The sequence below is a fragment of the Aliiglaciecola sp. genome (assembly GCF_039982535.1).
Classification (GTDB): Bacteria; Pseudomonadota; Gammaproteobacteria; order Enterobacterales; family Alteromonadaceae; genus Aliiglaciecola.
In genome coordinates this window covers 346,028-403,698 of the sequence record NZ_JBDWYG010000038.1, presented here as the reverse complement: position 1 = coordinate 403,698, position 57,671 = coordinate 346,028, and the positions used below count along the sequence as shown (strand labels likewise).

The window sequence follows — 57,671 nt, the reverse complement described above, 5'->3', positions numbered from 1 at the left end:
ATCACCACTATGCTGGTGATTTCTTTGAGCCTTGCCCAATGGAGCTTCAAACAAGGATTTCTGGAATTTGTTTCCGGTATCGAACAAAGCCGTCTTGAGAAAATAAGCAATGATTTGTTGAGCCAATATACCTCCTCAGAAAACAGTTGGAAAGATGTACAGCGTATTGGTCTAGATGAGTTTATTTCAAACAACAAACGTTTTGATTCTCCGCCCAAATTTCCTCCAATGCACAATAGAGCTGCAGGAGAACGGCCAAGACGAGTGCCACCACCTCATCTGCAGCAACAACCCAATAGACAAGTTGGAGCTCCTAACTCAGATGAACCTTGGGGTGAAAAAGTATCTGGCCCGCCCACTGGATTATTTGATGTAGAGGGGAACTTAGTTACAGGTGAAGATCATTCAGCGAACAATCAAAATTCATTTAGCTACCCACTGTACGTAAATGATATAAAAGTGGGCGAGCTCAGAAGCTGGCCAAGTATTGAAGGTTCGTCAGAATCGGCAAGCTTATTCGCCCAACAACAACTTATTGCTTTTCTAATCATTGGCCTTGTATGCGCAATTCTAGCCGGATTGTTATCACTACTGGTGTCACGTAAATTGCTGCAACCCATCAAGTTAATTATGCAAGGAGTGTCACAACTTAGTAGCGGTAATTATAATGTGAATCTAACCACTGAGCGAAAAGATGAACTTGGCGAACTAATGGAAAATGTTTCTTATTTAAGCCAGACGTTGAATAAAAACCGTTCCGCCAAAAACCGCTTGTTTGCCGATATTTCCCACGAGTTAAGAACCCCTTTAACCGTATTAACCGGAGAAATTGACTTATTGAAAGAAGGGATTAGACCCTTTAACTTAACCAATTTACTTTCCCTCGAACAAGAAACTGAACGTCTTAATCACTTAATTGACGATTTGTACCAATTATCCTTATCCGATGTGGGCGCGTTAAAATACAACCTGGTTTATAGCAACTTATCTGAAACTGTAGAGCGCAGCATTCAAAGTGTGCAACTACAAGCCGAATCAAAAGGACTGAAAATCACCTCCCATATCCAACAAAACTTAAGTTTTAAAATGGATAATCGAAGAATAGAACAACTTTGTTTGAACTTACTGATGAATTCCATTGCCTATACTGAAGCTCCTGGCCAAGTGGATATTTCACTGTCTGTGCAACAAGATCAAATTAATCTACAGCTAAACGACTCCAAACCGTCGGTAAACCAAAACGACTGTGACAAGCTATTTGAGCCTATGTTTAGAGTCGATTCATCGCGCACCAGTAGAGAGTCAGGTGCAGGTTTAGGGCTGACAATTAGTAAAAATATTGCAGAGGCCCATCAGGGTCATATCAAAGCAACGCCATCTTCATTAGGTGGTTTATGTATCGAAGTGACATTCCCATTACCAAGGGGTGAGAAGTGAATCAACAAAAACATGTTCTGATAGTAGAAGATGAGCCGAAAATTGCGCAGATTTTAGTAGAGTTTCTGCAACTTGAAAGTTTTCAGGCAACGGTTTTACACGATGGCAAAAACGTCATTGAGTTCGTCAAAAAGCACTCCCCAGACTTTGTTATCTTAGATGTGATGCTGCCATTTAAGGATGGATACACTTTATGCAAAGAAATCCGCCAATTTTCAACGATTCCGATTCTAATGCTAACCGCGCGAGTCGATGAAATAGACAAAATTATGGGCTTAGGAATAGGAGCAGACGACTATGTTTGTAAACCTTTTTCAGCCAGAGAAGTAGTGGCAAGAGTGCAAGCTATACTGCGACGATTTGAGCAACAAACGATTGCTGTAGACAACCTTGTATCCTATAAAAATATTCAGTTGGACTTAGCCCGTCATCAGACTTCAGTAGACGACGTACATGTTGAATTAACACCGGTAGAGTTTCGCTTACTGCTAGCCTTGGTTAAACGTCCAGGTGTCGTGTTTTCCCGTGAACAGTTAATGAATACCTGTTACGAAGATGAACGCATTGTAAGTTCACGAACTATTGATAGTCATATGAAAAATCTACGAGCCAAATTGCAAACTGATCCGGCTGCAAGTTCTCTATTGCACTCCATTTATGGCGTGGGTTATAAAATTGAATAAAAATAGATAAATCCGCTATTTGAGTTCTAAAAACTAAATCAAAAAACCACGTTAATTACACCGTTTCTGCACATTTAACCCTTATGCTACTCCTCAATATACGATTGAGTAGAAAACAGAGGCGTGAAAATGCAAAAAACTCCACTTTTAGGCTTATTACTGGTTTTAACAACGGCATTTTTATACGGTTGCAATGGCAGCCAAACCGATGAAACGGCCAGCGATGAAGACACTAGTGGTGATGGCAGTTCCGTTACTGTTCAAGCCGTTTTCGATCCTGATGTTTTTCACGATGGTGCTTTGCTAGACACCCCAACGATTGAAAACTGTACCTTATCCGGTGGCACCACAACCACCTGTTACAGAGTGACTATTGCTGGTGAACCTGCCACAACCGAGATTGGCCCTTTCTGTCCACCGAGCATTGACTCAGATGCCAGTGAAGGCGGTATATGGTTTGATGGTTCTGGTGAGGTTTATGATATTGACGGCGAGTTTATCCTCAACCTTGAAAACCTCTACGGTGGCGATTGGCAGCTTTATGATCCCGAAACGGGCAAGGTTAATATAACCGATACTCAAGCTTCCTGCGAAGGAGCCGCCCGTCCAGATGTGGCAGAAGAATATCAAAATCATTGTGTAGAATGTTCGTTAAGCTACTTTGGTGGTGCTGTAGCAGAAACCTTTTTAATCCCCGTTGAACCTGTACCAATGAATAATCCTGACAGTATCAATAACAACAATTTAGGACTGACCGTAAATGGTGTGGTACTTGCGCCACCAGCACCAGTGGACGCCATTCTGTCGGCCAATACGATTGCAGCTTTTGATGATTGTGGCGGTCATATCAACCCCTTCGAAGGCTATCATTATCACGCTTCAACAGGCTGTACCGAATCCGTTTTCCAAAGTGATAACCATGCCAGTTTATTAGGTTACGCTCTGGACGGTTATGGAATATACGGTATGTTAAACATGGCCGGAGAAGAAGATTACGATCTAGACGAATGCCGTGGTCATAGCGACGATACCAGAGGCTATCATTATCATTCAGCCAGTGCGGGCGAAAACATGTTCATCGGTTGTTTCAAAGGTGAACAAGGTTCAATTGTCGCAGAATAAACAGCTAAGGAGAGAACGATGAAAAAATACTTAAGCGTGCTGGTTACATTAATCACATTTAATAGTTTTGCCCACCAGGGGCATGTAGATGATACGGCGTTATTAGCCTGCACGGAAAAGCAGAAATCGGACCCATGTGCTTATGTTGCATCTAACTTAAAACTACACAAAGGAAGTTGCCAACAATTCAATCAGCATTTCATTTGTGTTCGCAACCAACCCCTTGAAACGGTGACTGATAAGGAATTAGCTAAATTACGCTCTGAAGGAGAGGTAGCAATTTCTGCTTGGCTGTCAAAGCAACATGAGCACCATGAAGATCATTAAGACACTAAACATAAGGGGTTACTTGAGGGCTGACTTCGTCCCCTACTGCTATTACAAGTTAATCAAGTTACTCTAAAAGGCTTTTATTGGTCACTGAAGTCATACACTTTAGGCAGATAAAAGTCTTCCCCCGCTTTATGCTTTTTCTCCATCACATCAAAAAGAGAGCGGATTGAGATGCCGTGTACCTTAACCACATTTAACTTTTTATGAAGATCGTCAATAAAATCCTCGCTAATATTATGGGCATATTTGATTAACTCTAAGTCTGCTTCATCACCGATATCAAAATAGCTTTGTATAAAAGTATGTAGTTGCGCTATGCGAAACAGCACTTTCATGGAGCTGGGGACCCAGCGCTTAAATTCCATATCAGGATGATTTATTACTTCTCTGTCTATTTCCTGGTTTTTCATCCAAGGGATACAATGAACTTCGAAACCTCTATGGGTAAATACCTTATAGATAGATAATCTGGGCCCATGAGTAAACTCAATGGAATCAAGTGGCCCTTTCTTAGCTTCAAGAGTTGTGGCATTCCAATTTGACTGATCTAATAAACCGTCAAGGGAGTTTTCAAAGCCATACCGAAACATGCCCTCTGCAAGACCCAGAGAAGTGGACACTGCGTGGTAAAACGGAGGGACATTATTAAAGGTGATTTTTTGTTTAAGACGATTAATGTCACGTAAAACTAAATCTTGACCATTTTTGATGTTAGACGTTGGAGGCATTTTTCCTAGTGCATTTAACCAAATCCATATAAATGAATACTCTACTCCAATTTGGTTAAATGCAAGGTAAACCTACGTCTGATAACCAGTATTACGCAGCTTTGTATTCATTCCAAAAGCATTTAAACTTTTCATGAGACATGATTGCACCTCGGTGATTAGTCACTTCTTTGGCTACCGCGGCGGCCTGTTCAATTGCGCTTTTAATATCTAATCCCGCAATTCTAGCACCAAGGTACACACCCGCAAACGCATCTCCAGCAGAAGTGGTATCGACTACATTGGGGTTTGGGTTCACTTGCACTTCATACAAAGCATCTTTGGAATAACCTAAAATACTTTTTGAGCCATCTTTAATGATCAACTCATCAAAACCACAGGTACGTAAAAATTTGACTATTTGCTCTGGTTGACGCAACTCAAACAATTCAAAATCTTCAATTCCCGGTAGCAATATATTGGCGACTTGGAAGCCTTGACCAATGGCATTTTTAGCGACTTTAGGGTTTTCCCATAAACTCGGGCGATAGTTTGGATCAAAGGCGATATTCACTCCTTTGTTGCGCAAACGACAAAGCATATGAAGTAACTTTGCACGGTCAATGTCGTCTAAAATCGCTAGGGTAATTCCTGAAAAAAAGATAAGTTGAGACTTTTCTAATGCTTGTTCTGCATCCGCTGACAAATTTTTCATTAGCTGTTTGGCTGCAGAGTCACTGCGCCAATACAAAAAAGAACGCTCACCTTGCTCATCTGTTTGTACCATGTAGGTACCCATGATTCGTTTTGCATCAACTTCGATAAAACGATTATCTAAACCTTCATGATGTAAGGTGTCGAGTAGTTGAGCGCTGACAGCATCACTACCGATACAACTCATGAAGTTGACATCTAAATGCTCAAAAGCACGTTTCATATAAACACTACTGTTGTATGTATCTCCAGCAAAGCTTTTATAAAACTTGTCGTGGTCATATTGACTTAGTTCCATCATACACTCTCCAATCATGACAATAGGTTTTGCTGAATGTATGTTCGAATCAGTACTTTTTTGCATCTTTATTTAGCTCTCTTGTTTGTAAAACCACACCTAGATCAGGATGATCTGCTATTTATGTCTAGCTTCTGACGATTCTTAGATTAAGGAAAAATCGCCAACAACAAACTAACCAAAACAGAATCATAACATTACCAATTATAAATATTGGTCTTACCACAATAGCAAATTGTAGAGATGATAGATTTTTCACAAAAAATGACTATTTTAAAATTAGGTAGGAGAGGAATAGGCCACCGAGGTGGCCACCGCAGGGTACGCGGGCGAAACCTAAGTTACCCGAACAAACCAAATTGTCAACCAAAATATAAAAAAGGTATAACCAAAAAACAACTCTATTAGCTTACTAGTGCAAACCTCTCACTAGCCAATTTAGGTTTGGCTCTTTGTTGAATTTATGCGCGGTGAAAATTAACATATGTAATTAAAATTAAGCACTTAACAAGATCCGTAAACAGATTAAGGTGTAGACTAGAGGGAATAAAAAACCTTTACTCAACGAGATTAGATAAGAGCGGTTGCTCTGCCTATTTAAATCAAAAACAAACCTTGTTCGACCAACCAATATTTAATCGCTAACCAGAGTAAAAAGTTAGGCTCTTTACTAGAGCTAAGTATACAAATTGGTTTTGGAGTTAAGTGCGAGTATAATTCACGGATTATTTAGTGCAGACTTAACGAACTTGTTCTTTGCTGTAAAATTTTGTTTCAGGAAAAATTTAGAAAATGAAAAATCGTCGTATGTTTTGGCAGATTGTAAGTAAGATCGAATCTCAAATTGATGCTGGCCGCTACCCTGTGGGCAGTCGCCTTCCTCCGGAACGGGAATTAGCAGAGAACTTTGAAGTCAGTCGCCCAACTATACGCGAAGCAATCATTGCATTAGAAGTTAGAGGTAGAGTTGAAGTTAAAGTAAGTTCAGGTGTGTATGTCATCGATAGTGCATCGAAAGGTCAGGCAACACCAAAAATAAGTGCCTTTGAACTTACTCAAGCAAGAGCTTTGGTTGAAGGTGAAGCTGCTGCCCTAGCAGCCGTATCAATTACGGATAAGGAGCTAGAAGCACTCGAGAAGACATTGGAAGCAATGGAAAATGGTGATGAACCAGAAGTTGCTGACCGTGAGTTTCATTCAATTATTGCCACAGCAACACGCAATACCGCTTTACTGTATTCAATTCAGCATTATTGGACTTTACGTGAATCTCAACCTCAAATTGTCACCGCTTATAAGAGTGTTTGCAGTAGCAGTGTTCAAGATCGTCTCGAAGAACACAGACGAATTTATCTAGCGTTGAAAGATCATGACTCGCAAGAAGCAAGAGCAGCTATGCACGGTCATTTCCATCGTTTGATTAATTCATTATTTGAAATATCTGAAGCAGAAGCGTTAGAAGAAGTCCGTAAAAAGTCGAATGAAACCCGTGATAGGTATTCACTCACTCACTTGGTAGGCTAACCGCTGCTCCATTACTCGCGTGTAGAATATATTTTTAATTTAAAGCGTTAGCAAAATGACTGCTGGCTAATTGATGCTGAAAAATTTATGCACGCTTTGAAATACAACAATTTAGGTTGAAATGTCCGATACTACCCAACACTTTCCCCGCGCTGGCTTTTTTAAACGCTTAGCAGCCATGATATATGACATTCTAGTTGCCGTGGCTATTGGTATGTGTGCAGGGCTGATTTATTCCGTTATTGGTTTAGTCTTATTTGAAAACGGTGTTATTGCTAATCAAGGTTTTGAACATTTCATGGATTTTACCGATCATGCCCTATGGTTCAAAATTAGTGAGCAAATTTGGGTTGGTTTTTGGATTTTAGTATTTTTTCTGTGGTTTTGGCGCAACGGCGGGCAAACCATTGGCATGCGAGCTTGGCGCTTGCGTTTGTTTAGCACCACTGATGAACCCTTAGGTTATGGCCGAGCACTTATGCGGATTATATTTTCTCTGGGTGGATTAGGTACGCTATTGGTGTTATTTGATGTCAAAAACAAACAATCTTTGCAAGATAGACTAGCAGGCACTGAAATGTTGGTTCTAACTAAAGATGCTAATCACCACCGTGCTTGGAAATCACTTTAAACCAGCTAAGTGGAACCACTAATAGTCACTACAAATGGAAGTTTATTTACCGCCGCTAGCCCTTACGCAGCCCCGCCGGTAAAGAAATCCACCTTCACCTCAGCTGCGTAAAATGTTCAGTATGGTGCAATGATTATTTTTTATGCTTTTTGTGGTGCACAACTTAATCTCATTCTACTTCTTATAAAAACCCGAAAGCCCCATAAATAAAAATTATCTATATATTTCATAAAGTTAAAATCACCGCAAAAAACTGACCATCCGGTCAACTTACTGGCATCTTTTGTGCTAACTCTCTTAACTAATTGATACAAAAATAATTATCAATTAATTGAAAAAGAATTACACACAGCCAGGAAACACACAATGAAAAATAATAAAAAACAAAAGTTAAACCCTCTAGCATTGGGAATTGCTATTGGTCTTGCGGCTTTGCAACCAATAAACTTATATGCTCAAGAAGCTGAAGAAGATGCAACGGAAAGCGTGGAGCGAATTTCGGTTACAGGTTCTTTAGGCAGCCTACCTGGTCAAGATGTGGAATCAGTATTCGGTTTTGGTAAATCGATATTAGAAACGCCTCGTTCAGCCTCCACAATTAGTGATGAACAACTCGAGCGTTTTGCTGTATCAGACATAGATGAATTAGTTGCATTCGCACCAGGAACTTATACCCAATCATTCTTTGGTGTTGCCGGTTCTTTGGATGTCCGTGGAACTCCAGGTGAAGCCTATTTTCGGGGTGTTAAACGCCTAGATAACCCTGGAAACTACCCCACTCCAATTGGAGCTTCAAGCAGTATTGATATTGTAAGAGGGCCAGCTTCTCCTATTTACGGACCAGCAAAAATTGGCGGATACCTTAACTTTAACCCTAAATCTGCCCGCGCTAGCGGCGGCCAATATTTAGATGAAAACAAAGGTGCATTCTCATATACATTGGGAAGTTGGGATAAAAGTGTGTTAACTGCTGAATTAGGCGGACCAGCTTCTATCGGCGATAAAAAAATGGGCTTCTACCTTTATGGTGAAGTAGAAAACTCGGGGAGCTATTATGACAATTCAGCAACCGATCAGACCGTATTACAAGCGTCCTTTAATATAGACGTAACCGATAACTTGCGCTTTGAGTTTGGTGGAATGCATCATGATTATGACGGGAACCAAGTTGCTGGTTGGAACCGCTTAACTCAGGATTTAATTGACACTGGAACCTATATAACCGGTACCGCTAAAAACATTGATACCGATGGTTCAGGTGCTATTTCCCACGAAGAGTATGGCGCTGTAAACCTAGCCGGAGAAAACTTTTTCTACGCATTTGCACCAGCATTCACCGATGCTGACGCCACTGAGTTAATGCAGCTTGATAACCCTGGCACAACAACATTAAGCGGTAACCAAGTATTAGTCGCCGCCGACGATGTACTAACCAACACAGTAGATACTCTATATTTCGATATTATTTATTACACAGATAATGATTGGGAAATTAAAAACCAAATGTTTTATGAGGCATATGAAAACCTCAACGAAAATGCCTATGGTTTCTCACAATTCCATGAAAGTTCTGTTTTCGAAAACAAATTGATTTTCTCCACTGAATACGAAAGTGACTCTCTACTTGCACAGTTTCAAGTTTCACCGTCTGTTCGACGCACTCAATTCTTGCATGGTGATGACTTTACCTATGAGTACTTCAACCGTCGCGATCTAACCATGGAATCAACTGCATTAGATAGACGTGAGTTGGCCACCCGTATTGACGATAATTACGATAACTATGACGAAGGTCATTACATCGATTATGGCATTGCGGCGATGACCGATTTAACTTGGGATTTCGGTCTTAATATCGTTTTAGGTCTTCGCTATGACACTATCGATGTAGAAACCACTAGCCACGGTGACAAACTACTAGTAAAAGGCCCAGTGGTTACTGCTGAAGATACTTTCAGTGGAACCTCTTGGAACACTAGTATTTCATATAAAACAAGCTTTGGTTTGATTCCTTACATTACTGTTGCTGAACAAGCTACAGTGATTGCCGGTCAAGGTGCTGAGATTGGCTATGGTCAGTTAATTGATGATGAGGGCAATTCATATAACGGTGCATTTGATACATCTGAATTAAAAGAGATTGGTATTAAAGGCTCGTTCTTAGATGATACCTTGTATTTTGCGTTATCTTCATATGTACAAGAACGATCTGATTTCAATGCCCAAGCCATCGTTACAAATGCCACGACCGAAAACAAAGGAACTGAGTTTGAATTACGCTGGGTTGTAAATGAACAGTTAGTTGTAACTGCTGGTTATACCAACATGAAAGTGTACAACTTAACTGCGTACAATAATGGAAATGGTGGTTCATTATTCGGTTTCTTAGGTGCTGAAGATCTTACCAGCCTATCTGATCCATCACTTGTATTTGGTGGTAATCCAATCGGCTTAACGTTAATAGATGCCGGTGCTAGTAAAGAAGATGCCCGTAAGCAAGGGATTCCAGAAAACATCTACACCGCAACCGCGACCTATGACTTCCAAAACGGTTTTGCTATAAACGGAAGTGTAATTAGAGCTGACGAAACTTATTCAAGTTTCTCTAAATCAGTTGAGTTACCTGCGTATACCTTGGTGAATGCGGGCGTAGTTTACGATGCAGATACCTGGACAGCGAGTTTATCCATTAAGAACCTTACGGATGAAAAATACTATCGCGCAAACTTCCCAGATCTGTTTGGTGCTCAAATTGTATTGCCTGAGTTACCAAGACACTACCAAGCGAAATTTAGCTATAAATTTTAATGTTAGCAATAACATAAAAATAAGTTAATTAACGCTTTATTGGTATAGGGGTAAATATGTTTTTGTGACATATTTACCCTTTTCACAGGAATCGACAAATGTTTAGCATTAATCTCCAAAAATTAGTTAGCAGCGCAATATTCAGTTTCGCTATATTAGGATTGGCGGCTTGCACTGTCGATAACAGTGAACCTAATTCAACAGCGCCGATTGCAGTTAAAGTAGTGGTTGTCACTATGTTTGAAATTGGTGAGGATGAGGGTGATAAACCCGGTGAATTCCAACTCTGGAAAGCGGGTCAGAAGTTATCTACAAAATTCGATTTTCCCCATTCCCATCACGATATTTATATGAACACTGACACGGGTGTTATGGGAATTGTCACGGGCATGGGCACAGCTAAAGCCACTGCTGCTATTATGGCATTAGGCTTGGATCCTCGCTTTGATTTTAGTAAAGCCTACTGGTTAGTGGCTGGTATAGCCGGTTTTGACCCCGCAGACGCGTCCATAGGTTCTGCTGCATGGGCCACTTGGTTAGTAGATGGTGATCTCGCTCACCAAATTGACGCTAGAGAAATACCCGAAGAATGGTCTACTGGCTATTTCCCGTTATTCGCAACAGCTCCTTACCCAGACAGCAAACACGCTTCAGATACACCACATAATCCCAATGGTGAAGTTTATCAGTTGAATCCTGGTTTAACTGAATGGGCCTTTTCCCTAACTAAAGATATCCAATTAACTGATTACCCGGCAATGGCCGAGTTACGTGAAAAATATAGCAGTTTTGCCAATGCTCAACGAAAACCTTTCGTGCTCAAAGGCGACCAGCTTGCCGCATCTACTTTTTGGCATGGAAAGCGCCTGAATAAATGGGCAAATGACTGGACTAAATATTGGACTAACGGTGAGGGTAACTTCGTCAGCTCTGGTATGGAAGACACTGGTACAATGCAAGCGATAGAATATTTGCACCGAATTGGCAAAGCCGATAGAGACAGAGTGATGGTGCTACGCACTGGTAGCAACTATTCTATGCAACCTGAAGGTTTAAGCGCTGCGGAAAATTTAGCAATGGAAAGTGGTGAAGCAGGTTTTGCTGGTATGCGCTCGGCATTGGAGTCGGCGTATACCGTTGGCAGCACCGTTGTAGAAGCCTTGCTTGACGATTGGCACATATATAGCCAAACTCCACCAAGCCCTTGATTTTAATATACTAAAAATATGCTAACAAAAATCAGAATAAATATAATAAAAAGAGACATCACTTAATGAATACACTTCTAGAGCGCTTTTTTAGTCTATCGGAACATAGCACTAACTTTAAGACAGAATGCATAGCTGGGCTAACGACATTCGCTGCTATGTCATATGTATTGGTGGTTAATCCGAGCATTTTATCTGCATCTGGTATGCCCGTTGCTGGCCTAATTACAGTCACCGCATTAGCGGCCTGTATTGGCACTTTGTTAATGGCTTTCATGACCAATTACCCCATTGCTATGGCACCGGGTATGGGGTTAAACGCTTTCTTCGCGTTTACCATATGCATTACTCGCGAAGTCCCATGGGAAGCGGCCCTTGGCATTGTCTTCTGGAACGGTATTTTATTTGTTTTGCTGTCGTTATTAGGAATACGCAAAAAAATCGCTGACTCCATCCCCGCAGCCCTGAAAATAGGCGTGCAATGCGGCATAGGCTTGTTTATCGCATTTATTGGGTTGAAAAATGCCGGTCTAATTATCGATAACCCAGCCACTTTAGTATCACTTGGGGATCTTTCTCAACCCGTCACCCTACTCGCATTAGTGGGCATAGTTGGAACCATAATATTAGTGGCAAAGAATGTCACAGGGGCTATTTTAATCTCTGTGATTGGTCTAGCGATTATTGGTGCTTTCATTCCCTATGGCGAAGGTATGTTAACCCCAACGCCCACGGGAATTATAGGCTTACCGGAGAGTATATCCTCGACGTTTTTTGCTATGGATATTATGTATCCCATAGAAAATTTCGCACACACCTGGGATTTAATATTCGCCCTGCTGTTTGTGAATATGTTCGATACCATAGGCACTTTGATTGGCGTGTCACGTAAAGCCAACTTACTCGATAGCAAAGGTGAGTTACCCAAAATGGGAAGTGCTATGACAGCCGATGCGGCTGCTAGTGTAGTTGGGGCAACGTTGGGAACATCACCAGTCACCTCATACGTTGAGTCAGCCTCAGGAGTGTCAGCAGGCGGGCGAACTGGCCTTACTGCAGTTGTAGTGGGTGTGTGTTTCGTTTTAGCTCTATTTTTCACCCCACTAATGGTCGTCATACCGGTAATGGCTACAACTCCAGCACTAGTGATGGTGGGCATATTTATGATGGAGTCAATTCGACAAGTAGATTTTGACGACCTACCTTCATTAGCAACGGCGACAGTGGCACTGCTGGCGATGCCCCTAACTTTTAGTATTAGTGAAGGTATCGCTTTAGGCTTTATTACTTATGTTGGGGTGAACCTGGGCATGGGGAAATATAAACAAATATCTATGCTTACATACATTATGGCGGCTATCTTTTTATTACGTTATATATTTAACATAAAATAAATAACAGACTCTCAACTGTCAGCCTATTTTTGGGGCCTAACGTCGAAGTAAAAAGCCTGCAATCGCAGCAAATACCAGACTCGGCGTGATAGCTCCAAGGAAAGGCGGCAGTTGAAAAACTAAGCTAAATGTTCCAAAGGTTTCATTGCTAATAAAAAACGCAAAGCCAGCTAAGACCCCCATGATTACCCTTGCTCCCATTGTCACACTGCGCAACGGACCAAATACAAATGACAACGCTAACAACAACATCACACCAATAGAAACAGGTTGTAATATTTTACGCCAAAATGCCAAGCTGTAACGACCTGAGTCTTGGCTATTATTTTGTAAATACTGAACATAACCATTAAGACCTTGAATCGACAAAGCCTCGGGTTTAACACTTACTACACTCAACTTATCTGGCGTAAGCGTAGATTGCCAGCTGCCAACTTTTACATTTTGGCCACGGATTTTTTTATCACCAATAAAGGTATAGTCGACGTTAGTTAAACGCCAAACATCATCCACAAACTCCGCTTTTTCTGCACTGGTAATTTGACGAAGATTTAAATCAGCATCAAATTCATAAACGTTAATATCGATGAGGTTATTACTATCGACCACCTCGCCAATGCTGACAAAGTTATCACCGTCTTTGGCCCACACTAAACTGTCGGATGAGTATAAACTGCCGCCATATATAGCTTCAGTTCGTATTTCTTTAGCCTTAGCCTCAGTCACCGGAGCCACCCACTCACCTATTGCCATAACGAACACAACCATAACTACCGCCGTCTTCATGGCGGAAACTGTGATATTCCAGCGTGATAAACCGGCAGATTGCATAATGACGAGTTCCGAATTACTCGCCAGAATACCTAACCCAATCAGTCCACCTAATAAGGTCGCCATAGGGAAAAATTGTTCTAACTCTCTAGGTAGACTGAGTAATACATATATCCCAGCAGCGGTCATGTCGTAACTACCACGACCGACACTTTTCATTTGTTCTACGAATTTAATTAAGGCACTCAAACCTACAAGTACCGACAAGCTTATAGCCGTTGTACCGAGTAACGTTCTGGCAATATAAATATCAAGAATACGTAGCATGTTTAGCCTCTTCCCATTGCGGCTCTTAGCCGCACTCCAATGGGACGTCCTTTAACCACTAGGGCTACACCAATTACCAGCACGACGCCATGTACCCACCACAATCCGAAGGCCGGCGGGATTTTACCATCTTCTAACACTTTTCGACCGGCCATCAACAACATAAAGTACCCAAGGTAGAGCAATAATGCCGGGAACATTTTACCAAAACGTCCTTGTCGCGGATCGACCGAGCTTAAGGGCACAGCAATTAGAATAAGAAAAGGCAGTGACAACGGGATAGCAATCCGCCACTGTAATTCGGCTATCGCCTCAATACTGTCATCATCCAACAAATCTAACGTTGGAATAGCCGTCATTTTACGACGTTTTTGTTCCGCTTCGCGCTCTGAAATCTCAATTTGATACTGATCGAATTCAACCACACGGTAATCCAACTGGCCTCTTTTGCCTTCGTATTGAACCCCTTGTTGCAAAATTAGTTGCTGAGAACCCTCGGCATCCAGACTCACCAGCCCTTTTTGTGAATACACAATATGCACACCCTGCTCGTCAGTTTTATCATGCTGGGCTAAAAACACTTTATTTAGTGAAGCATTATCAGAATCAATATTATGCACAAACATCACCGCTTTTCGATTAGCGGTTTCTTGAAAACGCCCAGCGATTAGGGCTGTTAAACCACTTTCAGCTCCAGCCTTTTCTTGTAACTGATATTCACTTTCAACTGATAACGGAGCCAACCATAAGGTTAAGGTTGCGGTGACGACTAACATAAACACCGACAACACTAACATCACTCGGGTAATGTACCACTCACTGATACCGCAGGCCCGCATCACCGACATTTCGCTGTCTACGTACATTCGTCCATGGGCTAACATCACCCCTAAAAACAAACTTAAAGGAAGTATCAACGAGGCTAAATAAGGGGTACTTAAGGCGAGAAAGCCCAATACTAAACTAGCAGGAATTTCGCCGTCAGAGGCGTCTGCCAACACCCGCACGAAATTACGTGTGAGAAAAATAGCCATAATGACAAGAAACACAGCCAGCTGTGACTTTACGGTTTCTTTAAGTAAATAACGGAATATCAGCACTTTTTGTCCAAGGTAAAAGTCGCTTTTTTAGTGGCATGATGCGAATTTTTAAGTAAACTTAGTGTTTTGACAAGTTTAATGTATGAATGACTTTAAATAAAGCCACTCTTGGACTTGAATTTCTTCGACTCTGCCAGGCAATAGTGAAAAGGCAGTAAATCCTGAAAATATAATGCTAACTGATAGCCGTTAGTTATTTTGATAACCGCCTATCAGTTACTTCGATTACGATGAGGAATTAGCATGGAATTTAGCGTAAAAAGCGGTAGCCCTGAAAAGCAACGCAGCGCTTGTATAGTCGTCGGTGTATTTGAACCTCGACGTTTAACCTCAGTAGCAGAACAATTAGACGAAATTAGCGAAGGTTATATTAGTAACCTGTTAAGACGGGGTGATTTGGAAGGTAAAGCAGGACAAATGCTACTTCTCCATCATGTACCCAATATTTTAAGTGAAAGAGTTTTATTAGTTGGTTGCGGAAAAGAACGTGAGCTAGACGAACGTCAATATAAACAAATCATTGATAAAACCATCAAAACACTGAACGAAACAGGCTCAATGGAAGCCGTATGTTTCTTAAGTGAGCTCCATGTAAAAGGGCGCGATGTTTACTGGAAAGTTCGACAAGCCGTAGAAACGACTCAAGACTCTCTTTACACTTTCTTGCAGCTTAAAACCAAAAAAGGCGAACCTCGTCGTCCATTGCGTAAAATGGTTTTTAATGTGCCAACTCGACGTGAATTACCCGTGGGCGAACGCGCAGTTGAACACGGTTTGGCTATTTCAGCGGGTATGAAAACCACCAGAGATGTGGCGAATATGCCTCCTAATATTTGTAATCCAGCTTATCTTTTGGAACAAGCAAAAATATTAGAGAACCAATACGACAGTGTCAAAATAGAATCCGTTAACGAAGCGCAAATGGCAGAGTTGGAAATGAACTCTTATCTTGCCGTAGGTCGTGGTTCAGTAAACGAATCCATTATGACAATTATACATCATAACGGCGGCCCTAAAGATCAAGCACCTGTTGTGTTAGTAGGTAAAGGACTGACCTTCGATTCAGGTGGTATTTCAATTAAGCCTGGCGAAGGCATGGACGAAATGAAATATGACATGGGCGGAGCTGCTGGCGTGTTAGGAACTATGCATGCCATTGCTGATCTGAATATTCCACTGAATGTGATTGGTGTTTTAGCTGGTTGTGAAAACATGCCAGATGCCAATGCTTATCGACCCGGTGATATTTTAACTACCATGTCAGGTCAAACTGTAGAAGTGCTTAACACCGATGCAGAAGGTCGTTTAGTGTTATGTGATGCATTGACCTATGTTGAAAGGTTTGATCCTGAATTAGTGGTTGATATGGCAACGTTAACCGGTGCCTGTATCGTCGCTTTAGGTGCCCATGCATCTGCGGTACTAAGTAATCACAACCCTCTTGCTCACGAGCTAATTAATGCCTCAGAGCAAAGTGGTGACAAAGCGTGGCGTTTACCACTGTGGGATGAATATCAATCACAATTAGATAGCCCCTTTGCCGATATGACCAACCTAGGTGGACGTGCGGCTGGAACTATTACTGCTGCTTGCTTCTTATCTCGCTTCACCAAAAAATATAATTGGGCGCATATGGATATTGCCGGTACGGCTTGGCGCAGTGGTAAAAATAAAGGTGCCACAGGCAGACCTGTACCTATGATGACTCAGTTTTTAATGAACCGCGCAGGATTGGAAACTGAAGAGTAATGACTGATGTTACTTTTTACATGCTAGAAAAAGCTGATGAAGAGCATCCAGCACACTGGTTAACCGCCTGTGAATTAGCTGCAAAAAGCTATCGTAATAAACGCCGCTGCTTAATTATCTGTGATGATAAAAAAGCAGCGGAAGCGTTTGACGAGCTTCTTTGGCAACAACCTCTAGATGCGTTTGTTCCCCATAATTTAAGTGGAGAAGGCCCTAATGGTGGTGCGCCAGTGGAAATCTGCTGGCAAGTCAATAATTCTGCCAATAGGCCTGTGGTTATCAATCTAGGAAGCAAAGTGCCCAGCGATACTCAACGCTGCAAACAAATTTTTGACTTTGTGCCTACCGAAGAAACCGCTAAACAACAGGCTCGAGAAAGATATAAACAATACCGCGCTGCAGGCTTAACTATGCATAACCTGCCCGCTAGTAGCATTAATGAGAATCAACATGGATAAGACTTTTAGTCCACAGAATATCGAACAAGCCCGTTACCAACTATGGGAAGAAAAAGGCTATTTTAAGGCCAGCGGAAAAGGTGACCCTTACTGTATTTTGTTACCGCCCCCAAACGTCACGGGTAACCTCCATATGGGCCATGCGTTTCAACATACGATTATGGATTCATTAATCCGTTATCACCGTATGAAAGGCGACAACACACTTTGGCAATGTGGAACAGACCACGCTGGAATAGCAACACAAATGGTTGTTGAGCGTCAATTGAACGCTCAAGGAAAAACTCGTCATGATTTAGGCCGCGAAGCTTTTGTGGAAAAAATCTGGGATTGGAAAGAAGAGTCCGGTGGCAATATTACCCAGCAAATGCGTCGTTTAGGAACCTCTCCAGACTGGGAGAGAGAAGCCTTTACCATGAACCCTGATCTGTCTGAAGCAGTGCAGGAAGTGTTCGTTAAATTACACGAAGAAGGCCTTATCTATCGAGGCAAGCGCTTGGTTAACTGGGATCCAGTATTACACACTGCGGTATCTGACTTAGAAGTGTTAAATGAAGAAGAAGATGGCTTCATGTGGCACATGCGTTATCCGCTTACAGATGGCAGTGGTGAACTTATTGTCGCTACAACCAGACCAGAAACAATGCTTGGCGATACCGCCGTAGCCGTGCACCCTGATGATGAGCGTTATCAAAGCTTTATCGGTAAAACCATCACGCTACCGTTAACAGGTCGCGAGATCCCAATCATCAGCGATGACTATGTGGATCCGGAATTTGGTACTGGTTGTGTAAAAATTACGCCAGCCCATGATTTTAACGATTATGACATGGGTAAACGTCATAACCTGGAAATGATTAATATTTTTACTGCCGATGCGAAAGTTAATGATGTCGCGCCAGAGCAGTACCAAGGACTTGATCGTTTCGATGCACGCAAACAAATTGTTGCTGACTTAGAAGCGTCTGAAGTATTGGTAAAAGTAGAAAATCACAAACTTAAAGTACCCAGAGGCGACCGCACAGGTGCGGTAATTGAACCTTACCTAACCGACCAATGGTACGTGGCTGTTGAATCTTTAGCCAAGCCAGCCATTGAAGCGGTAGAAAGTGGTGAAATTAAATTTGTTCCTGAAAACTGGAACAAAACCTATTACCAGTGGATGTATAACATCCAAGATTGGTGTATTTCACGTCAACTGTGGTGGGGACATAGAATTCCTGCATGGTACGACGACAAAGGTGGAATTTACGTTGGTCGCAACGAAGCAGAAGTCCGCGAAAAACATAACTTGGGCGCTGAGGTTAACTTACGTCAAGATGAAGACGTATTGGATACCTGGTTCTCATCTGCTCTTTGGCCATTTGCCACTATGGGTTGGCCAAAAGAAACGCCAGAATTAGAAACCTTCGTACCAAGTTCAGTGCTGGTAACTGGTTTTGACATTATATTTTTCTGGGTAGCCAGAATGATTATGATGACCAAAAAATTCACTGGCAAAATTCCTTTCAAAGAAATCTATATCACCGGGCTTATTCGCGATGAGCAAGGGGATAAAATGTCTAAATCGAAAGGGAACGTACTTGACCCTATCGATTTGATTGACGGTATTACTTTGGATGCATTGCTAGAAAAACGCACTGCCGGCATGATGCAGCCTCAAAAGGCCAAGGCCATAACCAAACGCACCAGCAAACAATTCCCTGATGGCATTAATGCTTATGGAACCGATGCATTGCGTTTCACCTTTGCCGCCATGGCTTCCACCAGCAGAGATATCAACTTTGATATGGGCAGAGTGGAAGGCTACCGTAACTTCTGCAACAAATTGTGGAATGCATCACGTTTTGTATTGATGAACACCGAAGAGCAAGATACCGGTATCAATGGTGGTGAGATGGAGTTGAGCCTTGCCGATAAGTGGATTTGGGCACGTTTCCAACAAACCTTGAGTGAATTTGAGTCGGCGATTAAAGATTACCGTTTTGATATTGCTGCCCAAGCCGTGTATGAGTTCACTTGGAATCAATTCTGTGATTGGTACTTGGAATTATCTAAACCTGTTCTTAATGCTGAAACCAGTTCTGATGCCCAGAAACGCGGTACCCGTCATACATTGATTAATGTGCTGGAAAGCTTATTACGTTTAATGCATCCCATCATGCCATTTATTACCGACGAAATATGGTTGAGAGTGGCACCTTTGTGTGGACTTGAAGGTGATAGCATTATGGAAAGGCCATTCCCAGAAGTCGATACTAGCCGTCAAAATGATGCTGTTCTAGCCGATATTGAATGGGTAAAAAGCTTTATTGTAGGCATCCGCAACATTCGTGGTGAAATGGATATCTCTCCCAATAAGCCACTGAATGTGTTGTTAAAAAATGTCAGTGATAAAGACCAATCTCGCTTAGATCTGAGTCAAAGCTTCTTAGCCAAAATGGCAAAACTTGAAAGCATTACTCAGTTAGAAGCTGACGATAAAGCCCCAGCCTCAGCGACCGCCCTTGTGGGTGAGATGGAAATTTTGATCCCCATGGCAGGTTTAATCGATAAAGATGCTGAGCTATCACGAATAGCCAAAGCTTTGGATAAAATCGAAAAAGACTTCGCTCGCACTCAAGGCAAACTTAGTAACGAAAAGTTTGTGAGCAATGCCCCTGAAGCGGTTATCAATAAAGAAAAAGCGAAATTGGAAGATTTCCAAATGCAAATCAACAAATTGAATGAGCAAAAAGAAACCATTCAAGCTTTGTAAGCGATACCTTTAAAACAACAGCGCCCGTTAATTCGGGCGCTTTTTATTTAGCCTAGCAATACCCATCATTACACACCTTACCACTTGCAAATTGTTAACAACTTTGCACGCTTTTGCTATAAACTATAACAATTCTGGCATGAGTCGTTAAAACCTTCTGGAAATACCTTTCCATACCTTTTAAGTTATCAGTAAAGAGCATATGTATTTAATTAAAAACGTTTTTTTTGTTCTCGTCATCTCCTGTATATTCACAGCAAACTGCACGGCAGAATCAATAGCTCAAGAATATATAGGTTCAAATGCATGTGAAAGTTGTCACCAGGAAGAGCATCAACAATGGCAAAGCTCAGATCACCACAACGCCATGCAGACACCAAACTCAACTTCCGTTTTAGGTGACTTTTCCAATAAAACCGTAGAGTTTCATAATATAAAAACGCGTTTTTTCACAAAAGATGACAGCTACTTTGTTGAAACAACCAATAAACAGGGAGAGCGTCAAACTTTTCCAGTCATTTACACTTTCGGTTTTGACCCACTGCAACAATATATATTGGATACCGGCAATGGTCATATGCAAGCATTCAATATTGCTTGGGATGCGAGACCTAAAGAATCGGGTGGCCAGCATTGGTACCACTTGCAACCAGATGAATCAATTAATAATGAGCACCCATTCTTTTGGCAGCGGCATTTTCAAAATTGGAATAGTCGCTGTGCTGAGTGTCACACCACAGGCTTTGAGAAAAACTACCAAATCGAAACCAATAGTTTTGCCACACAGTTTGCTGAGGCAACAGTAGGATGCGAAAGTTGTCATGGCCCCGCAGCAAAACATCAGTCCCAAGCAGAGAATGGAAAATTCGACAGTAATAAAGGCTTTAGTAGTGCTTTAGCGCACCCACCAGTCTTTGGTTTTGCCAAAAATGATCCTATTGCCAACTTGATAAGCGGTGGCAACCAACAATTTATGCAGCAGTGTGCAGATTGTCACTCTCGACGTCTTCCCATAGAAGATAAAACCCAAGTAGACAAAAACACCAGTGACTACCACAACCTTAATTCATTGAGTTTAATCTCACCTGACTTGTATTTTGACGATGGTCAAATATTAGATGAGGTTTTTGTGGTGGGTTCCTTTTTACAAAGTAAAATGGCCGAAGCAGGCGTAACTTGCTCTAATTGCCACAACCCTCATACGGGTAAATTAAAATTTAGTGGTAATCAAACTTGTACCCAGTGCCACAGTGTAAATACCTACGACACACCTGAACACCACCATCATAAAAGCGATGAACAAGGTGCTCAATGTGTCAATTGCCATATGCCGGAACGCACCTATATGCAGGTGGATGATCGTCGAGATCACAGTTTTGTCTTGCCAAATGCCGAAGTATCGGCGCGGATTAACTCTCCCAATGCTTGTTTAAGCTGTCATCAACAACAAGACTTAACTTGGGTGGATAAGCAACTTAAAAGCTGGCTTGGAAATGATAGTGAACTGGGTGCGGTCAAAAATAGCAAGACTTCCCCAACTGCGCCCCATTGGACGCAGATTCACCTGCTCTCAGGTCAACAACAAATCAAATTTGCCCAGCAACAACTGCCTAACACCTCAGGTCTGGTTGGTGGTAAGTTATTGCAAATAATTAATCAACAACCCAGTCAAGAATCAGTCAATGTAGCCTTACAACAGCTTAATTCAGATGACCCCTTGTTGCGGCGTGCAGCCTTAGACGTATTGCGACTTCTGCCTCCGAACCAAGCTTATCAATACCTATCTCCGCTGTTGCAAGATCCGGTCAAATCAGTACGCTTCCATGCCACCTCAATTCTTACGCCTTGGTTATCTCAACTACCCAAGTCTATGTTACCGGAACTGGCGGAAGCCTTGGATGAGTACAAATCTGTATTAATGCTGACAGCTGACTTTCCCACATCACAGTTAACCCTTGCTCAATTGTCATTAGCCCAAGGCGATACTGTAGTTGCTCAAAAACACTTCGAACAAGCACAAACCATCGCCCCAAATATGCCGTCGGTGACCTTAGCTTTTGCTGATTATTGGCGAATAATGGGTGAACCACAAAAAGAATTGGCCTTATTACAAAGAGCCGTCGAGATTCACAGTGATTTTGCTGATGTACTGCACCAGTACGGTTTGTATTGGGTACGGAATAAAGATTATAACAAAGCAACGAATTGGTTGGTAAAAGCCAGTGAGTTAGGTGATGCTCAACCTTATTACGCCTATGTGGCCGCCACGGCATTAGATTCAATTCAGCGTACTAATGACGCCGTAAACTTGCTCTTGCAAGCCAATAAACGCTGGCCTAAGCAAACAAACTTACTTTACTCATTGGCCTTATACTCGGATAAGAGCAATAACCAAAACGCCATGAAAACCGCGCTGGCGGAACTAAGGTGGTTAATGCCTGATAATCCGCAAGTGCAACAATGGGTATTAAAAAGTAACTTAGCCCATTAAACAGCAAACAAAGTTGTCGTCTTTTCCCTACACTCCAAACTAAAAAAGGGAGGCATAGCCTCCCTGGAAATCTCACCGAACCTAACGTTTTGCGAAAAACACTCTTCCCATTAGTATAGGTATTAACAACAAGGTAAGAAATCCAAAACTTCCGCCATGCTCATTCACGATGATGACTTGTGGCTCTTCGTAACTGCGACTCTCTAATGGCAGTAAACTTAAATCGGCATCACTGTAGCCGTCTGAAAACGCGACTAGACGATTGTCATAGGTGTCATACAGTTCAATCAACAATTCATAGTCTCCAGGGGGGAAACCTGTTTGCAAGTCACTCTCGATAACATAGCTATCAGAGCTTGAATCACCGTTTATAAAAAATAATGAAGTGGTATGGTACTCTTCAAACACATCACCTCTTGCCAAATATAAGCGGGCGTATACTTGAGCTTCGGTATAAATAGTATCGGCATCAAATTCGAGTGTGAAGCCTGAGTAATAACCATCAGAGTCGCGATCTATATCGAACCAAACGGTAGCATCATATATCCAAAAATCTGGATCATCTTCAACAAAACGTAGATCTCTATCCAGTGGCTTGATTAAAGGCGACGCTGCTTGGCGTAACTTATGTGTTTCTGATTTATCTAAAGAGACTGACTCCATAGATTGTTTCTCTACACTGCCCGGCACGCCCTTTTTGGTCACTTCAGCTATTACTGAACCATACTGAGATTCGGTAGAAGTGACACTGATGGCTTCCATTTCATCACTTTGCGTACTCAACGCTGAAAACGAAGCCAGTGAAAACATTAATGAATAAATACTCGTAATTACAAATCGGCTCATAGCCACTCCAAAAAACGTTCCTGTTAATTTAAGAAACATTGTGACGTCGTTAAGATGAATAAAAGCTGAAGGAATGCTTAACTGGAAATAATTAACCCTCATTAGCTCATCACTGCATAGAATTAACAGCACCTAAGGAGTTAAATCACTTACGAAAAGAAGCTTAAAGCATATTTTGATGCTGATTCACTACTAATAATTGAAAGTAGACACTGATTTACCACCAGTGGCAGTGCTACTTCCCTCCCCAAAAGCTAGCGTTTTATGTAAAAAAGTGCGCATTCTTTTAACAAGTGCCCATTAAACAAGGGCCACAAGGAGTTCTGTAATTTAATTACAATACAACTTTCATATAAAAAACTTAAAAGCTATATCATTTTAATATATACAAAAAACATAAACTAACTAATAAACAATAGCTTACACTTAAATGTGACTATATTGGGAAGCGTGTAACACAATTTTAAATAAACCTATACAGTAAAAAAACAACATTAAACTGAAACTTAATTACAATTAGTATCACTGGTTAGGTAATCAGTGACGTAAAATTTATTGTTTAATTATTAAATAGGTGTCCATTATGAAAAAGTTAGTATTAGCAACATTAGTTGCGTTATCTGTTCCATTCACAGCTTCTGCTTCAGATTCTACAGAAAGCGTTAAATTTATTGGTGACTTAGAATACGCATCATTTTGTAAAGCCGTAGTAAATAACGACGTTGAATTGTTTAAAGTATCTTTAAACCGTTTTGTTGGTGAGTTGGGTTCTTCTAGAAAGCGTGTACTTAAGCGTATCTTAGCAGACAACAATGTTACATGTTCTGGTCAATCTTTGGTTGAATTCTCTGCAAAGCGTAACGCTACGCAAGTAGGTTCATTCATCACTGCACAGGCTGAATAGTGAGGGTAAGTAGGCAAGCTGGAAAACAATAATCCAGCTTGCTAAATCTTCTTTAAACTCTTTTACCCTTTCGTCAGCAACGCTGACATACCACGATTAAAATGCCCCAGCCAAGTTTTACAATATTGACCTTCTGCGGCTCTATTAATTTCTACTACAGCTCTTTTTTTAGGCTGCTGATTATGGCCTGTGTAGGCGCGACTATGAGTTATTGCATCAAAACTATCTAAAATCGCTAATAACCTAGCACCATCGCAAATATCTTTATCTTTTATACCAAGTGGATAGCCACTCCCATCAATGCGCTCATGATGCTGCATAACAATTTTTCGAGCACTATTCCACTGATCGAGGTGTTCTAATAACCTAGAGCTTTTGTACACATGAGAACGCACCAAATTAAACTCATTGGCCGTTAGTTTACCGTCTTTGTGCAAAATACTGAGTGGCATAAAAGCCATGCCAAAGTCGTGTACATAACAAGCCACCGCGAGTTGATCTTCTTCAATGGGATTACCGGCGATATTGTTAATATAAAAAGCAAGTTTGGCTATTCTATCTCCACGTCCTTGCCAATACATTGAACGTCTTTCAATTGGTTTCATTAGCTCTCTAAAAAACAAAATATCCATTTGCTTTTCATTGCTTAAACCTTTGGGAATTCCTGTGTTAGCAAGGGTAACTGAGCGCGTTGGCGTAGTTTCACCTGCTGCTTCTTCGATTACTTCTGCAACCCGGTGATCTAACTCAGGGTTGAGCAACAGAACAGCTTCAGAAAGTAGTTGCTCATGGGAATCAGTATTGTCAGGCGTGATTTTCGCTACATGATTAACCAAAAGACGATAGAGCTCAGGATCGTACTCTGCAAAACCATTTACAAAACAGCTTTCCACAAAAATCTTCACTCTATCCATAGTCAGTAAAACTAGGTCACTCATGGTACTGGTATATCGGATCTGGTTTTTGCGTAAATAATCGAGCAAGTCTTCAACATGTTGCAGCAATGGCAACATAGGTTTAAAGCTAACTAAACCTAAATCCCCTTTAATCGTGTGTACCGAACGAAATAATGAACGCTGAAGTTCGTTGTCTTCGGGTCGAAGTTCCAACTCAATTAATGTTTGCTCGCTGGCTTCATAAAGCTCATTAATTTCATCGAGCAAGTCATTCAAGATATCATTATCAAGCTCATCAGGAGTAAAGGTCTGCATTAATTTAATTTACCTCGAGTAAAGTCGCAATTTCATTAATAACGTTTAGTTATCGACCATCTAGATAGTATCTACACAAGATATCACTACTTTCTAGATTAAGCACTGCTATGAACACGGTTAATTTTACAAATGATGGCTCTTTAGATTAGGTTAAAATTTGGTATTAATCAGAAACATTGTATACTCACCGCCCATTTTTAATTTGAGAGTACACGTGTTAGCTATAGGACGAGTAATATTTATTTTGTGCTATTTTATTATTGCAAGCTTAGCAATGATACTGATGTGCTTAGTCCGTCCATTCCACCGCAATAATGTGCATGTTATTGGCAAGGTGTATGGCGCGATTGCGGTAATGATAGGCTTGAAGGTACAAGTAAATGTGCCTGAAAGTGTTAAAAATGGTGGTCCATTCGTATTTGTCGCAAACCATCAAAATAGCTACGACCTCATAACGGTTTGTCTTTCTGCGCAGAAAGGCGTGGTATGCGTTGGTAAAAAAAGCCTCGTTTTTATTCCTATTTTCGGTTGGTTATTTTGGTTATCGGGAAATATCTTAATCGACCGCAAAAATAGCGGAAGAGCAAAAGATACCTTGCAACAGACTATAGATAAAATTAATCAGCGAAAACTATCCGTATTCTTCTTTCCCGAAGGAACACGCAGCAGAGGTCGTGGGCTGTTAAGCTTTAAAACCGGAGCATTCAGAATTGCCCAAGCCGTCAACGAACCTATCGTCATGGTAAGTACCAGTAATTTACATCAAAAAATAAAGTTAAACCGATGGAATAACGGCACCTTGCTGATAGATCTAAGTGAACCTGTTAAAGTTGACAAAGAGTTAGATGCAAAAGCATGGGCTAAAGAAATCCATGACGCAATGAAAATCAAGATTGCTAAACTTGACAATCAAGTTGCACAAATCGACGAACTTAAATAGATTATTTCAATAGTAAAGAAATCCAAGGATAGCCAATGAGCAATGCAGAGCAAAAAGAAGAGTGGTACGAATTCAATCAAGAAACAGTAGAAGCCTTGATTGAAGACGGTAGTAATGCAGAGGCACCTCACACAATCGAGTATCATTTTGCTCATTCAGATTTTGATGTTCTAGAAAAGGCCGCCGTTGATGCTTTCAAAGCAGGCTTTGAAGTAGGTGACGCTGAAGAACTAATGCTCGATGATGGTGGCACTGTATTTTGCTTTGATGCCGTTGTGGAAAGAATGTTAGATGTTGAATTAATCAACAAAGATACAGATGCACTATTAAAAATAGCCGACAAGCACAATATTCATTATGACGGCTGGGGCACTTACTTTATCGAGTAGTCGACCCACTTTTTGAATAGCTCTGTCTAATAAAATTAAAAGGCACTAAAATCAAAATTTTAGTGCCTTTTATGCGGGTAAATCGTGCTGAGGACAAAAGCAACTTAGTTGTAATCCACTTGATGTCATAGTTGCAAAGGCCCTTAGCTATATAAAATCTGTATACACTGTCGTTGCAGATCAATTCTTGTAAAGGAAATGCATAATGTCAGAAGTTAAACTAGTGGTTCTTTATCCTCAACCTAAGAATGTGGCTCAATTCGAAAACGATTACTCGGAACACATTGCCCTACTCCACGAAAAAATGAATATTCCCACAGATGTAAAACCTTATACAATTACAAAATTCGATTCTCACCCCGACACACCATCGGCATTTTATCAAATGTTTTCAATGCCTTTCTCCTCAGAACAAATGTTGCAACAAACCTTAGCAAGTGCCGAGATGCAAGAAGTTGCCAATGATGCAGTTCGTATTTCAAGTGGCGGTGCACCGGTGATATTAACCGGAAAAGATGCCATTTAATTCCTAAGCCGTGGAATATACGAAAATACCTGCGGGGTTAAAACACCCGTCTACAGGTTATGTATTATTTAAGGAATCAGCAAGCTTGTAGCATGGCCTTCAGGCCATGGGATGCATGTGAATACCTACGGGGTTAAAACACCCGCCTACAGGTTATGTCGCGAAGTTGTAGCATGGCCTTTAGGCCATGGATTTTATCTAACCCAAGGAGTTGGCTTATTACATAAAAGGATTAAATTGGCTAAAGAGCCTAGGAATGACTTAAAACTGCAGTGGGGCGAGCACCCCAACTGCAATGTATTTATTAACTAAACTCTAAGTGATTTTTCACCACGAGCCAAACCACAAACACCAGTTCTTGAAGACTCAATAACTTCAGTCTGAGCCCACATGGCTTGTGCAAATGCATCCAATTTATCGCTTGTTCCTGTCACTTGAATCGTATAATTTTTAGCATCAATATCGACTATTTGCGCTCTAAAAATATCAACGGTTCTATTCACTTCAGAACGCACCAAATCGGTTTTCGCAGCCACTTTAATTAACATTAGCTCACGTTCAACGTGGGTGCCGTCAGTTAAGTCAGTCACTTTGAGTACATCAATTAACTTATTCACCTGTTTGGTTATTTGCTCAATCACTTTATCATCACCATGAGTAACTATGGTTAAGCGCGATAAGCTTGAGTCGGTAGTAGGTGCTACACATAGTGAGTCAACATTATAACCACGTTGAGAAAACACACCGACAATGCGTGATAATGAACCTGGTTCGTTTTCCATCAATACAGAGATAATTCTTCTCATCAGGTACGCTCCGTTTTACTTAATCTCATTTCGTCCATTGCACCGTATTTTATTTGCATGGGGTATACATGTTCATTTTGGTCTATGGCGATATCCATAAACACTAATCGGTCTTTTAAGGCAAAACACTTAGCCATTGCCTCATCCAACTCTGATGGGTGATTAACTTTAATGCCAACATGGCCATAGGCTTCAGCCAATTTCACGAAGTCTGGCATTGAATCCATATAAGAATGAGAGTGTCGGCCTTTATAAATCATATCCTGCCATTGTCTAACCATTCCTAACGCACGGTTATTTAGAGAGATAATTTTCACTGGCAAGTTATATTGCAAGCAAGTAGATAACTCTTGGATATTCATTTGAATACTACCATCACCGGTAACCACTACGGATACCGCTTCTGGATTCGCCATCTGAACGCCCATGGCAGCAGGTAATCCGAAGCCCATAGTGCCAAGACCACCAGAGTTGATCCATCTTCTAGGTTTAGCGAAGGGGTAATACAAAGCGGCAAACATTTGGTGTTGGCCAACATCTGAACTTACATAAGCATCACCGTTTGTATGTTTATACAAAGCTTCAATAACCTGCTGAGGTTTAATCACATCATCATTTTTTTGATAACTTAAACACTTACGGTCACGCCATGAATTAATTTGGCTCCACCAATCTGCAAGCTTTTGTTTTTGCTCGGCTAAGTCCTTTTTATTTATTTGACTTAACACTTGCTCAACCACTTTATCTACAGAACCCACAACCGGAATGTGGACAGCAACGGTTTTTGAAATTGATGCAGGATCGATATCAACATGAATAATGGTTGCATGGGGGCAGAATTTTTCTACATTGTTAGTTACCCGATCATCGAATCTCGCCCCTAAGGCAAAAATACAATCGGCATTGTGCATGGTTTTATTGGCTTCAAGTGTGCCATGCATACCTAACATACCAACAAACTGCTCATGAACGCTTGAGAAGGCGCCTAAGCCCATTAATGTGGTGGTAACAGGAGCATTTAGTTTCTCAGCTAACTCAGTAATTAATTCTGACGCTTCAGAAGTAATTGCACCGCCGCCCACGTAAAGCACTGGTCTTTTAGCATTTACTAAGGTATCAACAGTTTTTCTAATCTGCTTACTGTGGCCTTTTAACGTAGGGTTGTATGAGCGCATAGTCACATCGGATGGATATTCGTATGGATGAGACTCAAGCACGTTCACCAAATCTTTTGGTAAATCAACTACCACAGGTCCAGGACGACCCGTATTAGCAATGTAATACGCTTTAGCAATAGCCTTGGGAATATCCTCAGCACGTTTAACTAAAAAACTATGCTTAACGATAGGTCGAGAACAACCCACCATGTCTGTTTCTTGGAATGCGTCTTCACCGATGTGCATTGACGGTACCTGACCGGACAATACCACCATAGGAATTGAATCCATGTAAGCAGTAGCAATACCTGTAATAGTATTGGTTGCTCCAGGACCTGAAGTTACGAGGACTGTACCTGTTTTGCCTGTAGACCGAGCATAACCGTCAGCCATATGGGCAGCAGCCTGTTCGTGGCGGACGAGTACATGCTTGACATCATCTTGTGCATATAAAGCATCATAAATGTCGAGAACGGCACCACCAGGGTAACCGAAAACATGAGTAACTCCAGAATCTTTAAGGGCGCGAACTACCATAGCTGCACCTGACATCATTTCCACCAGACATCCTCCTGTGTAATTAATAAGTGACTGTTAGATTTATACGGACTATACGTGACAGATTAGGAAGATAAAACAGCATAACGGCATAAAGTGAGATATATATCCCAATATACCATTATTTTAGGATAATCATCCTATTAATGAGTGTTTATTACCCAAAAATAGGATGGATTTACATTTAATTTACACTCTTCTAGGAATCTATATCTACTTCTAAGGCTTCATCATCATTAATTGTGGCATCTTCTTCGTCATCATTAAGGTGAGAAGGCTTATTACCGTAGATACTGCCCAATTTAGGTCGATTAATCCGTTTTTGATATTTTAACCAAGCTCGTTCAGAAACAGTTTCAGGTTCTACCTTCCCAAAAGCAGATTCAACGAAGTGTTGATCTTCTTGTGTTTCGGGAGAAATAACACCATCGACAAGCGCCGCGTATAATGCACCATATTGACTCAACGCTTTGCTCTCATTAATCGAAAAGTCTCCAGAACGTGAAAAACCATAAGGATAATTTTTCACGTCACTGAATACGCGCTTTACTAAAGAATCTCTTGTAATAATTGCCATAATGGACATCCCAAAAAACAAAAATAATTAACTTAAAGAAGTGGATTCCAATTGAGTGAATGTGTTGAAGTAAAAACCCAATTGAGTACGTCAGTACAAGTGGATAAATAAAACCAAAACGGAGTAGTGTCAACAAATATTTTATGACAATTTGGTGATCTGGGAAAATTGTCGCCAATCCACGACACGCATGGCTTCAGGAAGGGTAAAATAAGAAAATATCTAGCATAATTTAGGCCAAATTACGGCTCTAAACAGATTTTTGATCTGTAGAAAGAGCGCTCCAGTTTGAGCGCTATTAAGTAAACATAATGACGACACCGACAAGAGAGGTTCAGCAAGCTGTTACCATCCTCGGCAAAACCTCAAAATTAGTGTTTCGGCACCCATGCCCAAATCATTTCAGCCTCCAAAGGAACAATGCCCACACCGTCAGTGATAGTCACCTTCACATTCACTTCACCTTTAGGTTCTTGTTGCATCAATGCAATCTGCTCTTCGCTTAACGATGCTTCAACGGTTATGTCACCTTGGCAACGTTTAACGTAATTCAGGTTCATGGTTTTAATTAGCGGAAGTTTGTCACCAGGTAAGTTTATGCCAACGATAAACCCGCTAGCAGACTCAGCTAACAAAGCCATGGCTGCAGCATGTACAGTGCCAATGTGATTTTGAACTTTACGTCTATTCTTTTGCAGAAATGTCACTGACTTACCGTCAGTACGCAAGATTTCGACTTTGGCAGTGCCGGCCAACTTCACTTTATGACGAAACACTGAAGTCATTAGGAATCGACTCAACCACTCAGGATATTGATTTACTTTATCAACAAACTGACGTAATGGATTTTTAACGGCCATATCTAGCCCCTCTTTACTGGTATGACCACGAAGTGTGAGGCATTTCTAAACGAGTATCAAGGTTAAAACCCATTACCGCTATTTTTGTGCGCTTTTTGCTTGGATTTATGTCAAATCGAGATGAGCCAGTACTGCAATCAAATTACATAGAGAAGTTCGACATGCTAGTCGTTGACGCGTTGTTTTGATTTAATGATTTATTTAGAGATTGGAGCGGGAAACGAGACTCGAACTCGCGACCCCGACCTTGGCAAGGTCGTGCTCTACCAACTGAGCTATTCCCGCATTTTGGTGGTGGTTGGCATTTCCGTTATTGCCGTTTTGTTTCCGGTTCATCCTAAACCGGGAGCGCATTGTACAAAAATAATTTAACGAATCAAGTGTTATTTTAAATAAATTTAGTTAATTTGTGTTTTTCAGCTGAAAAACAAACATAACGCTTATATTTTGAGCACATGTTTGCGGTAATAAACTAATTCTTCAATAGACTCCCTAATATCATCTAGGGCTTGATGAGTTCCCTTTTTTTGCAATCCATCTAAAACTTCAGGTTTCCAGCGTTTAATCAGTTCTTTTAAAGTACTTACATCGATACTGCGATAGTGAAAGTAATTTTCCAAGGCAGGCATATATTTCACCAAGAAGCGGCGATCTTGGCCGATAGTATTACCGCATAATGGTGACACGCCACTGGGTACATATTGTTGTAAGAAGGCAATTGTCTGTTTTACGGCCTCATTTTCATCGATTGAACTGGCTCTACAGCGATCCGTTAACCCTGATTTGCCATGCACATCAATACACCACTCACTCATATTATCGAGTATTTCATCGGATTGATGAATCGCCAAAACCGGCCCTTCTGCCAACACATTAAGGTTTTTATCGGTCACAATAGTGGCTATTTCTAAAATGACATCGGTATCAGGTTCAAGACCGGTCATTTCTAAATCTATCCAAACCAAATTTTCGTTATTTGAGGGCATAATACAAACCTTATGTAGGGGTTTACTCATTTTCTGTTTCGACTGCAGGGCGCCTGCATACTATCAAGTTCACCCACCTTAGATGGTGGAAATTGGTTTATGGAACACATAAGCCAAATAAAATATTATCAAAATTTATCCGCTGACGTTAACATGTATGAGTCTAACGAGCCAAATTAAGTAAAGTAAACGTGGCAAAAAAACCAAAGTTAACTAAAAAGCAAAAGCGTCAAGTCTCTACAAATCGCCAAAAAAGGCTCTCTACCAAAGAGTCTTATCAAAACGATGAACAATTAGCCGATAGCCGTCAAGGACGGGTTATTGGACGTTTTGGGAAACATGCTGACGTGCAAGATGCGTCAGGGGAAGTTACCAAATGTCACATGCGCCGCACTGCGGGCAGCGTAGTATGCGGAGACAAGGTTGAGTTTCGCCCTGGCAAAGATGCCAATGAGGGCGTGAATGGCATAATCGAATTGGTCCACGACCGGATGTCGGTTCTCACTCGACCCGATTTTTATGATGGGGTGAAACCTATTGCTGCCAACATAGATCAAATTATCATTGTCAGTTCGGTTTTGCCTGCCCTATCGTTAAATATTATTGATCGGTATTTAGTCGCCTCGGAAGATGTTCAGATTCAACCCATTTTGTTGTTAAATAAAATTGAAATGTTAGATGCAGACGAGCGCTCTAGAGTGGAAAAAGAACTGCAAATATACAGAGTCATTGGTTATCAAGTGCTACTGACCAGTTGCAAAACTGGCGAAGGTATTGACCAACTTAAAGGGATTCTGACAGATAAAATTAGTGTGTTTGTGGGTCAATCAGGGGTAGGCAAGTCGAGTATTGTCAATCAATTACTGCCGGATGCAGATGAAGCGATTGGTGACATTTCAGATAACTCGGGTTTAGGCCAACATACGACCACTGCAGCTAAAATGTTACACTTTCCTGGCGGTGGTGACCTTATCGATTCACCTGGTGTGCGCGAGTTCGCTCTTTGGCATCTTCCCGTAGAAAAGGTCACTTCTGGCTTTATTGAATTCAGAGATTACATTGGCGGATGCAAATTTCGAGACTGTAAACATCTGGATGATCCGGGCTGCATCATTAAACAAGCAGCTTTAGATGGTGAAATAGCAATGCAGCGCTATGAAAGCTACCATAAAATTTTATCATCTATGGAAGACAATCGGCCAAACCGCGCAATTCCAAATTAAATGTAATCATTTGTTTCCACAATTGCCTGCAAAGCCCCTAAAAATGGGGCTTTTTTCTTCTCCACATCAAAATGGCATGAGTTAGACCGACTCATTATCAGACTATAATAATAATATACGATACAATTAGTTGGTCGAAATTACGGAGGCTCCGGTCTTGATCAATTGGTTCAAAATAAAGTTACAATACATATTGCCTAAACATTTGGTTTCCAGACTTGTAGGTAAGTTGGCATCCGCTGAGGCAGGTGGGCTAACCACAGCATTGATAAAATTATTTATTAAACAATTTAACGTTGATATGTCCGAGGCGAAATTTCCTGAGCCTGATCATTACCGCACATTCAACGAATTCTTTACCCGCGAATTAAAAGAGGGTTTACGACCAATTTGTGAAGATCCTAACCAGTTAGCCATGTCCGTCGACGGCACAGTTAGTCAATTAGGTGACATTGATTTTGATACTATATTTCAAGCCAAAGGCCACAATTACAGCTTAACCACACTATTAGGTGGAAACCCTGATATTGCAGCACCTTTTCAAGGCGGCAAGTTCGCTACTATTTATTTATCTCCCAAAGACTACCATCGTATCCATATGCCTATGGATGGCGTTTTAACAGATATGATTTACGTACCTGGAGAGTTGTTTTCGGTTAACCCCCTTACCACGCAAAACGTCCCTGGATTGTTTGCTCGTAACGAACGTGTAGTTTGTATATTTGAGTCTAATCACGGTAAGTTTGCAATTGTCCTAGTGGGTGCCACTATCGTTGCTAGCATTGAAACCGTTTGGGCTGGCACTGTCACTCCACCTCCTGGTCAAAACGTGCAACATTGGCGTTACCCCAAAGATAGTGAAAACACCATTACCTTAGCCAAAGGCGAAGAAATGGGCCTATTTAAACTGGGCTCTACTATCGTTGCTTGTTTTGAACCTGAGATGGTCGAATTCAATGGTCAATCTAGCGGTGACACAACACGACTAGGTGAAATTTTCGCCACCCTGAAAGACTAAGATATATGCACCCAGTTAAACGAAGTCTATGGTCTTTGCACATAACCGTAATCTTGTTAGGTGCTACGGCACTCATGTCTAAAATAATTCCCCTTTCGGCCACAGATATTACATTTGGCCGCTCGGTGGTTGCTTGTATCGTACTAGGCTTAATAGTTAAGCTCTCTGGTAGCAGCTTACGACTGAATAATCTTAAAGACTACTGGGTTGCTTTGGCTTTAGGTTTGTTAATGTCAGCCCACTGGGTTACCTATTTTGCAGCAATGCAATATTCCTCGGTATCCGTCGGCATGATTGCCCTTTTTACCTTCCCCGTTATAGCGGTGTTATTAGAACCCTTCTTTGAAGGAATTCGCTTAGTTTGGCAGGATGTAGTCAGTGCAATCGTGGTATTTATAGGGATTTTCCTGATTGTTCCTGAAATTTCACTGCAGAATGACGTAACTTTAGGAATTTTAATTGGCATGCTCTCTGCTGTACTTTATGCACTTAGAAACCTATGCCATCGAAAATATTTTTCTCACTACTCTGGCTCCCATGCTATGGCTTATCAGACGTTAGTGATTCTAGTAAGTTTATTGTTTTTTGTATCAGACGATTTTTTCACAGCCAGCAATGAAACTTACATGTGGTTAGTGGTGCTAGGTATCTTTTTGACTGCCCTTCCCCATGCTTTAATTGCCACCAGCTTGAAACATTTACGTGTCAAAACCTTTGCACTAGTGGCTTGTATGCAGCCATTTTATGGCGTAATTCTAGCTATTATCGTGCTCGATGAAAAACCTAATTGGCAAACTTTTCTTGGTGGTGCTCTGGTAATTTCGGCAGCGATCTACGAAACTGTAAACGCCCAAAAACTGCATCGCAAATAGTCTTTTTTATAGGGCTGGCGATTAATGGATTTAACGTGTTTATATATGCCCATCGAGGTGCCAGCGCACTAGCACCGGAAAACACTCTATTAGCCCTCAGAACGGCAATATCCCAGCAAGCTGATGGCATTGAATTTGATGTATTTCAGCATCAAAATGAATTCATATTAATCCATGACCGTTGGCTGCACCGAACTACCAATGGCATTGGTAACATAGACTCATTACTCCTCGAACAAATTAGAAAGCTCGATGCAGGAGCCGGTGAAACCGTGCCCACTCTGTTTGAAGCCCTGCAATGTGTTGGTCCATCCTGCCAAATAAACATTGAATTGAAAGGCGTGAGAGATGTTCCACTACTGCTGAGGTACGTACAGGATGCTTGCAAAACCTTGTCTATTCCAAGTACCCATATTTTGTATTCTTCATTTGATCATCACTTATTGAAGGCCATCAAAACTATTTCTGCAAATGCTAGAATAGGTGCTTTAACAGCCAATAAACCCCTTGATTACGCTCGCTTCGCTGAAGATTTGCAAGCTGAGTTTATAAATGCAGATGTGACCTTTGTGGATAAGAATTTTGTTTACGATGCAAAACAAAGAGGGCTTAAAATGGGTGTTTATACCGTAGACCAGCCAGAAGATTTACTTCGATTAAAATCATGGGGAGTGGACGCTGTGTTTTGCAATAATCCACTCAATGCACGGCTAGCCCTAACGGATGTAGCTAGTGACTAGACTCACAATCGTGACAGGTGTGACAACTTTTACATAGACGAATATTGGCAACATGAGCTGCAACAATGAGCAATGCTCCTAAACCAATAGTGAAAGGTTCATAAGCTTCACCGAACATATCTTTATTCCAATAAATCAATCCACCTAAAAGCAGGCTATAAATTGGATACAATTGTCTGTGATAACGATAAAAACCAAAAAGAAGAGCCCAAAAACCGATAATCATCGATAAGGTAAGAATCGTTTTTTCAAACCAATCCTGCGCAAAAAAGCTCGCGCCAATAAAAGGTATTAGAGGGATTAGAATAGGCAACAGCAAACAATGCAAAGCACAGATACTGGACGTCCAGATCCCTACTCTATCCATTACTGATTTATTTTCAGATGTTGCCATGACGCTAATTAATCCTCTGTTCATATGGAAATTCAGTTCGGTGTTGAACTTCAATTAAGGTATAAAGATCCCATATTTATCTCTACCCTAGTAAAATCGGGACGTTATAGTATAACATTTCTCCAGAAATGCAACCGTTATTAATTTTTTTTATGGGTTTTATTTGTAGCATGGCCTTTAGGCCGTAAAATGTCTGCATTAACCGCGGGGCTTGTAGCATGACCTTTGGGCCATGGAATATCTGCACCAACCACGGGGCTGTAGCATGGCCTTTAGACCATGAAATGTTTGAACTAACCACGGGGCTGTAGCATGGCCTTTAGGCCATGGAATTTATTTCCGAGGATGGGTTAATCGCCTAATAAATCACGTAATTTTTGTTCTGCGATTTGGGCTGGCGTTAACGGTTGTTCTGCACTTTCTGTGGTTGATTTTGTATTGGCATCGTCCTCTGGTTCATCACCAAATAAAGCTGCCAATTGCGCTTTCGCCCTTTGTGCTTTATCTTCATGATTCACTTTAAAGGTTTCACCAGAAGCTGAAAAGTAGTCACAAAAGTTGGCCTTTTCGGGATCACTGACTTGTTCGGCTCTAGGTTCATTGCATCCCCCACGACCATCATAATCTTTACACATTTTGCACACATGCTGATCAGCACTGCAGTTAGCACACTCTTCTCGGCGAGACATGGGGAAGATAACGTCAGTTAGGTTGTGGCCACATTTCCAACACGTTAATTGGCTAGTACTCATTGGTGTTGATCGAACATAATGACATTGCCATCAGGGTCTTTTACGATGCAATGAGTTGGACCAGATTCCCCTTGGCTTTCGGTTGCGATGGGGTAACCACTTCTGCGAATATGGGCTTCAATTGCGCGCACATCTGTGGGGTTGAAAGTAAGAATGTTCTCTTCGAACATACCTTCAAATAAGCCGATGACCGTAGTGTCTTTTTGTAATATCAGCCATTTGTCTTTAATGCTTCCGCATCCTTCATGGGTTTCGAAACCAAGCATGTGATAAAATGTCTGTGACTTGGCTATGTCTTTTACTGTTAGGCTAACTGAAAACTGTCCTAATTCCATAATAAAGCACCTCATTGGTAACTAAGGGATTTATGCTTACAACAGTGCTGTCATAAGCTTTAATCTAAAATTCAGTATAGTCGCCCCGTTTACACTATCCATATACGTAAAACAAAAAACACGCGAATATTTACAAGGTAAACAAGTGAATCGACTATTAGGTACTTCTATACTGACTTTTTTAGCTTAGTTGCAAATGTAACGAGTAGCATCACTACTCCACCAGCCAATACACCAGTTAATCCCTCAAGTAAAATAGGTGTGAAGCTTTGACTCATACTGCCTAATAGAGTTTCAAGCCAAGCTACAATGTCATGAACAACATGATGTATAGCGGGGATACTATGCACTAATATCCCACCACCAACTAAAAACATGGCAGCGGTACCTACAATGGCAAGGGTTTTCATCAGCATTGGGGCAAACATTAATAACCATCTACCTAATGTACGCTGAACAGTGTCGAAACTTCCACTTAACGATTTTCTAAGTAAATACAAACCTAAGTCATCTAGTTTTACAATGCCAGCCACTAATCCATAAACACCAACTGTAATAAGCAACGCTAATCCAGAGACTACGGCAAACTGAGTCATGAAAATTTCATCTTTTACGGTGCCCAATACAATCACAATAATTTCTGCAGAAAGAATAAAGTCAGTTCGAATAGCGCCTTTAATTTTATCTTTTTCCAGCGCAACAAGATCCACATTGGGGTCAGCTAGCGCTTTTAGTTTTTGCGCATGCTCAGCGTCTAATTCTTGTTTTGAATGGAAAAATTTATGAAATACCTTTTCAAACCCCTCAAAACTTAAATATAAGCCTCCGATAACCATCAAAACAGTAATCAGCACGGGGAAAAAAGCACTAATTGCCAAAGCCGCCGGCACTAAAATAAGTTTGTTGAGGAACGAGCCTTTCGCGACAGCCCACACAACCGGCAGTTCACGTTCAGCTTTGACACCGGACACTTGCTCAGCATTTAGGGCAAGATCATCTCCTAGCACCCCTGCAGTTTTTTTCGCTGCAACTTTCGAAAGAACAGCAACGTCATCAAGAATAGTGGCAATGTCGTCGATTAAAGCGAGTAAATTAGAAGCAGCCATAGTTATTCCTTGTTATCTGCTTTGTGGTTATTCAAGTTCAACTGAAACTTGTTGTGGCGCAACATTTACCTGTTGATTAACAGCTAATTGTTGAGTGTGCAAAAACTCACTAATGGTGACAAGTTGTACGTCTTGTTCACCAAGAGATGGCAATTTTTTTTCTAAATAAGCGATGGTTTGTGGATAAGGGTGAGCAATACCAACGGCATAACCGTACTTTTTTGATAATTGAATTAATCGTTGAAACTGAACATCAATTTCTTTCGGCTGATCATCGTTATCTAAAAAAACATTTCGACGCGCACTTAGCACACCATTTTGTTGCGCTATTTTAAAAGCTTTACTGTATCGCGTCGTTCTACTGTCGACAAAAAATAATTGATGCTTAGCTAGAAATTCCATAGTGGCATTCATAGGCACGGTTAATTGTGTCAATTTGCTTCCCATATGGTTATTTACACCAATTGCATCGGGCACTGTTGCTAGTGCCTGTTGAAGAGTTTGACGAATAGACTCCGCCGACATTTCGGCAGTAAGGGCTCCAGGCCCAAGGCGCTTTCCTGCTAAAGATTCCATAGGGATGTGCAACATAACATCTCTGTTTTGAATGGCGGCTTTATGAGAGTACTTTTCAGATAAATGGGTTAGTGGCAGTATTGAAAATGCCACTTCTTTAGGTAAGAGGAAAGCTGCTGCATCACGCTCAGTATTCCCCATGTCATCTATTATCAGTGCTATTTCCCCTGCAAGCGCTGGCGCAGCGGCAATATTCAGCAACACGAATAAAATAAATTGACCTAAGGGCTTGGTAATATAATTCACTTTTTATAATTCTTTATTTACTGCTTTTTAAAGGATGTTATTTTTTGAGCCACTGACTAGGGTTAATTGGCGTGCCCTTGTGACGAATTTCAAAATATAAGTTAGGACTACTTTGGCCACCACTTTGACCGACTAAGGCAATTGTTTCACCGCTTTGTACAGTGTCTCCAACTTTTTTAAGTAACGCTTGGTTATGACCATATAAACTCATATAACCATCACCATGGTTTAATACTGTCACAAGGCCAAAACCGCGAAGCCAATCAGCATATAACACTCTTCCTGCATGCACCGCTCTTACTGGCGCGCCCGTATTACCATTGAACAAAACCCCTTTCCAACGTATTTGCCCTTGTCTGATGCGACCAAACATATTCCGCATCTTGCCTTGAGTGGGTAAATTTAACTTACCTTTAAGGCTGGCTAATCCAGTTAATTTGACTGGACCTTGTTTGGCATTTCGTTCAGCTTCTTCAATTGCTTTTAATAAAGCTTGTTCGTTAATTTGCAGTTGTTCTATTTTCGCTGCTTCAGAATCAATTTGTTTTTCAATTTTACTTAACGTAATTTGCCGCAAGTCTTGCTGCTGTTCTAGCTGGATGTGCTGCTGAGTTTGTTCTTTTTCTAACACTTCTAATTGGTGCTGCTTGTTTAAAAGCTGTTCTGATACTTCTCGCAGCTCAATTACTAAATTCCGAAACGCATCAATTTGCTTTTTTCTCGCTTCGGTTAAATAACGATAGTAACTCAAAGATCGCTCCATTTTAGACGCATCTTCGAGATTAAATAACATCTTTGCGAAATCATTCTCGCCAACCATATACATACTTTTCAGTTGATTTGCTAAGGCTTGTTGCTGTTGCTTTACTTGGGTTTTTAACGATGTTTGCTGACCAACTAGTTCTTTGCGTTGACGCTGATTGCTAGTTAATTCCTGGCGGGTACTTTCTATATTTTTAACTGTTTGAGCGATATTCAGTTCGGCTGCTTTTAGTTGCTGTTGTAGTTGCTTTGCCTCGGCAAGTTGCTTTTCGATTTGCTGCTGCTTTTGCTTTATTTGCGCCTGTATATCTTTTAACTCTTCAGATTGCTGAGCACTTGCAAGGGCGCAAATACCCACAGTCAACGAAATACCAATCACTGCTAAGCGCAGGGATTGGTGTATATTTCGAAAAGCAATCATCTTAAATTGAGCACAGAGTTAATTGAAATATCAATTTTTCAGAGTCACTATGGGTTTACCTGTCATTTCTTTTGGCTGCTCCATACCCATTAAATGTAACATGGTAGGCGCTACATCACTCAAGGTACCGCCAGAACGAACATCCGCGTCTCGGCCTACGTAAATAAAGGGCACCAACTCGCTAGTGTGAGCCGTATGGGCTTGGCCTGTTTTTACATTGACCATTTGTTCAGCGTTGCCATGGTCAGCGGTAATTAGACACTCGCCACCGACCTTCTTGAGAGCTTCAGTAACTCGACCAATACAAGCATCAACAGCTTCAACAGCTTTTACCGCAGCTTCATAGACACCTGTGTGTCCAACCATATCACCATTTGGATAGTTACAAATGATGGCATCGTATTTACCGGACTCAATAGCTTCAACCAGCTTGTCGGTTAGCAACTTTGAATTCATTTCTGGCTGCAAATCGTAGGTTGCCACTTTAGGAGAAGGGATTAAAATGCGCTCTTCGCCTTCATATTCATCTTCACGGCCACCGCTATAGAAAAACGTAACATGTGCATATTTTTCTGTTTCAGAAATACGCAACTGAGTTTTATGATGTTGCGCTAACCAATCACCCATTACATTTACTAAAGGCTCTGGTGGGTAAGCTGAAGGTGCATCAATGGAGTCAGCATACTGAGTTAACATCACAAAGTTTAAATCTTTAGGGCAATATTCACGCTCAAAACCAGTAAACTCTGACTCAACAAATGCTCGGGTAATCTCTCTTGCTCTATCCGCTCTAAAATTCATGAAAACGAGTGAATCGCCGTCTTCAACTTTAACGGCCTCACCAATACTTGTAGGCTTAACAAACTCGTCTTTTTCATCACGCTCATAAGATGCTTCAAGTGCTTCTACTGCTGAATCATACTGATACTCACTTTTGCCCTGGGAAATAAGGTCATAAGCAGCTTGAACGCGATCCCAGCGCTCATCTCTATCCATGGCATAATAACGACCAACTAGGCTTGCCGTTTTACCCACGCCTAGGGTTTTAAATAGCTCATCTGCTTTTTCTAGTGACTCTTTTGCACTCTTTGGCGCTGTATCTCTACCATCTAGAAAACAGTGTAAATATACTTTTTTAGCACCTTTATGAACTGCCATTTTCACCATGGCAAATAAATGGTCTTCATGACTATGTACGCCACCTGGTGATAAGAGCCCCATAATATGCACAGCTTTGTCATTATTTACCGCATTCTCAACACAAGAAGCCAAAACCTGATTACTCTCAAATTCGTTGTCTTCAATGGCTTTACTAATTCGCGTAAATTCCTGATACACCACGCGACCTGCACCTAAATTAACATGGCCAACTTCTGAATTACCCATCTGTCCAGGAGGTAAACCAACGTCTAGGCCAGATCCAGAGATAAATGTATTGGGATACTCCTGCACCAACTTATCTAATACCGGCGTATTGGCGTTAGCAATGGCGTTCTTATCAGTATCTTCGCGATGTCCCCATCCATCCAATATAAGCAGTGCTAGCGTCTTTTTCGCGTTGGGCATAGGTTGCTCCTGTATAATTTTTGACAAAATAAATAGAAAGAATAACGTTATCTATCGAATTTTAATGGGTTCTGAACACATTCTTAGGGATAGATTAGCAACAGTTTATCCTGTGAACATCATCACTTAAAGTGTATTTATGAGTTAAGTTATAGCTGAATTGCAGATTCCACCTAGCAAGGACTGGTTTCTGCAAAGATTTTCTATATACTTTGCACTCTTTTTTCTACGCCAAGGGGCCGAAGTAGTAATGGATCAAATTATTGAGTTTGTTGGAAACCATCCTTTTTTGTCTGCTGGTTGGGTAGCACTAGTAGTGTTAATTTTATATAGCTATGTGGCAGGAGCCTTATCTCCAGTCAAAGAACTTAGCACCCACGAAGCAACAATTCTGATGAATCGACAAGATGCTGTAGTGTTAGATACTCGCCCAGCTGCCGAGTTCAATAAAGGCCATATTTTAGGGGCCAAACAAATTAAATCAGAACAACTTAATAACGCTGATTTCGGAGCCCTTGAAAAATATAAAGACAAACCCATTATTGTAGTATGTGCCATGGGTATGACAGCTAAAAAGACAGCATCAGCATTGTTGAAAGCCGGTTTTAGTCATGCCACAGTGCTAAAAGGTGGAATGAACTCGTGGCAGAGCGCAAATCTGCCGGTTTCAAAATAAACTGATTTAAGGCTAACAATGAGTAAAGTTGAACTTTATACCAAAGGTTATTGCCCTTATTGCCATAGAGCAAAGGCATTACTAGAAGAAAAAGGCGTTGCATTCGATGAATATCGAATTGATCAAAACCCAGATCTTCGTGACACCATGATTACCCGAGCGAATGGCGGTTATACCGTTCCACAAATTTTTATTGATGACCATCATATAGGTGGTTGTGACGATATGTTTGCACTTGAGTCACAAAATAAACTAGACAATCTACTTAGCGTATAACGCAGTAAACTAAGGAAAATTTAACATGGCAGATGATAATCAAGCTAACCCGGCTGCTGAGCAAGCTCCTCAACAAAATGCACAATTTGCAATTCAACGTGTTTTTACAAAAGACATTTCTTTTGAAACTCCGAATTCTCCAGCGATTTTCAAAAAAGAGTGGAAACCTGAAATCAAACTGGATTTAGATACTAAAACAGTTGAACTAGAAACCAATCTTTATGAAGTTGTTTTATCGGTTACCGTTACGGCTAGCTTAGGCGAAGAAACTGCTTTCCTTTGTGAAGTACAGCAAGCAGGTATCTTCATGATTGGTGATATGCCTGAAGCGAACAAAGCACATACTTTAGGTTCATTCTGCCCGAATACATTGTTCCCTTATGCAAGAGAAACCATTTCTAATTTGGTTAACCGAGGTACTTTCCCTCCATTGAACCTTGCTCCGGTTAATTTTGACGCGATTTTTGCTGCATATATGCAAAAGCGTGCTCAAGAACAACAAGGTCAAGCACAAAAACTTGACGCTTAATCATTGTAATGACAATGCTAAATAAGCAAAGTGTGACAGTATTGGGGGCGGGGTCGTATGGCACCGCTCTCGCATTTTGTCTCGCACGTAATGCCATAAAGACGTATTTGTGGGGTAGAGACACCGCTCAAATGCAACAAATGCAATCCTCTCGATGCAACCAACGATACCTCCCTGATGCGACATTTCCCGATGCGTTGGAAATTACTTTGGAGCTTGCTTCGGCTATTGGCAAAAGCCAAGATATTCTAGTCGTTGTGCCTAGTCACGCTTTTGCGCAAACTCTAACTGCAATAAAACCTTTTATAAGCAATGACCATCGTTTGATCTGGGCTACCAAAGGCTTAGAACCAAAAACGGGGCGATTACTTCAAGAAGTGGCAGAGGAAATTTTAGGACATGACATACCATTAGCAGTGCTTTCTGGGCCCACATTCGCCAAAGAAATGGTGGCGGGCTTACCTACGGCAATTTCATTGTCGTCTACAGATGAACAACTCGCTGAAGAATTTAGTGCAAAACTGCATTGTTCCAAAAGTTTTAGGGTTTATAAAAACCCCGACTTTATTGGTGTGCAATTGGGTGGCGCAGTTAAAAATGTCATTGCCATTGGTGCAGGCTTGTCTGATGGTCTTGGGTTTGGCGCTAACGCACGAACTGCACTTATTACCCGAGGTCTTGCCGAACTCACTCGTCTAGGTCTAAAAATGGGTGCCAAGCCTGAAACGTTCATGGGCATGGCAGGATTGGGAGATCTTGTACTTACCTGCACCGATAACCAATCACGAAACAGACGTTTTGGCCTAGCTTTAGGTACTGGGAAATCGGTACAAGATGCAATTGATAGTATTGGTCAAGTTGTAGAAGGTTATCGAAATGCCGAGGAAGTTAAAATTTTAGCCGATAAACTAGCGGTTGAAATGCCCATTACCGAGCAGATTTATCAAGTGCTATATCAAGGTAAACCGGCTAAACATGCGGCCCTCACTTTATTAGGTCGAGAGCCAACAGTAGAAGGTTAGTCAACCTAACCTTCGTTTAAACCGCCCCTTCAAAACCCAGTTGACGCCAAGACTCATACACAAATACCGAAACCGCATTGGATAAGTTCATACTTCTACTTTTAGCTAACATCGGAATTCTTAAGCGTTGTTCCGCTGGCAACCCTTGAATAACCTCATCCGGTAAACCTCGCGTTTCGGGGCCAAATAACAAAGCATCACCTTTTTTAAAATCAGCTTCAGCAAAGTTTTTAGTACCCTTAGTCGTACAGGCAAATACTCTTTGAGGATTTTCTGACTGCATGTAGGTTTCCAAATCTGCATGGCGTTTCACCTGGGCAAACTCATGATAATCTAATCCAGCTCGACGTACTTTCTTATCATCCCAATCAAAACCCAATGGCTCTATCAGATGCAGTTCATAACCGGTATTGGCACACAAACGAATGATATTTCCGGTGTTGGGAGGGATTTCAGGTTGATATAAAACAATACTAAGCATAGGTAATCTAAGGTCGAAAAAATAGTGCCCTAAGTGTATCAAATAATACGTGCTCAAGAACCAGCAACTTAATTATTTTAGAAGATAGACCTGCACACTAACCTAGCCAACAAATCTCAATATTGCCCGAAGAGACTGGTCGCGAATATCTTCGCTTTCCAAAAAGATCTCATGTTTGGCATTTTCAATTTGCACAATTTTGCAGTTCAACATTTTTAATGCCACTTGGGTCTGTTTAGCATTATTAACCACACGATCATGCCCAGCCTGAATCAATAATACAGGAATAGTAATTGCTGCCGCGTGTTTGTGGATATAGCTCATTGCTTTGTCAGCTTGTTTAAGCCAATTAGTTGTTACCCCGCCAAGCTTAACCTGAGGCGTTGCTTGGTAGATATCGCGAAAAATTTTATATCTTTGTCGGCAATGGGTTAATTCATTCAATTCAAACGCCTTGGGGTTATATTTAGATTGCCCTATAAAATACCAAGGGGATTTTCCAAAAACGGCATTAATGGCTAAGTAGCTCTCAATTAACAAGCAACTCAACCATTTAGGTAGAGCAGGACGAATACCAAACATCGGAGCCGACATAATGCATTTTGCAAAGTCTCCAGGATGAGCTAATAGGTACAAACTGGAAATGGCAGCGCCCATTGAGTGGCTGAGTAAAATTGGTTTTTGTACACTTTTAGGACGAATAACTTGATCATAAAAAAGCTTAAAGTCGGACACATAATCAGCAAAGTCATCCACGTAACCTTTTTCCGGATCATCTAACATTCTACCGGATAACCCTTGCCCACGATGGTCGTGAATAAAGACGCTAAAGCCCGCATGGTATAAGTTGAAGACCAGTTCTTTATATTTTAATAAGGTTTCGATTCGTCCCGATGAAATGGCTATGCTGCCTAGCGGTTCAGGGTTAATCACATAAGCGTAGGCAATTCGCACCTTATCTTTACCCATAAAATAACCGCTGGTAACTTGGTTCTGCCAAAACGGTTCAATATATTGTTGATTTCGCTTTTCGATCAAATTTTCAGATTCGAAGACTTGAACATCTTCTCTTATGTTTTGTGCTAACAATTCACTCACTCACCAAGATGATTTATACTGCAATATCCTTTGGTATCGGCCTAAGAATATAATTAATTATTAATCTTGCCTTAAATGTTTTTTATTGTTGGTTAATAGGTATCGTGATATTAACCGTTAACCCTCCATCTTCAGAATTAACAGCCGTCACTTCGCCACCGTGTACTTTTACAGCCTGTTTGACGATGGCTAAACCTAACCCTATTCCACCTGTATCTCGATTTCGAGAAGCAGACAGTCGGTAAAAGGGTTTAAACATATCTTCCAAATCTGAATTTGGTACTCCCTGCCCATCATCTTTCACTGTCACTTGGAGTGTAGTAGTGAGATTAGAAACAGACACTTCAACTTTAGTAGAACAATATTTTATGCCATTGCTAATTACGTTACCTACTGCACTCTTCAAAAGGTTTGGATAGCAATTTAGCGTAAGCTCAGGAATGTCGCCTAAAATGAGTTCTTTTCCACTATTTTGAGCTTCAAAAGCGGCATCATTAAACAGTTCAGTAAAACAGTTTTTCAAACTAACTAACTGTCTATCTTCCACGGCAACATCTGCTTCTAGTCTGGAGAGGCGCAGCACTTGGCCAATCATTGAATCAATTTGATGTGCTTCTTTTTCAATTCTCAACAGCTGTTTTTCAATGGAGTCAGGAAGCTGCTCTTTTTGGTTTTGTGCAATACCAATAGCAAGTTGTAATCTTGCTAATGGTGAGCGCAGTTCATGGGAAATATCTGCGACTAACCTTTTTTGCCCCCCGATTAAATCAGAAAGTCGTTGGGTCATGGAGTTAAAGTCTCTTCCCAACTCACCGATTTCGTCACCTCTTTTCGATGCAAATTCCAGATGCTGAGTTAAGTCTCCACTTGCTACTTTTCTCGCACTTTTTTGCAATTGACGGATGGGACTCAGTAACGACCAGACAAATAAAGCACAGAGGCTACCGCTGACTAACAGTACACTAACCGCCAGTGCCACAGGATTAGTATTAACCAATTGCCTAACGAGATTAGGAGGACGGGGTTTACCTGCAAACAAGAAATAATTTTGCTCATTTAGAGTCACTTTAAAAGGACCAAAAAAGATTCCAGAAGTGGTTCGGATCATAAATGGCTGCGACTCATTCATCAGCTCCAAGAAGGGCTCTTCTAAAGGCATCACCTCTCTGGGAAAGCCATAAATGAAACGTTTGCTTTGTTGTTCAACCAATAATAAAGCATCTTTGTTTCTTTGACCTGTTCGGCCTAATAAACGATTTAATTCTGCATTGGGGAATCGCTCAGCACTTAGCTCAATGCGGCTGGCTAATTGCTCTAGACGGTTTATATTATTATCATTTAGCGGCTTAATTGAATAATCAGAATGAGTTTGATTAGCTAACCATGCGCCAACAACCCCTAACAAAATAGCTGCTAACCAAAACCATAAGAAAGTCTTACCAAATAAGCTGTTTACCGGATTTAGTTTTCTTAACATTCTCATTGTTCAACCACGTACAAGTAGCCCGTTCCTCGTACCGTTTTAATTTTTTCTGCGTCACTGTGTTGCATCAATTTACGTCTGATATTACTCACATGCATATCTATACTGCGATCAAAAGCCATTAGTTTTCTCCCTAAGACTTTTTCACTGATATCATTTTTACTTACAATTTGCCCGGCGTTGATCATTAATAAATGCAAAATTAAAAACTCAGTGGCGGTAAACTCTAATACATTACCGGCACACTCAACACTCTGTGTGTTTGGGTTGAGGGCCACATTATCTATTTGTAGTCGCTGTTGAGAACTCGAAGCGGGTAAATAGTCCATGCGTCTAACAATTGCTTTGATCCGAGCAGAGAGTTCTCGGTGATTAAAGGGTTTTGGCAGGTAATCATCTGCACCTAGCTCTAAACCAAAAATTTTATCAAAGTCATCACCCTTAGCTGTCAACATGAGCACAGGGGTTAAATGACTTGTTCTTAACCGCTTTAGTACTTCAAAACCGTCCATTTTAGGCAACATAACGTCGAGCAAAATCAAATCGTAATGCTTAGCACTAATTGCTTTCTGTAATCCAGACTCTCCGTCATTGGCTTGATCTATTTCATATCCTTGGGGTGACAAATACTCTATCAACAAGTTGCATAGTTCTTTGTCATCATCAATAACAAGTAGCGATTTAGTTTGCATGTAACCTCATTTATTCTTTTAAGCCATTGGTACATAATGATAAGGATTGTAAGCCTCCGGCTATTCAAGTGACAGCCGAATAGAACACTATTTACACAAGCTTTACAATGGCCAGACACATCTTTGCATTGACGCTACTATAATGTTTATCAAGTTAACGACAAGGTCTAAGTCGTTATTTTGTTAAACTAATAACCAAAAGGTGATACACATGAAAAGGAAATTATTTTTAACTCAAGCGCTCATTACCATAGCAGCTACCACAGCTATCACTGCATTTGCGACTCAAGCACATGAGCGTCAAGAGCCTCCCATGCGTGCAGTACTTAAAAAGTTAGATTTAACTGACCAACAGAAAGTTGATGTTCGTACCATCATGAAGCAAACCAGAGAAGATGGAAAAATCTATCATCAAGATCTGAAAGATATCAAAGATCAGCTAAAAAGCTTAATTAGATCAACTGATTGGGATCAGGAGTCTGTAGTCAGTTTATTAGAAAGAGAGCAAGAAATTAAAGCACAACTTGCACTAGGTTCAGCCACTAAACGCAATGCTATCTGGAATACGCTTACCTCTGAGCAACAACAAAAGTTGAGTGCTATGAGTGAAAAGGGCAAAGATCGCAAAGGCAAAGGTAAGAAGGGCAAGGAAGGAAAAAGAGACAAGCGCCATTCTCCAATGAAAATGTTCAAGAGACTGGATTTAACGGAAGAACAAAGTGCCAAGATTAAAGCCTTGTTTGAAACTCAAAAAGCAAGCATGGAGTCTCAGCGTGAAACCGTTAAAGGTTACCGTGATCAGGCACAGCAAATTGTGAGAAGCGAGTCATTTGATCAAGCTGCATGGTCGGCTGTTAGTCAAAAGCTACAAGCTTCACAATTGCAAATGTCGACTGATATATCCAATGTACGCCATCAAATCTGGAACATTCTGGATGAGGAGCAACAGGCTAAAATGGCAAAAATGGATGACAGAAGAGGACACCGAAAAGGTGGTGACAAACATGATAAGAAGAGACGTCACCAAGACGACGAACTCTAATTATCAAGTTTACCTAAAACTGGATTATTGAGTGGATTAAACCCCGCTCAATAATCAGGTACATTTCGCAAATATTCGTCGCTGTCAAACAGCGGCGAAGTAATAATTAAATCCGCAGTACATCGATTACAAGCTACTGGTAAATTCCAAACCGAACATAATCTTAGTAAGGCTTTCACATCTGGATCATGAGGGGCTGGGTTCAATGGATCCCAGAAAAATATCAAACAGTCTAGTTTGCGCTCAGCGATTAACGCTCCAATTTGTTGATCACCGCCTAGTGGGCCGCTTTTAAACCGATGAACCGTTAAATTTAAACTCTCCGATATCAAGCCACCTGTTGTGCCAGTTGCTACTAAATTGAACTTTTTTAGTTGCTCAATATGGGCGCGGCTCCAATCTACCAATTCAGCTTTCATATGATCATGTGCAACTAAAGCAATGGTCTTTTTATCTAGCTTAGTCATAGTATTTATTTCCTAGTTTTATTTCGCCTGAGCGTTAAAGCACACATGTTTTATCATATTTTTTAACAAGGTTACTGTGGGATTTACATATTCTAAGGAAATAAATTCATCGGGCTGATGGGCTTGATTGATACTTCCAGGGCCTAATACTAAGGTATCGCAACCTAATTGGTTTATAAATGGCGCTTCGGTTGCATAATTTGCATTGGTCACCTTAAAGTCCGTTAACTTTTCTGCCAAGGCGATAATATCGTGTTCATTTTTGCAGGAAAACGCTGGCGCCGTTGGATACATCAACTGCATGTCTACCCGGTCAGGATAAGCTTGCTTAACAGGTAGTAATGCCTCATCGATTAGGGCAATAGCCTCTTCATCACTTAAGCCTGGTACGCAACGAACATCAAAATTCAGTTTGCAATGGCCACAAATTCTATTTTCACCATCTCCGCCATGAATGTGTCCTAGGTTCATCGTTGCCTGAGGCACCGTAAAACTTTCATCCCGATAGTTTTTGGCAAGTTGATCACGTAACGTCAGTAGTTGTTGAATGGCCATTTGCATTATTTCGATGGCATTAACCCCCTTGTCAGGGTCACTTGAGTGGCCGGCTTTACCGGTAATATTAAGACTTTGCGCCATATGCCCCTTATGTTTACCTATGGGTTTCAGTTCCGTAGGTTCACCGATAATAGCCATATCAGGTTTAATTAACTGTTGCTGGGCAAAAAATCTAGCACCCGCCATAGAGGTTTCCTCATCAGCGGTAGCCAAAATATACAATGGTTTTTGCAGTTTATTCAGGGGGATATCTTTAAGCGCTTCTAAAATAAATGCAAAAAAGCCTTTCATATCGCAAGTCCCTAGACCATACAAAACATTGTCTTTTTGTTTTAACGTGAAGGGGTCACTATTCCATTTTCCTTCATCAAATGGCACCGTATCTGAATGGCCGGCCAACAGTAAACCGCCCTCTCCTGTCCCTAATTTAGCCAGTAAATTAAATTTATTGCGCGCTTCTGGCACTTTCTGAATAGAAATGCTGAAGCCTAAACCAGAAAAAAGATTCCCTAAGTAATCAATTAACTGACGATTGCTCATATCTAGATTTTCGTCTATCGCACTGATAGTAGGTATGGAAATGATTTTTTCATAAACTTCTAAGAAAGTTAAATTTGGCATAAGAACCTTAAAATATAATTATTCACTTTTATTGCATATTTATAACATTGATGGCATGCTACGTCTATGCAATGAAGAACCAGTTTTAAACTGATTATTAAACCTTAACGATCAATTTCAGTGCATAGTGCCTGAAAATTGATAAATAGAGAATAAATGAGCAACATGACAACAAATAACTCCCTGCCTGGCTGCGCTTATACGTCTATTCGACGAATCTAATTTTGGTTGCGTAGCACGCTCCTCTCCTTTGATATTAATGTTGTTTTTGAAGGATTGGGGCGCTTTTTTTATTATTCTAAGTTAACATTTTTAAAAATTATCGGTAAACATCATTATGTTGAAAGCATGTGTAATCGGAGCAAGTGGATATACTGGCGCAGAAGTAGCTAGAATATTAACCTTGCACCCCAAATTTGAATTAGCTGGATTGTTTGTTTCCCAGAACAGTCAAGATGCAAATAAACCCTTAAGTCAGCTACATCCCACACTAACAGGACTGGTCGATCAAAAGGTAGTACCTATCAGTGATGAGCTATTAGTTGAATTAGCCGAAACCTTGGATGCAATATTCTTAGCAACTCCTCACGAAGCCAGTCATGACTGGATGCCTACCCTAGTAGCAGGAAAAGCGAAGATATTTGATTTATCTGGGGCCTTTCGAATCAAAGACGTTGACGTATTTGCCGACTATTATGGGTTTGCACATCAACATAGTCCGCTACTTGAAAAAGCGGTTTATGGGTTGGCAGAATGGAATGCGGACGCGATTGCTGAGGCATCTTTAGTTGCTGTACCTGGTTGTTATCCTACGGCATCATTATCAGCACTAAAACCCTTGTTCAATCAGAACCTATTAGATAAGGATCACCGCCCTATCATAAATGCGGTATCTGGTGTTAGTGGTGCAGGCAGAAAAGCGGCACTAGGCAATAGCTTCTGCGAAGTGAGCTTGCAGGCATATGGCGTGCTTGGGCATCGTCACCAGCCTGAAATTAGCCAATCCTTAGGTACCGAAGTGATTTTCACTCCGCATTTGGGTAACTTTAAACGAGGCATTTTAGCGACCATTACGGTAAAAACCGTTGCGGGTACTAGTGCAGAGCAGGTTTCTGCAGCATTCCATCAAGCCTACAAAGATAAACCTATCATTCGATTGTTAGATCATTTTCCCAAATTAGATGATGTGGTAAACACTGCACATTGTGATTTACATTGGAAACTGGATGAAAAGTCAGGCTATTTAGTAATTGGTAGTGCCATCGACAACTTGTTGAAAGGAGCCGCCTCCCAAGCAATTCAATGTGCTAATTTAAGCTTTGGTTTTGCATCTTCAACAGGCTTAATTGCAGAGGTAAGTCAATGAAAGTAAAAGTTGTCAAAGTTGGCGGGGCATTTTTAGATGACCCAAGTATCTCCAAAGACTTTTTTAGCGCACTTTTTGCCGCCCAAGAACAACAACCCGTTGTATTGGTTCATGGTGGAGGCAGTAGTGTTGAAAAGTTGCTTAAAGGTTTGTCCCTTACTAGCCATAAAGTTAATGGCCTCAGAGTCACACCTAAATCACAAATTGATTATGTAGTAGGTGCGTTAGCAGGTACTGCAAATAAAAACTTATGCGCTTTAGCGAAAAAAAGTGGACTTAACCCTGTAGGATTAAGTTTATTGGATGGTAACATTACTAATTGCCACCAGATTAGCGAAGAATTAGGCAATGTTGGTTCAGCCGAGCCCGTTGACCAAACATTATTGACGACCCTGCTGGCAGCTGGCTTTTTACCTATCGTGAGTTCTATTGGAGCAAATGACCAGGGTGAATTGCTAAATATCAACGCCGATCAAGCAGCGACAGCCATTGCTAAACTGCTTAACGCACAACTGGTTTTATTATCAGATGTAGCTGGTGTGCTGGATCAGAATAAGTCACTTATTAATAAACTCACGTCTAACGATATTGAAACTTTAATATCAGATGGTGTTATTCGCGATGGTATGACAGTAAAAGTAGAAGCGGCTTTAGATGCAGCGAACCAAATAGGTCAGTCTGTAACAATAGCAAGTTGGAAAAACCTTGAGGTTTTAACCCAAGATACGCCAAATGAAGATAATGCTTCTGCAGGAACAACCATTTTCCCATCGTCTAAGGAAAACAAATGAAACAGGATCTACTAACGTTTAAAGATTGGAGCTCTGAGGCATTAACTGATTTGTTAGCCCTTGCAGCTAAAATCAAAGCAGCCCCTGAGCAACATAATCAAGTATTGGCTGGAAAATCCATTGCTGCTTTATTCGAGAAACCATCCCTAAGGACCCGTGTGAGTTTTGATATTGGTATCAATAAACTTGGTGGTCACATGGTGTATCTTGACTCTCAGGCGGGCAAATTAGCTGGACGAGAAGATGCAAAAGACACCGCAGCCAACCTAGCATGTTGGGCAGATGCCATTGTAGCTAGAGTATATAGTCACGACACTTTAGTGCAGTTTAGCCAAGCAGCCAAGGTGCCGGTGATCAACGCTTTATGTGATTTGTATCACCCTTGCCAAGCAGTTGCTGACTACCTAACCTTACAAGAAACTTATGGCTCTTTAGATAAATTAACCCTAGCCTATGTGGGCGATGGCAATAATGTCACTCACTCGTTATTGATTGTTGGCGCAATCCTCGGTGTGAATGTGGTTAGTGTAACCCCTGAAGGTTACGAAGTTGATCAAAGCATATTTGAATTAAGTCAAAAAATTGCACAAAAAACCGGGGCAAAAATCACCCAAAGTAGTGATGTTAATGCCGCAAAAGGTGCAAATGTGCTTTATGCTGATACATGGTTATCAATGGGTGACGAAACGCCACTAGAAGATATCAAACGTATTTTTGACCCATACAAAGTAGACGAAGCCATGATGGCCTTGACCGGTGCAGAGTATGTTATGCATTGCCAACCGGCTCATCGTGATTTGGAAATTAGCGGCGACTTGATTGATAGCGATAAATCATTATTAATGCAGCAAGCTGAAAATAGAATGCATGGACAAAATGCTATTCTGGTTACCTTGCTGACCTAAACGAGATAAAGCTCAAGTCCCAGTGCTTAGAAAGAATAGTTAGAAATTTATTTAAGAAATTAACCCAGTTAAGCTGCCTTGCTAAAACTAGCAATCAGCTCAAGTTTATTTAGGAAACAGTTATGTCAAAACCCGACGTTAAAAAAGTTGTACTTGCCTATTCAGGTGGCTTAGATACCTCAGCGATTATTCCATGGTTGAAAGAAAACTATGATTGCGAAGTAGTGGCGTTTGCTGCAGATGTCGGACAAGGTGATGAAGAGTTAGAAGGCCTTCACGAAAAAGCCATTAAAACCGGTGCCAGCGAATGTTATATCGTTGACTTAAAAGAAGAGTTTGTATCTGATTATATTTACCCTACGATTAAAACCGGTGCGGTTTACGAAGGTGAATACTTATTGGGTACGTCGATGGCCCGTCCGGTTATTGCAAAAGCTCAGGTTGAGATTGCCCGTAAAGTAGGTGCAGATGCCTTATGTCACGGTTGTACTGGTAAAGGAAACGACCAAGTGCGTTTCGAAAGTACCTTTTCTGCCCTAGCACCTGATCTACAAGTTATTGCTCCATGGCGTGAGTGGGATATGGTTTCACGTGAAGACTTGCTAGATTATTTAGCCAAACGTGATATCAAAACTAGTGCATCAGCCACTAAAATTTACAGCCGTGATGCGAACGCATGGCACATTTCCCACGAAGGTGGCGAATTAGAAGATCCTTGGTGTGAACCAACTAAAGGCATTTGGACCATGACAGTGGATCCAGAAGATGCGCCAGACAAACCTGAAAGTGTTTCTTTAAGTTTTGATAAAGGACAACTAACTACAGTAAACGGTGTGGCCCTTTCTCCTTACCAAGCACTAGTTGAATTGAATAATATCGCTGCTAAACATGGTGTTGGCCGTATTGATATTGTTGAAAACCGCTTAGTTGGTATGAAGTCTCGTGGTTGTTACGAAACGCCTGGGGGCACAGTAATGATGGCTGCATACAAAGCACTAGAGTGCATGGTATTAGATAAAGCGGCGTTAAAACACCGTGAATACCTAGGCCTAGAATTTTCCCATGTGATGTATGACGGTCGTTGGTTTACCGCGCTATCCGACTCATTGTTAGCTGGTGCTGAGGTATTTGCCCAACAAGTTACTGGCGACATCGTAATTAAGTTATATAAAGGTCGTGCAACAGTGACTCAACGTCGTTCGCCAAATAGCTTGTACTCTGAAGATTTTGCGACTTTCGGTGAAGATGATGTTTATGACCAAAAACATGCTGAAGGATTCATTCGTTTGTTCAGCTTATCTAGCCGCATTGCTACGTTAAATAAAAAAGCGCAAGACGCTAATAAAGGAAACTAGTCATGGGTTTATGGGGAGGCCGCTTTCAAGAGGGCAGCAGTAATATGTTCAAACAGGTCAACGATTCGTTGCCCTTTGACCGCATTTTAGCTAGCCAAGATATTCGTGGTTCTATTGTTTGGTCTCGCGCCATTGCCAAAGCTGGCGTGTTGACTACCGAAGAACAGCAACAACTTGAAGGCGCATTAAATGAATTGCTTAAGCAAGCTGATGCCGATGAATTAGATTTTGATGCTAGCGGTGAAGAAGATATTCATAGCTTCATCGAGTCTGCGTTAATTGAAAAGCTAGGTGATTTAGGTAGAAAGCTGCATACAGGACGCAGCCGTAATGACCAAGTGGCAACGGATTTTAGACTTTGGTGTAAAGAGCACTTAGAAAGTCTGAAGGATGATTTAGTGGCAATTAAAAATGCCCTTGTACTATCTGCTGATCGCAATAGAAGTGTCATTTTGCCAGGCTATACACACTTGCAACGAGCACAACCTGTGCGTTATCCACATTGGTGTTTAGCTTATGTAGAGATGATCAAACGTGATATTAGCCGTTTAGAAGATTTGCTAGTACGAATGAACCAATGCCCACTGGGCAGTGGCGCACTGGCAGGAACAGTTTATGCCATTGATCGTCAGGAAATTGCAGAGCAACTTAGCTTTGCTTCTCCTTGTGTGAATAGTTTAGATGCCGTTTCTGACCGAGACTACGTGCTAGAACTATTGTTCTGTGCCAGTACTTCGATGATGCATTTATCACGCATGGCAGAAGATCTTATCTTCTTTAATTCAGGTGAAGCTGGGTTTATCACCCTTGGTGATGCTGTCACTTCAGGCTCGTCATTGATGCCGCAAAAGAAAAACCCTGATGCATTAGAATTAATGCGCGGAAAATGCGGCAGAGTCTTTGGTAGTTTGCAGGCGTTACTGGTTACGATGAAAGGTCTTCCACTTGCTTATAACAAAGATATGCAAGAGGACAAAGAAGGTGCCTTTGATGCAGTTAATCAGTGGCATATTTGTTTGTGCATTGCCGCAGAAGTAGTAGACACCATTGAATTAGATGCCCAGCGCACAGCCGAAGCAGCTAAACAAGGTTATGCTAATGCTACGGAAATGGCTGATTACCTTGTTGCTAAAGGTATTCCATTTAGAACAGCACACGATATTTCAGGCCAAATTGTACTTGCCGCTATCGAGCAAAACAAAGCCATTGAAAGTTTAACCTTGGCGGAATTACAAGCCTTCAGTTCTGAAATTGAAGATGATGTATATGCCGTGTTAGAGCTTGAGTATTTGGTGGACAAACGCAATATTTTGGGTGGAACAGGTGCCCATCCAGTATTTGCAGCCCTTGATGCTGAATTAAAAAGTGTAAAGAGCTGAGGAACAAAACATGGTGATGTCAGACATTGATAGCGTTAGGTTGTTTCGCAACTCTGCACCCTATATTAATTCTCATAGGGGCAAAACGTTTGTTTTAATGTTTGGTGGCGAGGCTGTTGAAGATATTAACTTCCCTAATATTATCAATGACATAGCCTTGCTTAACAGTTTGGGCGTGAAACTTGTTTTAGTGCACGGTGCGCGACCTCAAATTGATCAACGTATTGCTCTGCGGGGCGTTGAGAAACGCTTCAATAATAATATTCGTCTTACTGATAAAGATACCTTGGAATCAGTTAAAGATGCTGCAGGTTCAGTACGTTCACAAATTGAAGCGTTGTTAACCATGGGGCTTGCTAACTCGCCAATGCACGGAGCGCATATTCGTGTGTGTTCTGGTAATTTGGTAGTGGCTATGCCCATGGGCGTCAGAGATGGCGTTGATTTCGAGCATACCGGAGTGGTGAGACGCATTGATGTGGTGGGGATTAACGATCATCTACAAGATGGCTCAATCGTATTGCTCTCGCCAATGGGATATTCATCTACTGGTGAGGTATTCAATTTATCTCATGAAGATGTTGCCACCCAAGCAGCTATTAGTTTAAACGCTGACAAACTCATCGTGTTTTCCGAACACCAG

General features: G+C 41.1%; 56 protein-coding genes and 1 tRNA gene (2 of these 57 running past the window's edge). 32 read left to right on the top strand and 25 right to left on the bottom strand.

Features of this window, described 5'->3' with window-relative positions; genetic code table 11:
• From ABJV04_RS11015 to ABJV04_RS11000, 4 genes are all read left to right on the top strand, one after another.
• Positions 1 to 1,437 carry the 3' portion of an ATP-binding protein gene (locus tag ABJV04_RS11015; RefSeq protein ID WP_348491566.1) on the top strand. The gene continues 42 nt to the left of window position 1, outside the view, so 1,437 of the gene's 1,479 nt are visible here — the last part of the coding sequence; its start codon lies beyond the left edge, outside the window; the stop codon is at positions 1,435 to 1,437.
• Complete coding sequence (locus ABJV04_RS11010) at positions 1,434 to 2,120, top strand: response regulator (RefSeq protein ID WP_348491565.1); 687 nt, start codon at positions 1,434 to 1,436, stop codon at positions 2,118 to 2,120. Before ABJV04_RS11015 ends, ABJV04_RS11010 begins: the two co-directional genes overlap by 4 nt.
• Positions 2,121 to 2,249: 129 nt before the next feature.
• Positions 2,250 to 3,242, top strand: a complete 993-nt coding sequence (locus ABJV04_RS11005; RefSeq protein ID WP_348491564.1) for a YHYH protein — start codon at positions 2,250 to 2,252, stop codon at positions 3,240 to 3,242.
• 18 nt (positions 3,243 to 3,260) lie between these two features.
• On the top strand, positions 3,261 to 3,569 hold the full coding sequence (locus tag ABJV04_RS11000; protein ID WP_348491563.1) for a hypothetical protein: 309 nt from the start codon (positions 3,261 to 3,263) through the stop codon (positions 3,567 to 3,569).
• A gap of 83 nt (positions 3,570 to 3,652) precedes the next feature.
• Here ABJV04_RS11000 and ABJV04_RS10995 read toward each other — a convergent pair whose 3' ends face one another.
• Positions 3,653 to 4,303, bottom strand: coding sequence for a hypothetical protein (locus ABJV04_RS10995; RefSeq protein WP_348491562.1), 651 nt, complete (start codon positions 4,301 to 4,303; stop codon positions 3,653 to 3,655).
• A gap of 91 nt (positions 4,304 to 4,394) precedes the next feature.
• Positions 4,395 to 5,312, bottom strand: coding sequence for a sugar kinase (locus ABJV04_RS10990; RefSeq protein ID WP_348491673.1), 918 nt, complete (start codon positions 5,310 to 5,312; stop codon positions 4,395 to 4,397).
• A 774-nt stretch (positions 5,313 to 6,086) separates the two neighbouring features.
• Here ABJV04_RS10990 and ABJV04_RS10985 point away from each other — a divergent pair.
• The 5 genes from ABJV04_RS10985 to ABJV04_RS10965 all read left to right on the top strand — a co-directional run bounded on the left by ABJV04_RS10985 (position 6,087) and on the right by ABJV04_RS10965 (position 12,859).
• Positions 6,087 to 6,818 carry a FadR/GntR family transcriptional regulator gene (locus ABJV04_RS10985; protein WP_348491561.1) on the top strand — a complete coding sequence of 244 codons (732 nt, stop codon included), beginning with the start codon at positions 6,087 to 6,089 and terminating at the stop codon, positions 6,816 to 6,818.
• Positions 6,819 to 6,939: 121 nt separating this feature from the next.
• A complete protein-coding gene (locus ABJV04_RS10980; protein ID WP_348491560.1) occupies positions 6,940 to 7,449 on the top strand; it encodes an RDD family protein in 510 nt (169 codons plus the stop codon).
• A 366-nt stretch (positions 7,450 to 7,815) separates the two neighbouring features.
• A complete protein-coding gene (locus ABJV04_RS10975) occupies positions 7,816 to 10,257 on the top strand; it encodes a TonB-dependent receptor (RefSeq protein WP_348491559.1) in 2,442 nt (813 codons plus the stop codon).
• A gap of 98 nt (positions 10,258 to 10,355) precedes the next feature.
• Entirely contained in the window at positions 10,356 to 11,465 is a 1,110-nt protein-coding gene (locus tag ABJV04_RS10970; RefSeq protein WP_348491558.1) for a purine nucleoside permease, read from the top strand.
• A 65-nt stretch (positions 11,466 to 11,530) separates the two neighbouring features.
• Positions 11,531 to 12,859, top strand: coding sequence for an NCS2 family permease (locus ABJV04_RS10965; RefSeq protein ID WP_348491557.1), 1,329 nt, complete (start codon positions 11,531 to 11,533; stop codon positions 12,857 to 12,859).
• A gap of 36 nt (positions 12,860 to 12,895) precedes the next feature.
• Here ABJV04_RS10965 and lptG read toward each other — a convergent pair whose 3' ends face one another.
• Entirely contained in the window at positions 12,896 to 13,957 is a 1,062-nt protein-coding gene (lptG, locus tag ABJV04_RS10960) for an LPS export ABC transporter permease LptG (protein ID WP_348491556.1), read from the bottom strand.
• Positions 13,958 to 13,959: 2 nt separating this feature from the next.
• Positions 13,960 to 15,057 (bottom strand): LPS export ABC transporter permease LptF, encoded by a 1,098-nt coding sequence (lptF, locus tag ABJV04_RS10955; RefSeq protein ID WP_348491555.1) that lies wholly within the window; start codon positions 15,055 to 15,057, stop codon positions 13,960 to 13,962.
• Between the two features lie 243 nt (positions 15,058 to 15,300).
• Here lptF and pepA point away from each other — a divergent pair, with 243 nt between their 5' ends.
• The 4 genes from pepA to ABJV04_RS10935 all read left to right on the top strand — a co-directional run bounded on the left by pepA (position 15,301) and on the right by ABJV04_RS10935 (position 22,513).
• Complete coding sequence (pepA, locus tag ABJV04_RS10950; RefSeq protein ID WP_348491554.1) at positions 15,301 to 16,806, top strand: leucyl aminopeptidase; 1,506 nt, start codon at positions 15,301 to 15,303, stop codon at positions 16,804 to 16,806.
• Positions 16,806 to 17,264: a DNA polymerase III subunit chi gene (locus ABJV04_RS10945; RefSeq protein WP_348491553.1), complete on the top strand. Its 459-nt coding sequence runs from the start codon at positions 16,806 to 16,808 to the stop codon at positions 17,262 to 17,264. The genes pepA and ABJV04_RS10945 overlap by 1 nt, the downstream gene beginning before the upstream one ends.
• A complete protein-coding gene (locus ABJV04_RS10940) occupies positions 17,257 to 20,022 on the top strand; it encodes a valine--tRNA ligase (protein ID WP_348491552.1) in 2,766 nt (921 codons plus the stop codon). The genes ABJV04_RS10945 and ABJV04_RS10940 overlap by 8 nt, the downstream gene beginning before the upstream one ends.
• 202 nt (positions 20,023 to 20,224) lie before the next feature.
• Entirely contained in the window at positions 20,225 to 22,513 is a 2,289-nt protein-coding gene (locus ABJV04_RS10935; RefSeq protein WP_348491551.1) for a multiheme c-type cytochrome, read from the top strand.
• An 81-nt stretch (positions 22,514 to 22,594) separates the two neighbouring features.
• Here the strand turns inward: ABJV04_RS10935 and ABJV04_RS10930 are convergent, their stop codons facing one another.
• The gene (locus tag ABJV04_RS10930) at positions 22,595 to 23,359 is read right to left on the bottom strand and encodes a choice-of-anchor H family protein (RefSeq protein WP_348491550.1); all 765 of its coding nucleotides are present in this window, start codon (positions 23,357 to 23,359) and stop codon (positions 22,595 to 22,597) included.
• Positions 23,360 to 23,942: 583 nt separating this feature from the next.
• Between ABJV04_RS10930 and ABJV04_RS10925 the strand changes: the two genes are divergently transcribed.
• The gene (locus ABJV04_RS10925; RefSeq protein WP_348491549.1) at positions 23,943 to 24,263 is read left to right on the top strand and encodes a DUF3718 domain-containing protein; all 321 of its coding nucleotides are present in this window, start codon (positions 23,943 to 23,945) and stop codon (positions 24,261 to 24,263) included.
• A gap of 62 nt (positions 24,264 to 24,325) precedes the next feature.
• On the opposite strand, the gene ABJV04_RS10920 is transcribed toward ABJV04_RS10925, so the two are convergent.
• Positions 24,326 to 25,474, bottom strand: a complete 1,149-nt coding sequence (locus ABJV04_RS10920) for an HD domain-containing phosphohydrolase (RefSeq protein WP_348491548.1) — start codon at positions 25,472 to 25,474, stop codon at positions 24,326 to 24,328.
• A 217-nt stretch (positions 25,475 to 25,691) separates the two neighbouring features.
• Between ABJV04_RS10920 and ABJV04_RS10915 the strand changes: the two genes are divergently transcribed.
• From ABJV04_RS10915 to ABJV04_RS10905, 3 genes are all read left to right on the top strand, one after another.
• Entirely contained in the window at positions 25,692 to 26,417 is a 726-nt protein-coding gene (locus ABJV04_RS10915; RefSeq protein ID WP_348491547.1) for a 1-acylglycerol-3-phosphate O-acyltransferase, read from the top strand.
• A gap of 35 nt (positions 26,418 to 26,452) precedes the next feature.
• Complete coding sequence (rraB, locus tag ABJV04_RS10910; RefSeq protein ID WP_348491546.1) at positions 26,453 to 26,806, top strand: ribonuclease E inhibitor RraB; 354 nt, start codon at positions 26,453 to 26,455, stop codon at positions 26,804 to 26,806.
• Between the two features lie 205 nt (positions 26,807 to 27,011).
• Positions 27,012 to 27,332: an EthD family reductase gene (locus ABJV04_RS10905; RefSeq protein WP_348491545.1), complete on the top strand. Its 321-nt coding sequence runs from the start codon at positions 27,012 to 27,014 to the stop codon at positions 27,330 to 27,332.
• A gap of 308 nt (positions 27,333 to 27,640) precedes the next feature.
• Here ABJV04_RS10905 and ilvN read toward each other — a convergent pair whose 3' ends face one another.
• The 6 genes from ilvN to orn all read right to left on the bottom strand — a co-directional run bounded on the left by ilvN (position 27,641) and on the right by orn (position 32,276).
• Positions 27,641 to 28,138 (bottom strand): acetolactate synthase small subunit, encoded by a 498-nt coding sequence (gene ilvN, locus ABJV04_RS10900; protein WP_348491544.1) that lies wholly within the window; start codon positions 28,136 to 28,138, stop codon positions 27,641 to 27,643.
• Entirely contained in the window at positions 28,138 to 29,856 is a 1,719-nt protein-coding gene (locus ABJV04_RS10895; RefSeq protein ID WP_348491543.1) for an acetolactate synthase 3 large subunit, read from the bottom strand. The genes ilvN and ABJV04_RS10895 overlap by 1 nt, the downstream gene beginning before the upstream one ends.
• Positions 29,857 to 30,052: 196 nt before the next feature.
• The gene (locus ABJV04_RS10890; RefSeq protein ID WP_348491542.1) at positions 30,053 to 30,430 is read right to left on the bottom strand and encodes a DUF413 domain-containing protein; all 378 of its coding nucleotides are present in this window, start codon (positions 30,428 to 30,430) and stop codon (positions 30,053 to 30,055) included.
• A gap of 371 nt (positions 30,431 to 30,801) precedes the next feature.
• A complete protein-coding gene (locus ABJV04_RS10885) occupies positions 30,802 to 31,290 on the bottom strand; it encodes a DUF4442 domain-containing protein (RefSeq protein WP_348491541.1) in 489 nt (162 codons plus the stop codon).
• 209 nt (positions 31,291 to 31,499) lie between these two features.
• Positions 31,500 to 31,575 (bottom strand) — tRNA-Gly (locus tag ABJV04_RS10880).
• Between the two features lie 155 nt (positions 31,576 to 31,730).
• Positions 31,731 to 32,276, bottom strand: coding sequence for an oligoribonuclease (orn, locus tag ABJV04_RS10875; protein WP_348491540.1), 546 nt, complete (start codon positions 32,274 to 32,276; stop codon positions 31,731 to 31,733).
• 191 nt (positions 32,277 to 32,467) lie between these two features.
• Here orn and rsgA point away from each other — a divergent pair, with 191 nt between their 5' ends.
• From rsgA to ABJV04_RS10855, 4 genes are all read left to right on the top strand, one after another.
• Entirely contained in the window at positions 32,468 to 33,499 is a 1,032-nt protein-coding gene (gene rsgA / locus ABJV04_RS10870; RefSeq protein ID WP_348491539.1) for a small ribosomal subunit biogenesis GTPase RsgA, read from the top strand.
• A gap of 157 nt (positions 33,500 to 33,656) precedes the next feature.
• Positions 33,657 to 34,517, top strand: coding sequence for an archaetidylserine decarboxylase (gene asd / locus ABJV04_RS10865; RefSeq protein ID WP_348491538.1), 861 nt, complete (start codon positions 33,657 to 33,659; stop codon positions 34,515 to 34,517).
• Positions 34,518 to 34,522: 5 nt separating this feature from the next.
• Positions 34,523 to 35,389, top strand: coding sequence for a DMT family transporter (locus ABJV04_RS10860; RefSeq protein ID WP_348491537.1), 867 nt, complete (start codon positions 34,523 to 34,525; stop codon positions 35,387 to 35,389).
• 35 nt (positions 35,390 to 35,424) lie between these two features.
• Positions 35,425 to 36,129, top strand: a complete 705-nt coding sequence (locus ABJV04_RS10855; RefSeq protein ID WP_348491536.1) for a glycerophosphodiester phosphodiesterase family protein — start codon at positions 35,425 to 35,427, stop codon at positions 36,127 to 36,129.
• Here the strand turns inward: ABJV04_RS10855 and ABJV04_RS10850 are convergent.
• From ABJV04_RS10850 to gpmM, 7 genes are all read right to left on the bottom strand, one after another.
• Complete coding sequence (locus ABJV04_RS10850) at positions 36,119 to 36,523, bottom strand: MerC domain-containing protein (RefSeq protein ID WP_348491535.1); 405 nt, start codon at positions 36,521 to 36,523, stop codon at positions 36,119 to 36,121. The two genes, ABJV04_RS10855 and ABJV04_RS10850, sit on opposite strands and share 11 nt — an antisense overlap.
• A 350-nt stretch (positions 36,524 to 36,873) precedes the next feature.
• Positions 36,874 to 37,275, bottom strand: coding sequence for a hypothetical protein (locus tag ABJV04_RS10845; RefSeq protein ID WP_348491534.1), 402 nt, complete (start codon positions 37,273 to 37,275; stop codon positions 36,874 to 36,876).
• Positions 37,272 to 37,610 carry a VOC family protein gene (locus ABJV04_RS10840; RefSeq protein WP_348491533.1) on the bottom strand — a complete coding sequence of 113 codons (339 nt, stop codon included), beginning with the start codon at positions 37,608 to 37,610 and terminating at the stop codon, positions 37,272 to 37,274. The genes ABJV04_RS10845 and ABJV04_RS10840 overlap by 4 nt, the downstream gene beginning before the upstream one ends.
• 167 nt (positions 37,611 to 37,777) lie before the next feature.
• On the bottom strand, positions 37,778 to 38,716 hold the full coding sequence (locus tag ABJV04_RS10835; RefSeq protein WP_348491532.1) for a DUF808 domain-containing protein: 939 nt from the start codon (positions 38,714 to 38,716) through the stop codon (positions 37,778 to 37,780).
• 27 nt (positions 38,717 to 38,743) lie between these two features.
• Entirely contained in the window at positions 38,744 to 39,538 is a 795-nt protein-coding gene (locus tag ABJV04_RS10830; protein WP_348491531.1) for a divergent polysaccharide deacetylase family protein, read from the bottom strand.
• Between the two features lie 37 nt (positions 39,539 to 39,575).
• Positions 39,576 to 40,721, bottom strand: a complete 1,146-nt coding sequence (locus ABJV04_RS10825) for a peptidoglycan DD-metalloendopeptidase family protein (protein WP_348491530.1) — start codon at positions 40,719 to 40,721, stop codon at positions 39,576 to 39,578.
• Positions 40,722 to 40,751: 30 nt separating this feature from the next.
• A complete protein-coding gene (gpmM, locus tag ABJV04_RS10820) occupies positions 40,752 to 42,287 on the bottom strand; it encodes a 2,3-bisphosphoglycerate-independent phosphoglycerate mutase (protein ID WP_348491529.1) in 1,536 nt (511 codons plus the stop codon).
• A gap of 250 nt (positions 42,288 to 42,537) precedes the next feature.
• Here gpmM and ABJV04_RS10815 point away from each other — a divergent pair, with 250 nt between their 5' ends.
• The 4 genes from ABJV04_RS10815 to gpsA are packed head-to-tail and all read left to right on the top strand — an operon-like array spanning position 42,538 to position 44,790.
• Positions 42,538 to 42,963 carry a rhodanese-like domain-containing protein gene (locus ABJV04_RS10815; protein ID WP_348491528.1) on the top strand — a complete coding sequence of 142 codons (426 nt, stop codon included), beginning with the start codon at positions 42,538 to 42,540 and terminating at the stop codon, positions 42,961 to 42,963.
• 18 nt (positions 42,964 to 42,981) lie between these two features.
• Positions 42,982 to 43,239, top strand: a complete 258-nt coding sequence (gene grxC, locus ABJV04_RS10810) for a glutaredoxin 3 (protein WP_348491527.1) — start codon at positions 42,982 to 42,984, stop codon at positions 43,237 to 43,239.
• A 25-nt stretch (positions 43,240 to 43,264) separates the two neighbouring features.
• Positions 43,265 to 43,768: a protein-export chaperone SecB gene (gene secB / locus ABJV04_RS10805; RefSeq protein ID WP_348491526.1), complete on the top strand. Its 504-nt coding sequence runs from the start codon at positions 43,265 to 43,267 to the stop codon at positions 43,766 to 43,768.
• 8 nt (positions 43,769 to 43,776) lie between these two features.
• On the top strand, positions 43,777 to 44,790 hold the full coding sequence (gene gpsA, locus ABJV04_RS10800) for an NAD(P)H-dependent glycerol-3-phosphate dehydrogenase (protein WP_348491525.1): 1,014 nt from the start codon (positions 43,777 to 43,779) through the stop codon (positions 44,788 to 44,790).
• 16 nt (positions 44,791 to 44,806) lie between these two features.
• Here gpsA and trmL read toward each other — a convergent pair whose 3' ends face one another.
• From trmL to ABJV04_RS10780, 4 genes are all read right to left on the bottom strand, one after another.
• Positions 44,807 to 45,271, bottom strand: a complete 465-nt coding sequence (trmL, locus tag ABJV04_RS10795) for a tRNA (uridine(34)/cytosine(34)/5-carboxymethylaminomethyluridine(34)-2'-O)-methyltransferase TrmL (protein WP_348491524.1) — start codon at positions 45,269 to 45,271, stop codon at positions 44,807 to 44,809.
• A gap of 102 nt (positions 45,272 to 45,373) precedes the next feature.
• Positions 45,374 to 46,360 carry an alpha/beta fold hydrolase gene (locus tag ABJV04_RS10790; protein ID WP_348491523.1) on the bottom strand — a complete coding sequence of 329 codons (987 nt, stop codon included), beginning with the start codon at positions 46,358 to 46,360 and terminating at the stop codon, positions 45,374 to 45,376.
• A gap of 91 nt (positions 46,361 to 46,451) precedes the next feature.
• Positions 46,452 to 47,852, bottom strand: coding sequence for an ATP-binding protein (locus ABJV04_RS10785; RefSeq protein ID WP_348491522.1), 1,401 nt, complete (start codon positions 47,850 to 47,852; stop codon positions 46,452 to 46,454).
• On the bottom strand, positions 47,849 to 48,544 hold the full coding sequence (locus ABJV04_RS10780) for a response regulator transcription factor (RefSeq protein ID WP_348491521.1): 696 nt from the start codon (positions 48,542 to 48,544) through the stop codon (positions 47,849 to 47,851). Before ABJV04_RS10780 ends, ABJV04_RS10785 begins: the two co-directional genes overlap by 4 nt.
• 211 nt (positions 48,545 to 48,755) lie before the next feature.
• On the opposite strand from ABJV04_RS10780, the gene ABJV04_RS10775 reads away from it, so the two are divergent.
• Complete coding sequence (locus ABJV04_RS10775; protein WP_348491520.1) at positions 48,756 to 49,586, top strand: Spy/CpxP family protein refolding chaperone; 831 nt, start codon at positions 48,756 to 48,758, stop codon at positions 49,584 to 49,586.
• Positions 49,587 to 49,633: 47 nt separating this feature from the next.
• Here ABJV04_RS10775 and ABJV04_RS10770 read toward each other — a convergent pair whose 3' ends face one another.
• A complete protein-coding gene (locus tag ABJV04_RS10770; protein ID WP_348491519.1) occupies positions 49,634 to 50,053 on the bottom strand; it encodes a methylglyoxal synthase in 420 nt (139 codons plus the stop codon).
• Positions 50,054 to 50,071: 18 nt separating this feature from the next.
• Complete coding sequence (argE, locus tag ABJV04_RS10765; RefSeq protein ID WP_348491518.1) at positions 50,072 to 51,232, bottom strand: acetylornithine deacetylase; 1,161 nt, start codon at positions 51,230 to 51,232, stop codon at positions 50,072 to 50,074.
• A gap of 337 nt (positions 51,233 to 51,569) precedes the next feature.
• Between argE and argC the strand changes: the two genes are divergently transcribed.
• The 6 genes from argC to argA all read left to right on the top strand — a co-directional run.
• Positions 51,570 to 52,598 carry an N-acetyl-gamma-glutamyl-phosphate reductase gene (gene argC / locus ABJV04_RS10760; protein WP_348491517.1) on the top strand — a complete coding sequence of 343 codons (1,029 nt, stop codon included), beginning with the start codon at positions 51,570 to 51,572 and terminating at the stop codon, positions 52,596 to 52,598.
• Positions 52,595 to 53,389 carry an acetylglutamate kinase gene (argB, locus tag ABJV04_RS10755; RefSeq protein ID WP_348491516.1) on the top strand — a complete coding sequence of 265 codons (795 nt, stop codon included), beginning with the start codon at positions 52,595 to 52,597 and terminating at the stop codon, positions 53,387 to 53,389. The genes argC and argB overlap by 4 nt, the downstream gene beginning before the upstream one ends.
• Positions 53,386 to 54,294: an ornithine carbamoyltransferase gene (locus tag ABJV04_RS10750; protein WP_348491515.1), complete on the top strand. Its 909-nt coding sequence runs from the start codon at positions 53,386 to 53,388 to the stop codon at positions 54,292 to 54,294. The genes argB and ABJV04_RS10750 overlap by 4 nt, the downstream gene beginning before the upstream one ends.
• A 122-nt stretch (positions 54,295 to 54,416) precedes the next feature.
• On the top strand, positions 54,417 to 55,649 hold the full coding sequence (locus ABJV04_RS10745; protein ID WP_348491514.1) for an argininosuccinate synthase: 1,233 nt from the start codon (positions 54,417 to 54,419) through the stop codon (positions 55,647 to 55,649).
• Between the two features lie 2 nt (positions 55,650 to 55,651).
• Entirely contained in the window at positions 55,652 to 57,028 is a 1,377-nt protein-coding gene (gene argH / locus ABJV04_RS10740) for an argininosuccinate lyase (RefSeq protein WP_348491513.1), read from the top strand.
• A 10-nt stretch (positions 57,029 to 57,038) separates the two neighbouring features.
• On the top strand, positions 57,039 to 57,671 hold the beginning of the coding sequence (gene argA / locus ABJV04_RS10735) for an amino-acid N-acetyltransferase (RefSeq protein ID WP_348491512.1). Its footprint extends 684 nt past the window's final position; only the first 633 of its 1,317 coding nucleotides appear in the window; the start codon lies at positions 57,039 to 57,041; its stop codon lies beyond the right edge, outside the window.

Coding starts and splice junctions, on each gene's coding strand:
- ABJV04_RS11005 (WP_348491564.1), top strand. CDS start 2,250: ATGCAAAAAACTCCACTTTTAGGCTTATTACTGGTTTTAACAACGGCA.
- ABJV04_RS11000 (WP_348491563.1), top strand. CDS start 3,261: ATGAAAAAATACTTAAGCGTGCTGGTTACATTAATCACATTTAATAGT.
- ABJV04_RS10995 (WP_348491562.1), bottom strand. CDS start 4,303: ATGCCTCCAACGTCTAACATCAAAAATGGTCAAGATTTAGTTTTACGT.
- ABJV04_RS10990 (WP_348491673.1), bottom strand. CDS start 5,312: ATGATTGGAGAGTGTATGATGGAACTAAGTCAATATGACCACGACAAG.
- ABJV04_RS10985 (WP_348491561.1), top strand. CDS start 6,087: ATGAAAAATCGTCGTATGTTTTGGCAGATTGTAAGTAAGATCGAATCT.
- ABJV04_RS10980 (WP_348491560.1), top strand. CDS start 6,940: ATGTCCGATACTACCCAACACTTTCCCCGCGCTGGCTTTTTTAAACGC.
- ABJV04_RS10975 (WP_348491559.1), top strand. CDS start 7,816: ATGAAAAATAATAAAAAACAAAAGTTAAACCCTCTAGCATTGGGAATT.
- ABJV04_RS10970 (WP_348491558.1), top strand. CDS start 10,356: ATGTTTAGCATTAATCTCCAAAAATTAGTTAGCAGCGCAATATTCAGT.
- ABJV04_RS10965 (WP_348491557.1), top strand. CDS start 11,531: ATGAATACACTTCTAGAGCGCTTTTTTAGTCTATCGGAACATAGCACT.
- lptG (WP_348491556.1), bottom strand. CDS start 13,957: ATGCTACGTATTCTTGATATTTATATTGCCAGAACGTTACTCGGTACA.
- pepA (WP_348491554.1), top strand. CDS start 15,301: ATGGAATTTAGCGTAAAAAGCGGTAGCCCTGAAAAGCAACGCAGCGCT.
- ABJV04_RS10945 (WP_348491553.1), top strand. CDS start 16,806: ATGACTGATGTTACTTTTTACATGCTAGAAAAAGCTGATGAAGAGCAT.
- ABJV04_RS10940 (WP_348491552.1), top strand. CDS start 17,257: ATGGATAAGACTTTTAGTCCACAGAATATCGAACAAGCCCGTTACCAA.
- ABJV04_RS10935 (WP_348491551.1), top strand. CDS start 20,225: ATGTATTTAATTAAAAACGTTTTTTTTGTTCTCGTCATCTCCTGTATA.
- ABJV04_RS10930 (WP_348491550.1), bottom strand. CDS start 23,359: ATGAGCCGATTTGTAATTACGAGTATTTATTCATTAATGTTTTCACTG.
- ABJV04_RS10925 (WP_348491549.1), top strand. CDS start 23,943: ATGAAAAAGTTAGTATTAGCAACATTAGTTGCGTTATCTGTTCCATTC.
- ABJV04_RS10920 (WP_348491548.1), bottom strand. CDS start 25,474: ATGCAGACCTTTACTCCTGATGAGCTTGATAATGATATCTTGAATGAC.
- rraB (WP_348491546.1), top strand. CDS start 26,453: ATGAGCAATGCAGAGCAAAAAGAAGAGTGGTACGAATTCAATCAAGAA.
- ABJV04_RS10905 (WP_348491545.1), top strand. CDS start 27,012: ATGTCAGAAGTTAAACTAGTGGTTCTTTATCCTCAACCTAAGAATGTG.
- ilvN (WP_348491544.1), bottom strand. CDS start 28,138: ATGAGAAGAATTATCTCTGTATTGATGGAAAACGAACCAGGTTCATTA.
- ABJV04_RS10890 (WP_348491542.1), bottom strand. CDS start 30,430: ATGGCAATTATTACAAGAGATTCTTTAGTAAAGCGCGTATTCAGTGAC.
- ABJV04_RS10885 (WP_348491541.1), bottom strand. CDS start 31,290: ATGGCCGTTAAAAATCCATTACGTCAGTTTGTTGATAAAGTAAATCAA.
- orn (WP_348491540.1), bottom strand. CDS start 32,276: ATGCCCTCAAATAACGAAAATTTGGTTTGGATAGATTTAGAAATGACC.
- ABJV04_RS10860 (WP_348491537.1), top strand. CDS start 34,523: ATGCACCCAGTTAAACGAAGTCTATGGTCTTTGCACATAACCGTAATC.
- ABJV04_RS10850 (WP_348491535.1), bottom strand. CDS start 36,523: ATGGCAACATCTGAAAATAAATCAGTAATGGATAGAGTAGGGATCTGG.
- ABJV04_RS10845 (WP_348491534.1), bottom strand. CDS start 37,275: ATGAGTACTAGCCAATTAACGTGTTGGAAATGTGGCCACAACCTAACT.
- ABJV04_RS10840 (WP_348491533.1), bottom strand. CDS start 37,610: ATGGAATTAGGACAGTTTTCAGTTAGCCTAACAGTAAAAGACATAGCC.
- ABJV04_RS10835 (WP_348491532.1), bottom strand. CDS start 38,716: ATGGCTGCTTCTAATTTACTCGCTTTAATCGACGACATTGCCACTATT.
- ABJV04_RS10825 (WP_348491530.1), bottom strand. CDS start 40,721: ATGATTGCTTTTCGAAATATACACCAATCCCTGCGCTTAGCAGTGATT.
- gpmM (WP_348491529.1), bottom strand. CDS start 42,287: ATGCCCAACGCGAAAAAGACGCTAGCACTGCTTATATTGGATGGATGG.
- ABJV04_RS10815 (WP_348491528.1), top strand. CDS start 42,538: ATGGATCAAATTATTGAGTTTGTTGGAAACCATCCTTTTTTGTCTGCT.
- grxC (WP_348491527.1), top strand. CDS start 42,982: ATGAGTAAAGTTGAACTTTATACCAAAGGTTATTGCCCTTATTGCCAT.
- secB (WP_348491526.1), top strand. CDS start 43,265: ATGGCAGATGATAATCAAGCTAACCCGGCTGCTGAGCAAGCTCCTCAA.
- gpsA (WP_348491525.1), top strand. CDS start 43,777: ATGACAATGCTAAATAAGCAAAGTGTGACAGTATTGGGGGCGGGGTCG.
- trmL (WP_348491524.1), bottom strand. CDS start 45,271: ATGCTTAGTATTGTTTTATATCAACCTGAAATCCCTCCCAACACCGGA.
- ABJV04_RS10785 (WP_348491522.1), bottom strand. CDS start 47,852: ATGAGAATGTTAAGAAAACTAAATCCGGTAAACAGCTTATTTGGTAAG.
- ABJV04_RS10780 (WP_348491521.1), bottom strand. CDS start 48,544: ATGCAAACTAAATCGCTACTTGTTATTGATGATGACAAAGAACTATGC.
- ABJV04_RS10775 (WP_348491520.1), top strand. CDS start 48,756: ATGAAAAGGAAATTATTTTTAACTCAAGCGCTCATTACCATAGCAGCT.
- ABJV04_RS10770 (WP_348491519.1), bottom strand. CDS start 50,053: ATGACTAAGCTAGATAAAAAGACCATTGCTTTAGTTGCACATGATCAT.
- argE (WP_348491518.1), bottom strand. CDS start 51,232: ATGCCAAATTTAACTTTCTTAGAAGTTTATGAAAAAATCATTTCCATA.
- argC (WP_348491517.1), top strand. CDS start 51,570: ATGTTGAAAGCATGTGTAATCGGAGCAAGTGGATATACTGGCGCAGAA.
- argB (WP_348491516.1), top strand. CDS start 52,595: ATGAAAGTAAAAGTTGTCAAAGTTGGCGGGGCATTTTTAGATGACCCA.
- ABJV04_RS10750 (WP_348491515.1), top strand. CDS start 53,386: ATGAAACAGGATCTACTAACGTTTAAAGATTGGAGCTCTGAGGCATTA.
- ABJV04_RS10745 (WP_348491514.1), top strand. CDS start 54,417: ATGTCAAAACCCGACGTTAAAAAAGTTGTACTTGCCTATTCAGGTGGC.
- argH (WP_348491513.1), top strand. CDS start 55,652: ATGGGTTTATGGGGAGGCCGCTTTCAAGAGGGCAGCAGTAATATGTTC.